The sequence below is a fragment of the bacterium SCSIO 12696 genome (assembly GCA_024397955.1).
Taxonomy (GTDB): Bacteria; Pseudomonadota; Gammaproteobacteria; order Pseudomonadales; family Porticoccaceae; genus SCSIO-12696.
Genome location: CP073744.1, coordinates 2,808,187 through 2,865,857 on the forward strand (window position 1 = coordinate 2,808,187; position 57,671 = coordinate 2,865,857).

At 50.2% G+C, this 57,671-nt stretch carries 48 protein-coding genes (2 of these 48 only partly in view); 22 read left to right on the top strand and 26 right to left on the bottom strand.

Annotated features, from left to right (window positions below):
- Both KFE80_12970 and KFE80_12975 read right to left on the bottom strand, forming a co-directional pair.
- Positions 1–3, bottom strand: partial view of a toll/interleukin-1 receptor domain-containing protein gene (locus KFE80_12970; protein ID UTW45253.1) — the beginning only. Its footprint begins 4,059 nt before the window's first position; the window shows 3 of its 4,062 coding nt (coding positions 1–3); the start codon lies at positions 1–3; the stop codon falls past the left edge of the window.
- A gap of 35 nt (positions 4–38) precedes the next feature.
- Entirely contained in the window at positions 39–3,944 is a 3,906-nt protein-coding gene (locus KFE80_12975) for a TIR domain-containing protein (protein UTW45254.1), read from the bottom strand.
- Between the two features lie 241 nt (positions 3,945–4,185).
- Here KFE80_12975 and KFE80_12980 point away from each other — a divergent pair, with 241 nt between their 5' ends.
- A complete protein-coding gene (locus KFE80_12980) occupies positions 4,186–6,324 on the top strand; it encodes a trypsin-like peptidase domain-containing protein (GenBank protein ID UTW45255.1) in 2,139 nt (712 codons plus the stop codon).
- 235 nt (positions 6,325–6,559) lie between these two features.
- Here KFE80_12980 and KFE80_12985 read toward each other — a convergent pair whose 3' ends face one another.
- Entirely contained in the window at positions 6,560–8,701 is a 2,142-nt protein-coding gene (locus tag KFE80_12985; GenBank protein UTW45256.1) for a TIR domain-containing protein, read from the bottom strand.
- A gap of 362 nt (positions 8,702–9,063) precedes the next feature.
- On the opposite strand from KFE80_12985, the gene KFE80_12990 reads away from it, so the two are divergent.
- From KFE80_12990 to KFE80_13010, 5 genes are all read left to right on the top strand, one after another.
- Positions 9,064–11,787 (top strand): FtsW/RodA/SpoVE family cell cycle protein, encoded by a 2,724-nt coding sequence (locus KFE80_12990; protein ID UTW45257.1) that lies wholly within the window; start codon positions 9,064–9,066, stop codon positions 11,785–11,787.
- A 189-nt stretch (positions 11,788–11,976) separates the two neighbouring features.
- On the top strand, positions 11,977–13,560 hold the full coding sequence (locus tag KFE80_12995; GenBank protein ID UTW46736.1) for a peptide chain release factor 3: 1,584 nt from the start codon (positions 11,977–11,979) through the stop codon (positions 13,558–13,560).
- Positions 13,561–13,716: 156 nt separating this feature from the next.
- A complete protein-coding gene (locus KFE80_13000; GenBank protein ID UTW45258.1) occupies positions 13,717–14,301 on the top strand; it encodes a 1-acyl-sn-glycerol-3-phosphate acyltransferase in 585 nt (194 codons plus the stop codon).
- Positions 14,302–14,553: 252 nt separating this feature from the next.
- The gene (locus KFE80_13005) at positions 14,554–14,922 is read left to right on the top strand and encodes a hypothetical protein (GenBank protein ID UTW45259.1); all 369 of its coding nucleotides are present in this window, start codon (positions 14,554–14,556) and stop codon (positions 14,920–14,922) included.
- 49 nt (positions 14,923–14,971) lie between these two features.
- Positions 14,972–15,355, top strand: a complete 384-nt coding sequence (locus tag KFE80_13010; protein ID UTW45260.1) for a hypothetical protein — start codon at positions 14,972–14,974, stop codon at positions 15,353–15,355.
- On the opposite strand, the gene KFE80_13015 is transcribed toward KFE80_13010, so the two are convergent.
- The 4 genes from KFE80_13015 to KFE80_13030 all read right to left on the bottom strand — a co-directional run bounded on the left by KFE80_13015 (position 15,337) and on the right by KFE80_13030 (position 20,264).
- Positions 15,337–16,593, bottom strand: coding sequence for a hypothetical protein (locus tag KFE80_13015; GenBank protein UTW45261.1), 1,257 nt, complete (start codon positions 16,591–16,593; stop codon positions 15,337–15,339). The two genes, KFE80_13010 and KFE80_13015, sit on opposite strands and share 19 nt — an antisense overlap.
- Positions 16,590–18,950, bottom strand: a complete 2,361-nt coding sequence (locus KFE80_13020) for an EAL domain-containing protein (GenBank protein ID UTW45262.1) — start codon at positions 18,948–18,950, stop codon at positions 16,590–16,592. Before KFE80_13020 ends, KFE80_13015 begins: the two co-directional genes overlap by 4 nt.
- Positions 18,951–18,962: 12 nt before the next feature.
- On the bottom strand, positions 18,963–19,628 hold the full coding sequence (locus tag KFE80_13025) for a methylamine utilization protein (protein UTW45263.1): 666 nt from the start codon (positions 19,626–19,628) through the stop codon (positions 18,963–18,965).
- A 147-nt stretch (positions 19,629–19,775) separates the two neighbouring features.
- Positions 19,776–20,264 (bottom strand): TIGR00645 family protein, encoded by a 489-nt coding sequence (locus tag KFE80_13030; GenBank protein ID UTW45264.1) that lies wholly within the window; start codon positions 20,262–20,264, stop codon positions 19,776–19,778.
- Between the two features lie 157 nt (positions 20,265–20,421).
- Here KFE80_13030 and KFE80_13035 point away from each other — a divergent pair, with 157 nt between their 5' ends.
- The 5 genes from KFE80_13035 to asnS all read left to right on the top strand — a co-directional run bounded on the left by KFE80_13035 (position 20,422) and on the right by asnS (position 25,517).
- Positions 20,422–20,967, top strand: a complete 546-nt coding sequence (locus KFE80_13035) for an ArsR family transcriptional regulator (protein UTW45265.1) — start codon at positions 20,422–20,424, stop codon at positions 20,965–20,967.
- 24 nt (positions 20,968–20,991) lie between these two features.
- Complete coding sequence (locus tag KFE80_13040) at positions 20,992–21,921, top strand: hypothetical protein (protein UTW45266.1); 930 nt, start codon at positions 20,992–20,994, stop codon at positions 21,919–21,921.
- A gap of 100 nt (positions 21,922–22,021) precedes the next feature.
- Complete coding sequence (locus KFE80_13045) at positions 22,022–22,816, top strand: acyl-CoA desaturase (GenBank protein UTW46737.1); 795 nt, start codon at positions 22,022–22,024, stop codon at positions 22,814–22,816.
- 81 nt (positions 22,817–22,897) lie between these two features.
- Complete coding sequence (locus tag KFE80_13050) at positions 22,898–24,109, top strand: MFS transporter (protein UTW45267.1); 1,212 nt, start codon at positions 22,898–22,900, stop codon at positions 24,107–24,109.
- A gap of 16 nt (positions 24,110–24,125) precedes the next feature.
- A complete protein-coding gene (gene asnS, locus KFE80_13055) occupies positions 24,126–25,517 on the top strand; it encodes an asparagine--tRNA ligase (GenBank protein UTW45268.1) in 1,392 nt (463 codons plus the stop codon).
- 31 nt (positions 25,518–25,548) lie between these two features.
- On the opposite strand, the gene KFE80_13060 is transcribed toward asnS, so the two are convergent.
- Complete coding sequence (locus KFE80_13060) at positions 25,549–26,298, bottom strand: fructosamine kinase family protein (GenBank protein ID UTW45269.1); 750 nt, start codon at positions 26,296–26,298, stop codon at positions 25,549–25,551.
- A 64-nt stretch (positions 26,299–26,362) separates the two neighbouring features.
- Between KFE80_13060 and KFE80_13065 the strand changes: the two genes are divergently transcribed.
- From KFE80_13065 to KFE80_13080, 4 genes are all read left to right on the top strand, one after another.
- On the top strand, positions 26,363–26,830 hold the full coding sequence (locus KFE80_13065) for a hypothetical protein (protein UTW45270.1): 468 nt from the start codon (positions 26,363–26,365) through the stop codon (positions 26,828–26,830).
- Complete coding sequence (locus KFE80_13070) at positions 26,831–27,271, top strand: DUF962 domain-containing protein (protein ID UTW45271.1); 441 nt, start codon at positions 26,831–26,833, stop codon at positions 27,269–27,271. It begins immediately after the preceding gene.
- Positions 27,252–27,464 carry a DUF1272 domain-containing protein gene (locus KFE80_13075; protein ID UTW45272.1) on the top strand — a complete coding sequence of 71 codons (213 nt, stop codon included), beginning with the start codon at positions 27,252–27,254 and terminating at the stop codon, positions 27,462–27,464. The genes KFE80_13070 and KFE80_13075 overlap by 20 nt, the downstream gene beginning before the upstream one ends.
- Before the next feature lie 69 nt (positions 27,465–27,533).
- Positions 27,534–28,322: an alpha/beta hydrolase gene (locus KFE80_13080; protein ID UTW45273.1), complete on the top strand. Its 789-nt coding sequence runs from the start codon at positions 27,534–27,536 to the stop codon at positions 28,320–28,322.
- Between the two features lie 104 nt (positions 28,323–28,426).
- Here the strand turns inward: KFE80_13080 and KFE80_13085 are convergent, their stop codons facing one another.
- From KFE80_13085 to rsxA, 7 genes are all read right to left on the bottom strand, one after another.
- Entirely contained in the window at positions 28,427–30,595 is a 2,169-nt protein-coding gene (locus KFE80_13085; protein UTW45274.1) for a S9 family peptidase, read from the bottom strand.
- 77 nt (positions 30,596–30,672) lie between these two features.
- The gene (locus tag KFE80_13090; GenBank protein UTW45275.1) at positions 30,673–31,389 is read right to left on the bottom strand and encodes an electron transport complex subunit E; all 717 of its coding nucleotides are present in this window, start codon (positions 31,387–31,389) and stop codon (positions 30,673–30,675) included.
- A complete protein-coding gene (gene rsxG / locus KFE80_13095) occupies positions 31,386–32,060 on the bottom strand; it encodes an electron transport complex subunit RsxG (protein ID UTW45276.1) in 675 nt (224 codons plus the stop codon). Before rsxG ends, KFE80_13090 begins: the two co-directional genes overlap by 4 nt.
- A gap of 7 nt (positions 32,061–32,067) precedes the next feature.
- The gene (gene rsxD, locus KFE80_13100) at positions 32,068–33,135 is read right to left on the bottom strand and encodes an electron transport complex subunit RsxD (protein UTW46738.1); all 1,068 of its coding nucleotides are present in this window, start codon (positions 33,133–33,135) and stop codon (positions 32,068–32,070) included.
- Positions 33,135–35,354 (bottom strand): electron transport complex subunit RsxC, encoded by a 2,220-nt coding sequence (gene rsxC / locus KFE80_13105; protein ID UTW46739.1) that lies wholly within the window; start codon positions 35,352–35,354, stop codon positions 33,135–33,137. Before rsxC ends, rsxD begins: the two co-directional genes overlap by 1 nt.
- An 11-nt stretch (positions 35,355–35,365) precedes the next feature.
- The gene (gene rsxB, locus KFE80_13110) at positions 35,366–35,929 is read right to left on the bottom strand and encodes an electron transport complex subunit RsxB (GenBank protein UTW46740.1); all 564 of its coding nucleotides are present in this window, start codon (positions 35,927–35,929) and stop codon (positions 35,366–35,368) included.
- 60 nt (positions 35,930–35,989) lie between these two features.
- Positions 35,990–36,565 (bottom strand): electron transport complex subunit RsxA, encoded by a 576-nt coding sequence (gene rsxA, locus KFE80_13115; protein ID UTW45277.1) that lies wholly within the window; start codon positions 36,563–36,565, stop codon positions 35,990–35,992.
- A gap of 105 nt (positions 36,566–36,670) precedes the next feature.
- Between rsxA and KFE80_13120 the strand changes: the two genes are divergently transcribed.
- The gene (locus KFE80_13120) at positions 36,671–37,207 is read left to right on the top strand and encodes a DUF2937 family protein (protein UTW45278.1); all 537 of its coding nucleotides are present in this window, start codon (positions 36,671–36,673) and stop codon (positions 37,205–37,207) included.
- Positions 37,208–37,501: 294 nt separating this feature from the next.
- On the opposite strand, the gene KFE80_13125 is transcribed toward KFE80_13120, so the two are convergent.
- Positions 37,502–39,298 carry a DUF885 domain-containing protein gene (locus KFE80_13125; protein UTW45279.1) on the bottom strand — a complete coding sequence of 599 codons (1,797 nt, stop codon included), beginning with the start codon at positions 39,296–39,298 and terminating at the stop codon, positions 37,502–37,504.
- Positions 39,299–39,429: 131 nt separating this feature from the next.
- On the opposite strand from KFE80_13125, the gene KFE80_13130 reads away from it, so the two are divergent.
- Entirely contained in the window at positions 39,430–40,098 is a 669-nt protein-coding gene (locus KFE80_13130; GenBank protein UTW45280.1) for a DNA-3-methyladenine glycosylase I, read from the top strand.
- Between the two features lie 57 nt (positions 40,099–40,155).
- The gene (locus KFE80_13135) at positions 40,156–40,686 is read left to right on the top strand and encodes a hypothetical protein (protein ID UTW45281.1); all 531 of its coding nucleotides are present in this window, start codon (positions 40,156–40,158) and stop codon (positions 40,684–40,686) included.
- 82 nt (positions 40,687–40,768) lie between these two features.
- Here the strand turns inward: KFE80_13135 and KFE80_13140 are convergent, their stop codons facing one another.
- The 6 genes from KFE80_13140 to KFE80_13165 are packed head-to-tail and all read right to left on the bottom strand — an operon-like array spanning position 40,769 to position 47,149.
- On the bottom strand, positions 40,769–42,013 hold the full coding sequence (locus KFE80_13140; GenBank protein ID UTW45282.1) for a DUF3570 domain-containing protein: 1,245 nt from the start codon (positions 42,011–42,013) through the stop codon (positions 40,769–40,771).
- Entirely contained in the window at positions 41,943–42,173 is a 231-nt protein-coding gene (locus tag KFE80_13145) for a DUF4266 domain-containing protein (GenBank protein UTW45283.1), read from the bottom strand. The genes KFE80_13140 and KFE80_13145 overlap by 71 nt, the downstream gene beginning before the upstream one ends.
- Before the next feature lie 10 nt (positions 42,174–42,183).
- Positions 42,184–42,675 carry a TlpA family protein disulfide reductase gene (locus KFE80_13150; GenBank protein ID UTW45284.1) on the bottom strand — a complete coding sequence of 164 codons (492 nt, stop codon included), beginning with the start codon at positions 42,673–42,675 and terminating at the stop codon, positions 42,184–42,186.
- Positions 42,676–42,726: 51 nt separating this feature from the next.
- Positions 42,727–43,395: an outer membrane beta-barrel domain-containing protein gene (locus KFE80_13155; GenBank protein UTW45285.1), complete on the bottom strand. Its 669-nt coding sequence runs from the start codon at positions 43,393–43,395 to the stop codon at positions 42,727–42,729.
- Positions 43,365–44,291 carry an outer membrane beta-barrel protein gene (locus KFE80_13160; protein ID UTW45286.1) on the bottom strand — a complete coding sequence of 309 codons (927 nt, stop codon included), beginning with the start codon at positions 44,289–44,291 and terminating at the stop codon, positions 43,365–43,367. The genes KFE80_13155 and KFE80_13160 overlap by 31 nt, the downstream gene beginning before the upstream one ends.
- Positions 44,292–44,314: 23 nt before the next feature.
- Positions 44,315–47,149 carry a hypothetical protein gene (locus tag KFE80_13165; protein UTW45287.1) on the bottom strand — a complete coding sequence of 945 codons (2,835 nt, stop codon included), beginning with the start codon at positions 47,147–47,149 and terminating at the stop codon, positions 44,315–44,317.
- 218 nt (positions 47,150–47,367) lie between these two features.
- Here KFE80_13165 and KFE80_13170 point away from each other — a divergent pair, with 218 nt between their 5' ends.
- The 4 genes from KFE80_13170 (at position 47,368) to KFE80_13185 (ending at position 53,715) form a co-directional block, all read left to right on the top strand.
- Positions 47,368–48,582: a hypothetical protein gene (locus tag KFE80_13170; GenBank protein ID UTW45288.1), complete on the top strand. Its 1,215-nt coding sequence runs from the start codon at positions 47,368–47,370 to the stop codon at positions 48,580–48,582.
- Positions 48,524–51,064, top strand: coding sequence for a LamG domain-containing protein (locus tag KFE80_13175; protein ID UTW45289.1), 2,541 nt, complete (start codon positions 48,524–48,526; stop codon positions 51,062–51,064). The genes KFE80_13170 and KFE80_13175 overlap by 59 nt, the downstream gene beginning before the upstream one ends.
- A 40-nt stretch (positions 51,065–51,104) precedes the next feature.
- A complete protein-coding gene (locus KFE80_13180; protein UTW45290.1) occupies positions 51,105–52,745 on the top strand; it encodes a general secretion pathway protein GspF in 1,641 nt (546 codons plus the stop codon).
- A 607-nt stretch (positions 52,746–53,352) separates the two neighbouring features.
- Positions 53,353–53,715, top strand: a complete 363-nt coding sequence (locus KFE80_13185) for a hypothetical protein (protein UTW45291.1) — start codon at positions 53,353–53,355, stop codon at positions 53,713–53,715.
- Between the two features lie 172 nt (positions 53,716–53,887).
- Here the strand turns inward: KFE80_13185 and KFE80_13190 are convergent, their stop codons facing one another.
- The 4 genes from KFE80_13190 to KFE80_13205 all read right to left on the bottom strand — a co-directional run.
- On the bottom strand, positions 53,888–55,324 hold the full coding sequence (locus KFE80_13190) for a coniferyl aldehyde dehydrogenase (protein ID UTW45292.1): 1,437 nt from the start codon (positions 55,322–55,324) through the stop codon (positions 53,888–53,890).
- 34 nt (positions 55,325–55,358) lie between these two features.
- A complete protein-coding gene (locus KFE80_13195; GenBank protein ID UTW45293.1) occupies positions 55,359–55,916 on the bottom strand; it encodes a TetR/AcrR family transcriptional regulator in 558 nt (185 codons plus the stop codon).
- 13 nt (positions 55,917–55,929) lie between these two features.
- Positions 55,930–57,141, bottom strand: coding sequence for an iron-containing alcohol dehydrogenase (locus tag KFE80_13200; GenBank protein ID UTW45294.1), 1,212 nt, complete (start codon positions 57,139–57,141; stop codon positions 55,930–55,932).
- Positions 57,142–57,555: 414 nt separating this feature from the next.
- Positions 57,556–57,671, bottom strand: partial view of a TetR/AcrR family transcriptional regulator gene (locus tag KFE80_13205; GenBank protein ID UTW45295.1) — the end only. The gene runs 436 nt beyond the window's last position; 116 of the gene's 552 nt are visible here — the last part of the coding sequence; the start codon falls outside the window, past its right edge; the stop codon is at positions 57,556–57,558.

Sequence of the window (57,671 nt, forward strand, 5' to 3'; positions counted from 1 at the left end):
CATATCGCTGGTTTTTGCCTATCCGTTTGTTTTTTACTTTAGCGCTTTAAAAACGCCAGTTTTTTCAGTGCGGCATTTCTAATCTTGGGAAACCGATCTTGCTGAGCCGCATACAGCAACGCTTTTTGTATTTCTTTGGTCAGTTCTCGGTCACGTTGTTCTATCTTTATCAGGCATTGAGCCAAAGCCAACGCTACTTGGGGGCTATTGGACGTTGCGGCTTGCTTTTCTATTGCGCAAGTCTCGGCGGTTGTTTGCTTTTCAGAGCCAGAAAGATTTTTATTAATTGTAAACATTAAGTACGCGGAGGCTGAATCGCCACTGTCAATGGCGACTTTTAAATACTGCTTGGCCTTCTCAGTATCTCCGGCTTTGATTGCTTGTTGCGCGATAAAGCGGTTTGCAATCCAGAGTCCTTGTTGAGCGGCCTCTTCTATTAATTTTTTCGATTTTTCAGGGTTGTCCTTTATCAATAAAAGAGCCAAATTGTACTGTGCGGCTGAGCTTCCCAATGAGGCTGCATTTTCGTAGTACTTGATGGATTTTTGCAAGTCTTTATCTACGCCAAGGCCAGCCATGAAACCTGCAGCTATTAATAAGTTAGATTTGATTGGAAATGCTTCGGAAGATTTTTTCAAATCCTCAAAATCGAAATAAATCAAAAATTCTTTCAGGTAATCCAAGCTGGAAATATTCGGTGTGCTAATACTGTCTATCGATTGAAGAAAGTCATTTGGCGTTATCGATGAATGTCGCAATTGAAAGGGATTTATGCGACTATTGCGTTCCCAAAAGGGTTGGATATCGCAAACATTTTTCCCTAAATAGCGCTTTAAAATAGGCGCTTGGTGAATATCTTCTTGAGAAATAATCAGAGATTGCTCGGAAAGAGAGCCATTGCAAGCGTTTCTGCGTATATTCTCTATGTTGGCTTCATTGGCAAAAAAAATGTCCCATAAATGAATGCGGTTCCAGTTGCTTGTTACAGCTAAGCCTCGAGTAGTATTAACGGCATACCCACCCTTTACTCCCGCCCCAAACTTATTTACAGACGCTGTGATGACTTTTGAATCGGTTGAAATCAGATTCAGGTGAGTTTTTGTTAATGAGTTTTCATAGACGCCGAAAATTCGGTCAGTAGAGTTAGAAAACTCTACACTGTCTGGAGATACCCAGGATCCAGAGCTCCACTCAAAGCGGTACTCCTTGGTGTTTAGATTTAGCACTCCGGTGGAGTAGTAGCGCTTTACGTTGAAGCCTGATAAGTATACTTCCGGCTTGTGCGGCGAAAATTTGTGAGAGTTTACGTTTAAGTATTCTTTGTTGGCTGCTTTGGTGTCGATTTCACTGAAGCTAGTTGTGTCTAATACTTGGAATTTTCCAAATTTTGATGAGGTGCCTAAATAGCTGCCGTCTGGCGAAAAGCTTAGTGATAAAACAGGGTTTTTCTTTTTATTGTGTGACTCGTATATTAGCTCTTTGTTGTCAGTTCTCCATACAAAAATACCGCCTTCCTTAGTTCCTATCGCTGCCAAGTTTCCGGACGGGTTGAACGCAATGTGTGAAACGTGGCCAACAGGGCCTGAAAACTTTTCTGGTTTTTCCGGCTTCTCTACGTTAATGACATATATACCCTCTTCGAGGGATGCCAGTGCAAATGATTTTTGGTGGTTTTCCTTTACAGATAATATTTTGGAATTCAATACGCTGAACTCTGGGCTTGAGAAGTTGCCGTTAATGGATTTGATGATTTCTCCATTCTCAAGGTACGCAATAACACCGCTGCCTTTAGGTAGCCAGTGAGCGTGAATAGTTTTAGGGTGTCGCCATTTATCCAGTGCAAAAACAGGTCTGGCGTTATCAACAGCGTTTTGGGTTTTTGATAGGTCAAAGACGGAAGCGTTGTGCTCTGAATAAACGAAAAATTTGTTTCCATCTTCTGAGAAAGAAATGCCTTTTGGTGTTCCCTTAAAAGGCAGGCTGGTTATTCTATTGTCTATATTTTTAACCGACCAAAGATTGGCACTGCCATTGGAACCATACGTCAACACAGAATGATTTTTTTTCAAAAAATAAGTTTGCGTAACTGCCGATCCGTCATGGCCTTGCAGCTTAAAATCGGCATTATTGACTGGTGTTAATGAGATATCCCATGCGCGAACAACACCAGAGCTGTGAGACGTTAATATCTGGCGATCATGCGCGCCAAAGATTATCTCAAGAAATGGACTTGGGGCTTCAAAAGAGGCTTTAATAACCCCTTTGTTTAGGTCGTATATATTCGCTGATTTTGCTCCGTCCATTCCGCCGTATAGCGATGCAACAAGAATGGTTTCATCGTCGCTTAATAAAAGATTAGTTAAATGTTCAGGTTTAACCTGAATTTTTTTTATTTCTCTAAAACTTTCTGAATTTATTATAGAAAGGTAGTGCTCTTTGCTTGGTCTCTCTCCAATTCGCCTTTGAATATAAAACTTTGTGCCCGATTTGTTGGTGGTTGCTATCTCTATACTTTCCTTGCTGCTTCCAATGCTATTGATGTCGCTCTGGGTTATAGGATTCCTGGTTTTTAAAACATAGTCTGATGACTTTCCTTGTTCAAGGTGCAAGTAAATAATATTTTTCCAGGGAACCCAGTCAATTTTTTTTAACCGATTGTCTGCAAATTTTTCGTGATCGATGAGCTTTCCAGAAGTGATTTCCCATACTTGATATCGGTTGCCACCAGAAACTAGCAAATACTTTCCATTGTAAGAAAAAGAAGCCTTTATAACATTAACTCCCAAAGATGGGGCTTTCCAGATTTCTTTCTGAATATTTAAATCAATAATTCGAGTTACAGCATCTCCTGTGACCAGCGCCAACCAGTTTTTAGTTGGGTGGTAGGTGATACTTACTATATTGCCTACGTCGAGGGCGAATTGACTGATAAGGCGGTGTCTATCGAAGTCAAAAACGGTTATCTCGTTATTGGTTGTAACCCCAGTTAGTTGAGTTTTGCCAGGGCTTATTGCAACCGTACTAAACGGCTGTCCTGGCTTATTTATTTGAAGCATGATTGGCTGTGAATGTAAGGCGCGAGAGAGTTGATCTCTAGCTTCATCGGATTTTGGGTGCAGCGGTCCAGGGAGAGTGGCCATCATAGCGTATCGTATGGCTCTGTCGTATTGCCCCCTGTCGTCGTCTGCTTGGCTGTCAACAGCGTCACTTTGCATTTTGGCCAGTTGTGCAAGAAATATAGAGCGCTCTTTGTTGAGTTCTCTGGTCTGCTGAAATAGCTGACCCGCGTATACTGTCATTGCAGCGAATGCAACAATAAAGAACAGGCCAAACAGTCGTCGGCTTCTCTGCCGTTGCCTAACTTGTTCCCGCTGTTCTAGATCATCGAAATGGCATTTTAATAAAACTGCTAGAATTCTTATTAGCGCTCTATGGCGGGTAGCTTTGTGTTTTTCATCAGAACGGGGGCGTACATCCGCGGCTAGGGGCTCCATTTTCTCTGTATAACGCTCTTCTGTGCCATCGGCCAAAGTGCGTGTCCTGACCGTTTGTAGTAGCTCTGACGGAAAGCTGTCTTCAGGTTCGCCTTCCACCAGCAGTGGAATAATACGATCGCCACGGCCCATTTCCTGAAATAGTGTGATTTCCCGCCGAACCCAATGGGAAGAGGGGGTATTGGGCGAGCAAATGACCAGTAAAAATTCACTATTTCGCAGCGCTTCTTCCAATTGGCTGCCCAGGTCACTGGAGGCGGGAATTTCGTCATCATCCCGAAACAGCCTGCCAACCCGCTGTGCTATGCCCTTTTTGATCAAAGTTTTGGGCGTGCGGTATGTTTCCAGAGAATGCATCAACCACTTGGCCCACTTTCGATCTGCATCGGTATGTCGATAGCTAATGAATGCGCGATATAAGTAGTTGTGTGCCACAGTGCTGTTGCTCATAGAGGTTTCACATCATTAGTGATGGGTAAAAGGAGTGCTGTGCTGCATTCAAGGGTTGGTTGTTGTCTCACTGGAACTTTAATTATCACTGTGTAAAAGCTATTTTTAAATCATAACACTTTATGGCTAATTTACCGCTGCAGCGATGCCCACAAGTTTGTGGCAGATGCACGCTTTAGCTTGTTGGGCGACCATTGCTTGTATAGAGTAATTCCCAAACCAATAAGCTCAGGGAATAGACGTGAACGGCATAAAAATAACAGTTCTTGATGGTAAAACCCTTGACGGCGACACCGAGTACTTTTTTGCTCGTGAGCAAGACTATATTGTGCTTGGTCGCGATGCGGACATTTGCCATGTGATCTTTGAAGACTCCACGGTTGAGCTGGGTGTTGGCAATGAACATATTGGCCTGCGGCGTAGCTTGGGGCGCTATCAGCTGGACCTGAACAACGCACACTCCGTCCGTATTGACGGCAAAGAACCTTACGAAGAGCAAGAAATCTCCGGCTCGGTAGAGTTGTTGCTAGGGCTGGTTGTTCGGGTGCGTGTGGAGGTGTTGGACAACCGTAAGTCTGAATTGCCCATGGTGGAACACCGCTGGCAACCGGGGCAAGTGGCCCAGCGCAACCGAAAGTTGCTGAAGTACACACTGCCTATTGTCGCTGGTTTGATAATTGCCGGATTATTGTTTTTCCGTGATATCGGCAAGCTCGAAGGGGACTTGACGACGGTATCACAGTCACTGGAGGGGTTGAATCAAGCGCAAACCAGCATACCACTGTCGACTATTAACGATGTGCGTGAGTCGGTGTATCTGGTGTTAATCCAGAATGACAGTGAAGGCGAACGCCTGCATGGTACTGCCTGGGTAACCGATAGCCGCCAACTGGCCACCAACGCCCACGTCGCCGAGAAATTTAATTCATTGAAGCCGGGCGAAAATATGTTGGTTCGGTCATCGGTGCCGCCCTACCAGACTCATCGAGTTACACAAGCGGTTTTACACCCAGGCTACCGTGATTTTCACAGGCTGTGGGAAGATTACTTGCCGGTTCAAAAAGGCTTTAATGCCCTGGAGTTGATGAGAACCGTATCGGCAGCGGACGTTGCACTGCTAAATGTCACCGATAACGAAGAGCTGGCATCGCCGTTGGCTTTGGCCACTGCTGATGAGCTAGCGGGGCTACAAGCAGGAACCCCCGTTGCTTTTGTGGGTTTTCCTGCGGAAAAGTTATTGCCCGGTACCTTAAAGCAGCCAGTTCCGGTGGTTCAGCAAGACGAGATAGTGCGGCTTACAGACTTTTTTATGACCGCCCGAGACGACAACAACAACCGCCTGATCCAGCACGGCATTCCCATGATTGGAGGTGCCAGTGGCAGCCCCTTGTTTACGCGCAAGGGCAAGGTTATCGGTATTGTTAGTGCAGTCAATATTGCCATGACTTCCCGGGGGCGGGTGGCAAACCCGGCGGACATTAACTTTGCCCAACGAGTGGATTTTTTATTCGACTTGCTGGCAGGAAAGTCTGAGCTTACCAGCCAAAATTACCTGGATCAGTGGTCGCAGAGCCTGGGTGGCTTTCAAAAAGGCATTGATGCCTCGGTTTTTGAAGTCGCTGAGAACGTAAAGGGAGTTTTTGGCCTGAGTAAGCCATTCAATGAGGTAGTTGTAAAAGGCAGTTTTGAAGCTATTAACAATTCCTCGTCATCATTGCTTAGCAGCGTAAATACAATGTCTTTCACCAAAGCAGGGGTTCATTTGGTCACCGTGCAATCAAGGGCTAGGCGCATTCAACTAAAGCCAGTAAGTGCTGACAGTAAAGTCATTGAATACACCTATCCGATTCCTTACGGGAATTTTCTCGGCTATCGGCTATTTATTACCGATGGCCCCACAGAGGTCGATTTGAAGTTGGCGACTCGTGTCAGTGCGGATGCACCAGAAGACACAGTCAGTTATCAAATTAACCAAACGTCCTGGCAAGCAGACCCGGTAGCAGCCAAAAAGCAATTTGCGATTCACCAAGTAAAAGCATCAAAGGGCCTTCAAGGTGAGCCTCAGGAGCTAATGACATTGACAGGCAACACAGGAGAACGAATAGACGGAAAACAGGAAACTTACGTTACTCAGGAAATAGACCTCAATGTTGCGGGCTATTATCTGTTTATTACTAACCCAGTCCAACCCGGCGACCTGAATACTCATCTATTCCAAGGTAAAAAGTCTATCGATAAAGATCTGAGATCTCGCCGTGAGGCTTATGTTTTGTATCGTAAGAAAGAATCTGGTTCAGAAGTTTTGAAATTAGTAACTTCCAGTAAACAGGAAAGCCTGGGGTTTTCGGCTACTGTTTATCACTGGCCAGAAGAAAAATAATAAGCCGTTGACGCAACATCAGCTTTTACCTAGCTCTTATCGGCTTTTACTATCAGTCAATTCTGTAATTTGATCTTCTATCTGCCTGATCAAGTCCTCATCATCACGTGCCACTCCGGGGAAAGGTCAGAAGCGTTTGATATGTTGTTGGATATTGGGCTGTGGGGTGAAAAAAGCAGGTGGTTACCGCCTTTGTATAGGGATTTGGTGTATATGGATTTTTCCAAATAGATAGCTATTCGTTCATGATTCGAAAGACAGGTGTTTCACTGCCATCAATCAAAGAAAATCGAAAATATACCGCCTGAGGCATTTCTTGCACGAGTAAAACTTCTCTCCTTTTCTGATAAGCATAAGGCCGATCTATCCAACCTACCTTTAACTTATTCATCGTTTGTGGCATGTGCCTGAATCTGCGCTTTTTGGATTTTTCGTCAAGTTGCTCATTGCGTTGCACTTCATCCATATAATCTGAGACTCTGCTTTCTAGTGCCCGATATTCTTTTTCCAGGTTGTAACCAGAAAAATCCTTTAAATTTTTCGGATCAAAACCCCACTCCATCTTACTGAAAACATGTTCAACAGGCTCGGTCAGATCAATACTGCATACAGAGTATTCCACGTTAGTATTGTGAACTTTCGACTTGTTGCACCGAATAAAATGTTGATTTTCAAAATTTATGGAATAGCTGGCTGCCAAAGGAAGCCATTTTTGCCAATTGACTTTGTACTCGTATTCATTTTTATTATTGTTAACATCAATAACAGTTAACTTGATATTTGGGCCCTCGCTGCCGTCATAAGTAACACCTAGGCTGTCTGCTGGTATATGATTTGCAGTGAATTCGCCACTTCTTTGCTTGGTGAATTTATTTATTCCACCCTCGTGTATAGTCCAGCTGATTTCTTTTGCAGCTGATACGAATGGAAATAAATGCCAAGTGCTATGTTTTCTATAATATCCGCCACCTGGTTCTGAATTAATGAATAACCTAGGCGAATTTTGGGCAAGCCCTTCTAATTCAAATACAGCTACCTTGCGGAAGTTTTGATGGTTGGTGTTGGCATCGTGATGCTCGGAGACAGAGTTGTCCGTGTATAAGGCAGAGTAACTTAACTCATTTAGTGGTGTAGAAATGACGAACTCTAATTGATTGCCATTTATTGAGTCAAGAAATAGGATGTCCGTATTTTTTTGATCCGATTCTAATGGTAGTTCAATTGTCTTATTTTTTGTATGAAAGTAAATGGATTTGAATAGATTTTTTACTTTAGCATCACTCCCCACATTTAATCTGCAAAGGCTGAAATTTCCGAAATAAGAAGAGCACCAAAGTATCCTTCCATTTGAAAATCTTTCTTTTGTACGCTGGAGTCGATCTTGTCTTCTTTTTTCTTCCCACTCCTCATTCTGCTTGGTTAGGCTTGCATTAAGAAGATCTTTTTGTTTTTGCAAGTTTTTTTGTAATTGGTCGAAGTTTAGGTTGTACTTGAATGGACCAATCACTACTCCCTTTTGGGTTTTAATTTTTACATCAACAAATTCTGCCGGGCCTTTTAATTTTATCGGGGTGTGGGTGTTGAAATAGGCTGTTTGGCTAAATTCTTCTAGTTCTGATCCATCTGTAAATTTTAGAATGTATGTTGATCTTTCCAACTCTTTCCACAGTTTTGGATGATAAACAGGTTGAATGCTAACTCCTAGTTCCATGTCTTTGTGCATAAATGTAGACAAAGTTAAATCATCTTTGTCAATGTCCTTCGCTTTAGAAGGAATGGAGTCAAGTCCCAATGCTTTTAAGCTATCAGCTCCTGACTGAGTATCTTTGCTTGAAAAAAGAGTTATCCCCAGAAGGCCAATCAAAAGTACAGCGATTAAAGCAATCATGTTTCTTTGCGCAAATCGAAGGGATTTGTCCAGAGTAGATAGTGATTTTAAATCGCTTGAATAATCACCACCTTTGCTCTCATGAATTTCCTTGGCTAGATGATCCACATGATCCAGTAAGCTACCCGACCATGCATCTATCCACTGAGTAACGGAAACATAAAAACTCAACTTTGAGGATGGCTGAACATCTTCAATACGGACAGGAAATATGGGTTTTCCAGATTTTCTGGCTTCCTCGGCTTCGGCGGCCACATTGATGGAGTTATTTGCAGATTCGGATAAAAGCACCACAAGACAGCGCGATTGTTGAACTCCGTAGACTATTTCTTCTGCATATGCTTTCCCTGGTCGTATATCTCTAGGGGCTATCCAGCACTTTAATCCTCTTTCTTCAAGGGACTCACATATTTCATACGCCTTTTCCATATCTTTCGATGAGTGGCTGATAAACGCTGCATAGCCGGGTAGTTTCTTATCGTTGTCCACTAGAATATTTTCCTTTAATCAGGCATTTAAACTTCAGTAGTTGATTCAAGCGTTGCAAACTGTTGATGTAACCAGGCTAGCTCGCTGCTGGTCTTCTTCGGTAGTGATATCCAAGAACGTTTTGGCTGTTGGATCACTGTTATTGCTATCAACCATTGCAGAATTCCTTTCAAAAACCCAAAGAATAGTAAACCCCAGTCGCGCTAAAGAGAACAATCGTACCCATGATTGGTACTTTGTTATGAATGCCTGTGGCCGTCTACAACGACAAGTTTGTTGTGGCTGGCCTCTACTGGTGTATTCAGCGCCCATCTTTCAGAATCATTGCAACCTATCTGACATATTAAAGATAAGAGAGCGCTATGGGGAATGACAGGCAGGCAAGGCTGGATTGGGTATTGATTGCGGCAGTGGCTTGCCAGGTTGTGTTGGGCATCTTCCTTATCTATTCCGCCTCATCGGCACCTGGGGAGAGGATATATGCTGATTCATTATCCTTTTTCCGGCGACATCTCTGGGTGTTGGCTGTTTCATTGGTGGTCGCTGTTGCCCTGTTTTGGCATTGGCGCAGCTATTTGGTCAAAAGGTACGCCAAGCATTTATTAGGGTTGGCGATTGCATTGGTGTTGCTGACTCTGGTTCCGGGGGTGGGTGCAAAGATCAACGGTGCCAGCAGATGGCTACAGATTGGACCGCTGATTGTCTATATGCAGCCTGTGGTTATCCTTTTTATTGCGGTCTATAGCAGCAAGCTTTTCGCGGATAATTTTGGCAGTAATCGTCTATGCAGCAGACCAAGTTTGCTGTTGTTCTCAACCATTGTTGTATTTGCCTTGTTAAACAGTTTGCAGCCTGATGTGACCAGCACAGTGTTGCTGGTAACGGTGTTTCTCTTCTGTGGTTGCATTGCCAGATGGTACAAATTTGTGGGCATCACCTTTTTGACCGTTGCCTGTTTTGTGCTGTTTTCTGTAATGACAATGCCTTACCGGTGGGCTCGCATAGCCGAATTGTATGAACCATTCAACCATCGCTTTGACAGTGGTTATCAAATGGTACTGAGTCTGTCATCCATCGGTGGCGGCGGTGTATGGGGAGTGGGTTACGGAGATGGCCTTATAAAAAATTATCTTCCTGACGTTCAAGGCAGCTTTATTTACTCTGCATTAGTAGAAGAGTTGGGTGCTGTGGGCGGGTTAACCGCATTGGCGTTAGCGGCGGTTATCTGCTGGCGGTGTTTTGCGATTGCTGGCCGCTTGATAAAACACCAAAAGCACTTTGAGGGCATGCTGGTTTACTTTCTGTCTTTTTGGATGACCCTACTCAGTATTTTTCATGTGGCCTGTGTGCTTGGCCTGTTACCCGTGTTTAATGTGCCATTTCCGTTTTTGAGTTATGGCGGTAGTTATTTTTTGGTTTTTATGGTTGTTGTTGCTCTTGCTCTGAAGTTTGATTACCAGCTTAAATTATCTAATAACTCTTCCTTAAAAGAGTTAGGATTTTATCGGCAGTCTTCACTTTTGATCTTAATGACGTCTTTCGTAACAGTAGGCTTTAGTCTTGTGTCCGAAGCAGTCTCAAATAAGGCACTGGATAAAGAATACGAAAAATACCGAATGGCTTTTCATCATTTGTTGCACAAGGATGAAAAAAAGATACCTGTTGCGGGTGAAAGAAAAGGAAAAATAGTGGATAGGTTTGGTAAACCTTTGGCCAAGAGTGTACGAGTTTACAATGTGTGGTCGAATCCGGAAGGTTTTGATTTTGAGAACAATAAGCTCGTTGCCTTGTCAGCATTGCTTGATACGAATTTGAAGGAAACAGTTGATCGTATACATAAATTCAATAGTCAGGGGAAAAAGTTTGTTTATCTGAAGAAGGGGGTGGATTCAGACATTGTGCAAGCAGTTAAAAATCTCGGTATATCTGGTGTTTATTTTAATCCTGTGGAAGAAAGGCACTACCCGTTTGGTGAGTCAGTGGCACATGTTGTGGGTATTTCGGATATGGATGGGAAAGGCTTGGAGGGGGCAGAAAGGTTTTTTAGTCAGCAACTGTTCGATGGCAAAGAGGGACGTGATGTACAGCTGAGCATCGATCAAAGAATTCAGCAAACCGTTTTTGCAACACTGAGAGATACTGCTTCCGCGCATAGCATTGAGAAAGGTGCCGCCATTGTTGTTGACACCCGTAATGGCGAAGTGTTGGCTTTGGCTAGCTACCCTTCCTATAACCCAAACAATCGTAAGAATTTGTTGATACAGAATACTTTTAACCGGGCAATTTCCAGCCGGGTTGAACCGGGTATGGCCATTTCCCCCTTTACTCTGATGGGGGCAATGAATGACCGCGACTTTCGGGACTCAGTAACCGCTGTAGATACCGCGCCTGGCTATTTGAAGATTGGCAAAAACGTTATTAAAGACCCAGCCAATTATGGCCGTTTAACTTTTCCCGAGTTGCTGGAAAAACGCAGCAAGGTGGGATTGAGTCAAGTTGCAAGCAATGTTCCCCGAAAGACGCTATGGCTGACATTGGACTCTTTGGGGTTGGGTATGACCCACAATATCGAGTTGCCTGGCCAGGTGGCGGGCTACTTGCCTCACTGGAGTGATTGGTCTGATGTTGGCACCGCCACTCTCTCTTATGGTTATGGCCTCTCTGTAACACCACTGCACTTGGCACAGGCTTATTTGGCGATAGCCAATGATGGCGAAATGCCAGCGGTCACGTTAACAAAGAATCAGCGTTCCAAAGGGGTTGGCAGCGCATTGACCACACCGGCTATTGCCAGGGAGATTCGCTTTTATATGGAGCGCAAGCCAGTGTCTGTATCAAAAAATGGTGTTAACACAGACCTGCGCATTGCAGGCCAGGGAGCTTTGGTTCAGAAGGTTGGGCCCACCGGTTATGAGGAGAACTACACCGGGCTGTTCGTAGGTATGGCGCCGATTGAAGACCCACGTTATCTGGTGGTTGTAATGCTCGATAACGCGCCGACCGATCAGAGTCGTTCGTTGGCCATACTGGCCGAAGCTGCTTTTGCTGATGTTGTAGCAGCGGTGGAGCAGTTGGATTGGCAATAATCCTCCAATTGGATAGCCAGCTTTGTTCCTCTATCCAAGAGGGCACTTTCGTTTAGTCCGTCTCCTTTGACGCCGCTAATATGGCCATCTGTTTATGGGCAGTAATTTACCGAGAATGGCGTATAATGCGCGGCTTTGCGCCCCATGGGGGCGTATTCACCAACGGGTATCAATGAAGGCTTTGGCGGCATGGCGGATAGTAACTTTCTCAATCAACTTGGCAACCGGCGCACGTTTGCGATTATCAGCCACCCCGATGCCGGCAAGACCACCATCACTGAAAAGATGCTGTTGTTCGGCAACGCCATTCAATTGGCAGGGTCGGTAAAAGGTAAAAAGGGCCCTCACGCTAAGTCGGACTGGATGAGCATGGAGCAGGAGCGGGGTATTTCGGTGACCTCGTCGGTGATGCAGTTCCCCTACGGAGGCCGTACCGTCAACTTGCTGGATACACCCGGGCACGAAGACTTTTCTGAAGATACCTATCGCACGCTGACCGCGGTGGACTCCGTGCTAATGGTGATCGATGGTGCCAAGGGCGTTGAGGATCGCACCATCAAGCTGATGGAGGTGTGCCGCCTGCGGGATACGCCGATTCTGTCATTTATCAACAAAATGGACCGTGATATTCGCGACCCCATTGAGGTGATGGATGAAGTTGAGGAGGTGCTGAAGATCAAAGCCGCCCCCATCAATTGGCCGTTGGGTATGGGCAAGGAATTCAAAGGGGTGTACAACCTGTATACCGATACCGTGCACGTATACCAGCAGGGCATGGGGCACACCATCAACGACGATATTCAGATCAAAGGCATCGATAGCGACGAGTTTACCGAGCTACTGGGGCCTTACGCCGATGATGTTCGTGAAGAGCTTGAACTGGTGCGCGGCGCCTGCCACGAATTTAATCTGGACGAATACCTGGCCGGTGAGTTAACCCCGGTGTTTTTCGGCTCCGCCATGGGCAACTTTGGTGTGCGCGAGATGCTGGACGGCTTTGTGGAGTGGGCGCCGACGCCCATCGCGCGGGAAACTCACGAGCGTACCATTGATCCGTCGGAAGAAAAATTCAGCGGTTTTGTGTTTAAGATTCAAGCGAATATGGATCCCAAGCACCGGGACCGCATTGCCTTTATGCGCATCTGCTCAGGTACCTACACCAAGGGCATGAAAATGAAACACGTGCGCATTGGCAAAGATGTGAAAATTGCCGATGCAGTGACGTTTTTGGCGGGGGATCGCTCCCATGTGGAAGAGGCAATTTCTGGCGATATTATCGGCCTGCACAACCACGGCACTATTCAGATTGGCGATACCTTTACTGAAGGGGAAACTCTGAAATTTACCGGTATCCCACACTTTGCACCGGAACTGTTTCGCCGCATTCGCCTGAAAGATCCACTGAAGTTAAAGGCGCTGCAAAAAGGTTTGCAGCAGCTTTCCGAAGAAGGTTCCACCCAGGTGTTTTTCCCAAAAAACAGCAACGATATTGTTGTGGGGGCGGTAGGGGTGCTGCAGTTTGAGGTGGTGGCCTATCGTTTGAAAGATGAATACAAGGTGGAAGCCATTTACGAGCCGGTAAATGTGAACACTGCCCGTTGGGTAGACTGCGACGACCCCAAGAAAATGGAAGAGTTTGAGCGCAAGTGCAAAGAAAACCTGGCCATCGATGGCGGCGGCCACTTAACTTATTTAGCACCAACGCGCGTGAACTTGTCGTTGACGGAAGAGCGTTATCCGGATGTGACTTTCCGGGCGACCAGGGAGCATTAAATGCTGCTTCGAGCAACAAGCTGCTGGTGGTGAGTTGTTGGTGAGAAATTTTATCTTACTGAACTTTGCACTAAACTGTTTCGTAGCCCGTAGCCCGTAGCCCGTAGCCCGTAGCCCGTAGCCCGTAGCCCGTAGCCCGTAGCCCGTAGCCGACTTATGACCCCATCCGACGTCCCTCAACATCTTCGCGCCAACCGCAGCGGTTTCACCCGCTGGTTTGGCCGCACCTTGCTCAATGCCATGGGCTGGCAGGTGGAAGGGCGTATTCCCGATTTAAAAAAGTTTATTGTGGCCGGTGCGCCGCACACGTCCAACTGGGATTTTGTCATTGCCATGGCGGTGGTGATGGCGTTCGATATCAAGGCTAACTGGTTGGCTAAGCACACCATTTTTGTGTTTCCGTTCAAGCGTTTGTTTTTTGCGTTGGGTGGTATCCCGCTGGATCGCAGTAACACCAAAGGCATTGCCGAACAAATTGCCGATAAAATACGAGCCAGTGAACAGCTGGTCATTGGTATTATGCCGGAGGGTACTCGAAGCCGGGTGGAAAAATGGAAGAGCGGTTTTTTGCGTATTGCCTACGCCGCAAGTTGCCCGGTATTGCTGGCATCTCTGGATTTTAAGCACAAGCGCATCCGCTTCGGTGATTTGATTGAGGCCCGCAGCGATGTGGATCAGCAGCTGCTGGAAATTAAAGACTACTATCGCCAGTTTCAGCCAAAATACCCGGATAAATTTTAATGCCTATTCGCCACGGAACGGGTGAGGCAGTTTTGATGGTAAAAATGTTGGCACCCTGGCTCGCTGTCATTGTATTTTGGTGCATTTTTAAAAACGCTTGGCTGGCTCTGGTGAGTTATCACGTTCAGATAATTTTCTGGAATCGCCAATCGTTTCAACACTCCTTTTACCAGCTGTTTTCCGGTTTTTCTCTGAATAACTTTTTGTGGTTTGCTTTCCCTACTGTTTTAGTGGGGCCGGTGATGTTTTTTTTTGTTGCCGTATATTACCGAGGTTACCGTATCCAGCTGGCTGGCCAATTATGATTTAACAGGCTGGGCGTTGATTTTGATGGTGCCTTACTTTGGCCTGGTTCATCCGTTATTGGAGCAAATACACTGGGCACCATTGAGGCGAAGTACGCCGTTGGCTCACGGCATGTTTTCCGGCTACCATTTATTGGTGTTGTACACATTGCTGCCTATAAATTGGCTTTTGGCCGCCTTTATTGTGTTGGTTTTGGCGTCTATTTTCTGGAAGCGCATTGCCGCTCACCAAAACGGCTTGGCGATTCCCTATTGTTCTCACGCCCTCGCAGACTTGGGTATCGTAGGGACCGCCTGTTTGCTTGTTCACGTGTAGTGACGAAAAAGAGAAACACAAAACATAGAACCACTGGAAAGAATATCTTATGCAACCGGACTTAAACGAAATTCTGGATCACGCCAAAAAGCTGCTGCAAAAGGGCAATAACAGCGACGCCTGGATGTTGCTTGCGGAAGTGGTGAATTACGACCCAAAAAACCGCGCTGCGCTGATGATGCTGGCGGGGTCAAATTTCAGTGCCGGTAACTATGTTGCATCGACAAAGTGGTTTGCCAAATTGGTTGCTTTGGAACCCGGTGATGGCAAAGCGTCAGTAGCGCTGTTTAACAGCCTGTGGAAACAAGGTGAAAAAGATATGGCGATGGCCGAGATCAAACGTTTTATCAACACCGCTGATAAAACCAAAGAACGGCAAACCATTGAACAGTATCTGGCGATAACAGAGCAGTTTCAAGACGCCCAGAAGTAACGGGCACTCAGTATCAAGCGGGTTTCGTCCGCTTGTTGTTCCAGGCCGCTGTACATACGCTCCCGGCGCTTTGATCGAATATTGACGCCCTCGGCGCTGAGCTTCCAGTGACGACCCACCCGGTAGCTGTAACTCAATGTAGCGCTGGTGCCATTCTCGCCATTGCTGTCCATAAACGTACCGTCCAGATCGTCTATATGGAATCGCTCCCAGCGTAGCGCCAACCGCTGTGCTCCCCAGCGGCCCGCCACCATCAAGTAGCCGGAATCAAACCGATTGAGAACTACATTCTGGGTGCTGTTATCCATCTGGGTGCGGCCCTGCATATACTGGCTCAATAGCTCCCAGGTATCGTTAAATCGGTGCTGAAAGCCAATGTGCGTAAAGCGGGTGTGCCAGGCGTACTGACCGTTTTTGAAGGCACTGGGGTCGGCGTTATTGTTGTAGTAATGCACTGTGGCTTTGGTACTGCGCAGGTAATTCCAGTGCAAGCCTACATAGTAGCCAATGCGATTATCCCGCTCGATAAACGGCTCTACTTCCGGAGCTTGGTCTTCGAGCACTCGCCCTGGTGTAAACGTAGGCCGATCCGCCAGCGGCAGGCGGCCGCCGATACCGGTTTGACGTTCACTGTTGGTCCAGCCCCGCCACGCCAGTAAAGCGCCGGTGTTGTCATTAAAGCCGAACAATGAGGCGGTAATGCCAAAATCATGAGCGGATTGCCGGTAGCGGCCCTGGTTCAACCAGTGAGCCTGTACGCCGGCAGTGCGTAGCTCTTCGCCAATCCAGGTGTTGATGGTGGACGAGGTAATTGTGTAGGGGCTGCTCCACAATCGCCCGCGATTTTCCAGGGAAATATTGGGGTAAAAAAAGCCGGTTTTGTACGTAGGGCGCCAACTGGAATTGCTGAGCGGGCGGTATTGCCAATACAGTTCGGTGATGTCCAGCCGGTTGCCAGGTTGGTGGTTATACAACACTGTGGCTTTTAGATGAGAGTTGTGGCGCAAGCGGTAATCCAGGTCAACACCGGTTAATCCGGTTTGTAATTCCGTGTCCTGATTGCCCCCGTGCAGGTGTTTGCCCTGGCCGCGATCAAGCCAGGATTGCAGGCCGTTGCTGTCAGACAGCTGTAGTTCGCCAATGCCGGTTATCTTCAGTGGCGATGGTGATTGTTCCTGCTGGGCGCTGGCCAGTAATGGCAGCAGCAGGCTGGCAAAGGCCAGTATCGGCCGTATCACAAGGTTTCCTCAACGGCGCTGTCGGTAGCGTAGTTTTTTTGCCACCAGCGTTCTAACTCTTTGGCGGGCAGGGGTTTACTGATGAAATACCCTTGGGCGAAATCACAGCCAAACTGCTCCAACAGCTGTAGTGACTCCTGATCTTCAATACCTTCAGCGGTCACATGCATGCCCATCCGGTGGCCCAGGTTGATGGTGGAGCGCACGATAATAGCGTCGCTGTTGTTCTGTGTGATTTCCTGAATAAATTCTCGGTCAATTTTGAGTTCATGTACGGGCAGCTGCTTTAGCTGACCGAGTGATGAATAGCCGGTGCCATAGTCGTCTACCGACAGCTCGATGCCCATGGCTCTCAGCCGGTTCAACAGGTCGATGGCTTTTTGGGGGTCTTCCACGACCGCGCTTTCAGTCACCTCCAGTACCAGTTTGTTGGGCTCTATATCGTGGGCCTGTAAACGCTCCGGCACGATGTCGATCAGTTTTCCGGATAGCAAATCAGCGGCGGAGATATTAACCGCCACTTTCAGGTCTATGCCCTGTTGCTGCCACTGCTGGCTTTGCCACAGGGCTTTATTGATCACCCAAGCAGTGAGTTCAGTAATCAGCCCGGATTGCTCAGCAGCGGGAATAAATTGGTCTGGGCCAACAAAGCCGTGCTCTGGGTGAATCCAGCGCACCAGTGACTCTACCTGGGTGGGTTTTGCCTGTTCCAGACCATTGCTGATATCTAGCTTGGGCTGGTAATGCAATTCCAGTTGATCGTTGGCAATGGCATGGCGAAGCTCATGCAACAAGGCGAGGCGAAATACACTGTGGCTGTCGTGTTTAGGGTCGTAGTGCATCCAGGGGGCGTGTTTTTCCCGAGTGCAGTTGAGAGCAATTTCCGCATAGCGCAGAAGCGCATCGGCACTGTCGCCGTGTTCCGGGTAGCAAGCCACACCGGCGTGAGCCCCCAGCAGTACTGAAATATCGTCTACCTGAAATGGTTCCTTAAACAGGTTCTGCATTTGCGCAAACGCAGATTGGGTTTGTCGATTACGAGGTAAGAAGGCGGCAAAGCTGTCACTGCCAATGTAAGACAAAATGATTTGGCTGTTTACCTCCTGTAACTGCTGGGCAATATGACGCAACAACTGGTCACCCAAACTGTGGCCCAAGGTATGTTTAACTTCTTGCAAACGATCAACAGCAATAACCACCACATCGGCCTCGGCATTGCTGTGGCTATAAAACTTGATTTGTTGTTCTACCGCGCGGAGGAAGCCGGATTGGTTGTATAGCCCGGTGGCTTCGTTGTGGCTGGAGCGGAATACAATTTCCTGTTCACGCAGAGCTACTTTGCGTTGCATGTGGTTAAACTCTTCCGACAGCGCGGCAATCTCCCTGCTGCCGCTGACGCTGATAATCGGGGAGTAGTTGCCAGTACCCACTTTGCCAATGGCTTCCAGCAGTTGCTGAATGGGATTGGTAATGCCTCGGGCAATAAAATAAGCCACGGCAACGGTGAGTAAGGTGCCTACCACCAAAAGCAATAGCAGGCTGGCCCACCAGGAGCGAAAGCCGGATAGTAGTGGTTCCAGAGGCTGTGACAGTAGCACGTGCAGCTGTTGGTTTTCTCCGCCAGGCATGGGCTTCAGCAAAGCCAGGGTGCCAGCCACACTGACCACCTTGCCTGGGCTCTCAATGGCACTGGCAATCGCCGTCGACAATTCCTGTTTTTGCTCGCCTGCCAGGGTGCTGGCTAACAGCTTGGGCTGTAAGTCACCGCTGTGTAGATAACTGGTGTCCAGGTTGATCAACTGTTTAAACTGGTTTGCGTGAGCGTCGCCCAGTTCAAAGCCCATACCTACCCAACCTACGGGCAGTGGCGCTTTTACCGGGGTAAGTACCAATCGATAAATGGAGTCTCCGCTGTGCAGTAAATGGGTTTGCGGTTCCAGGGTTTGTTGAATGGCGTTGCGCTCAAGTTGACTGAGGGCAATGGTACGCTGGCCAATTTGAGCAACCGGAGTGCCATCAAGATCCGTAAACAGTGCTACATCGGCTTCTACACGGGAGCTGTGGTTTAACAGCACACTGCGGATGGTGGCCTGGTCGCGGTTGCCAACCGCTTCGCGAAAGCTCCAGTCTTTGGCAATGGTGTCAATGGAACGCTGCAAATATTGATTGCTGGTCTGCCATTCGCTATTGAACAGTCGCTGAGAAGATTGCAGCTGGCTGCGTATGGTTTGATCCAGATTGTCCCTACTGGCTCGGTAAGTGAGGGTGAGGGTGGTCCACTGCAAACACAACAGCAACACAAAGAAGCTGATAAAAATCCGCCAGCGCAGGGTAGAAAAATGCTTTGGCAGCTTCACGGTAAGGCCCCTTTAGTAGTTGTTGTCGTCAAACGGCTGGTCTGGCGACTGTGGTCGAAATCCTTTTTTGAGTTTGTGCGCCAAGGTGAAGCGTGCCACTCCTTTATCGCCCTCTACCTCAACGATAATGGGTTTTGAGTCCCGCTTGTCCAGCTGAGGGTGCCACAAATGGAATTGGTAGGTTCCTGGTGGCAGATCGTCAAGCTTCTGGTTGTTTGGTGAGAGCAGGGTAAAAAATGGTGTGTCTACCACTATCAGGTAAGCCAGCATCCAGTCGTGAATATTGCACCCCAGTACGACAATGCCGGTTTTATCAAATACTACGGGGCCGGGCAGCTGTTTTTTGTAAAGGGGCAACTCAAAAGATTTGGCCGGGGAAAACGAATAAACATGATGGCTGGTGTCGTCTTGATTGGGGAATACTACCTGGGTGCCTCGCTGGATAACCGAAATATAGGGTTCGAACTGTAAGTTGCGTTGTACGATGGCGGTTTGCTGAGGTGATGAATCATCGACAGTAAGAGGAGACTGAGCAACCGCGTATACTACTGCTTTGTTTAATTGAAGGGGTTTGCCCTTGCGGTCAACGATCTCAATATCAATGCTGGCATTGGCGCTGGCATAACTACAGCAAAAAAATACCAGCAGGCAAAAAGGCCAGTGGCTGGGTCGCAACATGGGTTTCCCTCACAAAAGCGCCATTATTATTAGGGCAGCGCAAACTGCATTCTAAGCGGCGATGACTACAGTGGATATGAACCAGGTCAAATGGTTCACATTCCGTTGCAAAACTGCCAAGCAGTACACAGTTATCGGCCCAAATGGCTATTTCTTAACTTTTGTATCGAGATATCCCATGGCAAAAGCTGACGCCACGAAGGTGAGGTGAATAATCACATACCATCTCAAGTCACCGTGGTGAAGGTTTTCAATATCCATAAACTTCTTGAGCAGATGGATAGAGGAAATTGCCACAATGCTGGCGGCAATCTTGGCTTTCAGGGAAGAGGTGTCCAGTTTGCCCAGCCAATTGAGCTTTTCGTCGCTAGTGTCTACATCGAGCTGGGAAACAAAGTTTTCGTAACCACTCATCATTACCATCACCAGCAGTCCACCCACCATGGCGATATCGATCAGTGACAGCACAACCAAGATCATCTTGGCTTCGGTGATAAACGGGCTATCTACCAACAGGTGAAACAGCTCTATGAAGAACTTCACACCCAACGCCACTACTGCCAGGCTCAAGCCCAGGTAGATAGGGGCCAGCAGCCAGCGTGCCCGGTATAGCAGCCCTTCGATCAATCGTTCCATAGCGCCCTCAATGCGTCAGTTACGGCAGCGGCTAAATATATCAGAAAGCGTTAACGGTTTAAGCCCTATCGATGTAGGTCAGAGAGTAAGTGGCTTTCTGTTTTGTTTTTATGTACAGTTATTTCTGTCAATACAGAAATAACTGATGGGTAGCGTCATGACAATTACGCCATTAATGGAAAGATACATATTGCACTGGGGTGAAATGGGCACTCGCTGGGGTGTGAATCGCACTGTAGCGCAGATACACGCGTTACTTTATTTGTGCCCCGAACCGATGAATGCCGAGACCATAGCCTCTCTTCTGTCTGTGGCTCGTTCCAACGTCAGTACTAGCCTTAAAGAGCTGCACAGTTGGGATTTGATTCAGGTAAGCCATGTACTGGGCGATCGTCGCGATCATTACAGTGCTCAGGGAGATACCTGGGAAATGTTGTTGACGGTCATTGAGGGGCGCAAACGTCGGGAGATCGATCCTACTTTGACTATGTTGCGCCGCTGTGAACTGGAAATGATGAACGACAATGACACCCCAGAGCCTGTTAAGGAAAAAATTAGTCAGATGCTCAACTTTATGTCGACTCTTACAGACTGGTATCAACAAGTAAGGGGTTTACCAAAGCCGACTTTAGTAAAACTAATGAAAATGGGTGCCAAGGTAGCCCGTTTTATTCCCGGAAAAACAACCTCAAAAAGTGAGTAGAAAATAACTGAGTGGGAAGTAGCGATGAAATTGAAGAGGTATCAGCCATTTATATATCTTTTGTTGGCACTCGCGTTCTCAATTTTATTCCGGGTGCTTCATCACTTTAGCTTAGATAAGAGTGCCCTTGTTTATATTGGCTTTCCATTTGTCATTGGCGTAGTGCTTTCGGCAATTAAATCTCACGTTGAGAGAAATGATCCAAAAGTAGAAAGCTGGTGGAGAAGAAGCTGGGATCATTTTGTAGGTTCGAGCGTAGTGGTTCTGGCAAGTTCTTTAATGTTGTTTGAAGGCTTTATTTGCGTATTAATGCTTTTGCCGGTCTATTATTTTGTGATTCTATTCTGTTTTGGTGTTAGGGAAATGCTGCGCCGTTGTGAGGATGGCACTCGCTTTTTTCCAGCTCACTCGCTTCCCATTGTTATGGTAGCGCTGTCCCTGGAGGGTGTAGCGCCAGAACTCAGTATTGACCGACATAATCAAGTTGTTATTTCCCAGGATGTTAATCTCGATATTTCCACTATTCGCGAAAACCTAATAAAGCCTATAGAGCTGTCTGAAGATCGAAGTGCCTTGCTTAAACTCTTTCCAATGCCTTACCAAATATCAGGCGAGACGCTAAAGCAAGGTGATGTGCACAAAATCGATTTTCGCTACCACCGCTGGTTTGTTACCAATACTCATGAAGGTTCGATGTGGTTAAAGCTGTCGGAAGTCGAGGACCAACGTATACGCACGGAGTTTTTAAAAGACACCAGTTACATTTCTACATACATGAGATTGCAGAGCACAGAAATTAATTTTGAGCCACTCGCCGGTGGGCAAACTCGGGTGTCCTTGTCTATAGAGTATGAGCGCCGTCTGGATCCCGCTTGGTACTTCGGCCCGCTGCAACGCTATGCAGTTGAACAAATGGCTCACCATTTAATCAAGGAGGTAATGGTTCGTGAATAAGCGATACAGTAACGAAAGGGTGATTGATGGTTACCCCAATTGTAATGCGTTACAGGGGGATGTGCGCTGGTCACCGGGCAAATCCATTTACATTACACTGATGTATTTAAGTGCGATTTTTGGCGGTATTATCTATTTCAGTTGGGGCGCGTTTGTTCTCTTTATTGTGAGCAGTGGTATCACGCTGTGTTTTGGCCACTCTATCGGTATGCACCGCAAACTGATTCACAGTAGTTTTGACTGCCCCTTATGGTTGGAGCAGGTAATGGTATATCTGGGTACATTGGTGGGATTGGGTGGCCCTTTTACTATGACAAAAACTCACGATATGCGCGATTGGGCACAAAGGCAGTCAGAGTGCCACGACTATTACGGCCACCGCCAAGCTATCTGGAGAGACGGGTGGTGGCAAATTCATTGTGATATCCACTTGCATAACCCGCCGGAATTTCGTTTTGACCAGCGTATGAAAACGGATCGTTTCTATCTTTGGTTGGAAAAAACGGCTATATGGCAACAGCTTCCTTGGGCGCTTTTATTCTTTTTTGTCGGAGGCTGGGGCTGGTTATTCTGGGGCGTTTGCGCACGTGTTGCGGTAGGGGTTACCGGTCACTGGTTGGTGGGCTATTTCGCTCATAATCGCGGTGGTCAGCATTGGAAAGTCGATGGCGCCAGTGTGCAAGGATATGACGTCAAGTTCTGCGGCCTGATCACATTTGGTGAGTGTTGGCATAACAATCACCATGCTTTTCCCGGTTCTGCCAGGTTAGGCCTATGTGAAAATCAATTCGACCCTGGCTGGTTAGTGCTCCAAACACTGAAAAAATGCCAGCTTGTTTCTAATTTGAAAACTCCTGCTGATTTACCGAATAGGCCAGAACTTTTGCCGGTATAAAATTCTACCTCTGTAAAGTTGTGCCCATGGTGAGGTAGGGCAGTGGTATCATTGCGCTTTATTTGTCTTTAATACCGTTTTATGCCCAATTCTCAATTTCCTGCAGGCGACCGCCAGTGGCGCAACCCGGAAATGTTTCTGCTGTTGCTCACGTTCGCCATGTCATTGTCGTTTGCTACCTGGCTGTCGCTGCTCAATAACTTTGTCATTGAACGGGCGGCGTTTACCGGTGAGGAAATCGGCATTCTCCACAGCTTGCGGGAGGTGCCGGGTTTTCTGGCGTTTACAGCGGTATTTTTGCTGTTAGTGCTCCGTGAGCAATCCCTGGCTCTAGTGGCCATGGGTATTATGGGCTTGGGTGTGGCGGTTACCGGTTACTTCCCGTCCGCCATTGGCCTGTATTGCACTACGGTACTGATGTCTATTGGCTTCCATTACTACGAAACCATTCAGCAATCCTTGGCTCTGCAGTGGTTTCCGCGAGAAAGCTCGGCGAAAAGCTTAGGCAAGTTAGTGGCGAGCAAGTCAGCGGCTGCGGTGTTGGCTTACGGTTTGATCTGGTTGGTGACGACGTTCTTTGCGGTGGAGTATCACTGGGTGTACTTGATTACCGGGGTGATCTCCATGGGCTTGGTGTTGTTTGCAGCACTGGCTTTTCCGGCGTTTGCTCAGCCTCATGCGCAGCACAAGAAAATTATTTTGCGCAAACGTTACTGGCTTTATTATGCGTTGACGTTTATGGGCGGTGCGCGGCGACAGATTTTTGTAGTGTTTGCCGGCTTTCTGATGGTAGAAAAGTTTGGTTATTCGGTGGCGGATGTGGCGCTGCTGTACCTGGCCAACCATGTGTTGAACGCTTTTATGGGGACGAAGATTGGTGCCTGGATTAGCCGCGTAGGGGAACGCGTGGCATTGCGTGTGGAGTACATTGGTTTGGCGCTGATTTTTACCGGTTACGCCTTTGTGGAAAGCGCCAATGTGGCCGCAGCTCTTTATATTCTTGACCATGTGTTGTTTGCTATGGCTATCGCCATGAAAACCTATTTTCAAAAAATAGCCGACCCCAAGGATATCAGCGCTACAGCGGCAGTGAGCTTTAGCATTAATCATATCGCCGCAGTCGTCATTCCTGCCGCCTTTGGTTTGATCTGGCTGGTATCTCCAGGTTTGGTATTCCTGCTGGGGGCTGGTATGGCTGTTATTTCTCTGTTGCTGGCCACCAATGTGCCGGTGGCGCCAGCGCCAGACAATATTACTCACTGGCCATCATCTGGTCGGTTGCAAAAAACCTGATAGAAGGACAAAAACCATGAGAACCCATGCCATTGCCCAGTTGTTTCGCGGTGACTGCGAATTAGGCACCAAGGTGGTTGTAAAAGGTTGGGTGCGTACTCGGCGCACCTCCAAAGCGGGTATTTCCTTTGTGGCGGTACACGACGGCAGTTGCTTTGACCCTATTCAGGCGGTGGTGCCAGAGAGTTTAGCGAACTATGAAGAAGTGACGCACTTGGGGGCCGGTTGTTCGGTCATCATCAGTGGTACTTTGGTGGAATCTCAGGGCCAGGGTCAATCGGTGGAAATTCAGGCGGATGCGGTGGACGTGGTCGGCTGGGTAGATGACCCGGAGGCATACCCCATTGCCAAAAAGCGCCACACCTTTGAATATTTACGCACTCAGGCCCATCTGCGCCCGCGCACCAATGCCTTTGGCGCCATCACTCGACTGCGCAATACCGTAGCTAACAGCATCCACAACTATTTTTACGACAACGGTTTTCATTGGGTGAATACGCCGTTGATTACCAGCAGCGATTGCGAGGGAGCGGGTGAGCTGTTTCGGGTGTCAACTTTGGATATGGCGAATCTGCCTCGCACCGACAAAGGTGGCGTGGATTACAGCCAGGACTTTTTTGGCAGCGAGAGCTTTCTGACGGTTTCCGGGCAGCTTAACGTGGAGTCCTACTGCCTGGCCATGAGTAAGGTGTACACCTTCGGCCCTACCTTCCGGGCAGAGAATTCCAACACCTCCCGCCATTTGGCGGAATTCTGGATGGTGGAACCAGAAATTGCCTTTGCGGATTTGGAAGACGACGCGGCCCTGGCAGAGGATTTTCTCAAGCATGTGTTCCGCCAGGTGCTGGAGCAGCGGCAGGACGACATGGCGTTCTTTGCCCAGCGTGTGGACAAACAGGCCATTGAGCGCATGCAAAATGTGATCGATTCAAAGTTCGTGCATATGGACTACACAGACGCCATTGAGATTTTGCAAAAGTCCGGCAAAAAGTTTGAATTCCCGGTGGAGTGGGGCGTAGACATGGCGTCGGAACACGAGCGCTTTTTGTGTGAGCAATACGCCAAAGGACCGGTGGTGGTGAAAAACTACCCGAAAGGCATCAAGGCGTTTTATATGCGCCTTAACGACGACGACAAAACCGTGGCTGCTATGGATGTGTTGGTACCGGGTGTTGGTGAACTGATTGGCGGTAGCCAACGGGAAGATCGCCTCGATGTGCTGGACAGTCGTATGGACGCAGAAATGCGTGAACACCTTTGGTGGTACCGCGACCTGCGTCGCTATGGCACCGTGCCTCACGCCGGTTTTGGTTTGGGTTTTGAGCGGCTGATTAACTACATTAGTGGCATGGAAAATATTCGCGACGCGATACCATTTCCACGGACGCCGGGGTCGGCGCCGTTTTAACTGAAATGCCATGGAAGGCATAAGTGATCAATTAAAGCGTCTTAATCATTGCCCAGCTTTGTTCGCAACCGCTCAAATAACTGCGGCCAAATAAGTTGTAGTGGTTTAAACGGTGGTACAGATTGTAAATTTCCCGCTTGGTTGAATAGGCCTCGGTGCGTGGATAAGTTGCATCGTAAGCGCGGTAAAACTCGCGATCAAAGCCGCCAAACAGTTCAGTCATGGCCAGATCTGCCTCGCGGTCACCGCAGTAGGCCGCTGGGTCAATCAACCATACGCCGTCGCTACTAAACAGCACATTGCCGCTCCACAAATCCCCGTGCAGCAAACTGGGGTGCTGGCAGTAATGGTTAAGAAAGCCCCGCAATGGCTCACGGGCTTTTTTTAATCTCTGCTGATAATTCTGTTTTAGTGCGTTGTCTGCAATCAGTGATATCTGATGACCCAAACGCTGTTCAACGAAAAAGGTGCCCCAATCCTTTGAGATGCCATTGGGTTGGGGATTAAGACCGATGTAGTTATCTGTTTCCAGACCGTAATAAGGCTGCAGCTGTTGATGCAACAGGGCCAAGCCCACACCCAGTTGCTGCCACTGGTGTGATGATGGCGACACGGCTTTGATGGCTGTCATCGATAGAGTGTTTTCTGAAACCCGAGCCACATCCGGTATGCGCAGTGGGTTTTCCGCTTGCTGAGCAATGCAGTGACGCAACAGCGTCAAGCCTTCAGCTTCCCTGAGCAGGGCGTCCCGATAACCGGACTGGTTTTGCTTGTGGTACAACGGATGTCCCTCAATCAATGGCCAAGGATGTTACCATGGCTGAAAAAACAGAGGGTAAACGCTTATGAGTGAGCAAGACAAAACCCTGGAGCAGGTCAATCGCGAGGCTATGCGCGAGGCGGTAGAATCCATGGGAATGGTGTGTGTACCGACCATTGCCAACGTGCCGTTGCCGCAAACCAGTATTGCCCAGGCACCCAGTGAAGAGGAAGTCAGCAATGACTACCGTTCTGCCGGGGTGTTGATGCGGCGTTTGGCGGATACGGTTATCCAGTGGCGGGAGCAGCTACCTAAGGACCAACAACCAGCTATCCTTGCTGTGCTCAATGGCGGTATTCAAATCAATGTTCTGCGTTTGGCGCAAGAGAGCTTTCACGGTATACGCATAGAAGGCACCATCAATGGCAGCCCTTGTATGTTGCTGTCGCACCAATCCAGCGTGCAGCTATTGTGCTATGTGGAAAAAGTGGAGAAAGAAGAATTTCGCCGTCGCATTGGTTTTATTATTGATGGCGAAGAGGAAGAGGTTTAATTGAAAACTCAACAGCAGTGGTTTCAGCAATACGCCGAAAGCCACCGTGATTCCACCAATAAGCGCATTCACAAAATTGCGGTGCCCGCCATTTACTGGTCGATAGTGGCGTTGCTGTGGTCTGTTTCCCTGTTCGGCGTCAACCTTGCCCTGGTTGTAACAATACCGGTGCTGGTGTTTTACGCGCGCCTGTCGCGGCAGGTATTTATTCGCATGCTGTTGTTTACACTTGTTTGTTGGGCGCTCTGTGCGTTGCTTGAATACGGTTTTGGCGGGCTATGGCAATGGGCGCTGGCGGTGTTTGTGATTGCCTGGGTTGCCCAGTTCATAGGCCACCACATTGAAGGCAAACGTCCTTCATTTCTTACTGACCTGGCTTTTTTATTAATCGGCCCGGCGTGGATATTTTTGGGAAGTCCCGATGCTGAAACTCAAACCTGAATGTGAGCGTTGCCACAAATCGCTACCGCCAGAGTCCACCGAGGCAATGATCTGTTCGTTTGAATGTACCTTCTGCAAAGATTGTGTGCAGGGTGAACTGGCAGGTGCGTGTCCGAACTGTGGCGGCAATTTTCAGTTAAGGCCGATAAGGCCAAGGAAGCTTTTGGAAAAGTACCCTCCTGAGAGACTTTAAATACTAAGTATTTTTTCTGCTAACTTTTTAGTAAATCAATTGTTGGGAAGCTGAGGGACAAGGAGAAAAATGAAAAAAATATTCTGGTCAATCGTTTTATGCCTAATAACATTCTTGAGCTGCCAAGCAGATAAGCTGCAGGTCAATGACGTTGTTCTCTATTACGAAGTTCATGGGAATGGTAAGCCACTGCTGTTGATTCATGGCGGGTCAGGATCGGTGGATAGCGTTAGAGATTTAATTGCGCCATTGGCCGAGAATCACAAGGTCATTGCTATCGATTTAAGAGAACATGGTTACAGTACGCCGTCTGACAAATCACTTTCCTACGCATTGGAAGGCGAAGATATTATCGAGTTGATTAAAAAACTGGATTTAGGGAAGGTTGATTTTGTTGGGCACAGTGATGGTGGGATTGTTGGTTTATACATTGCTATGAAAAACCCCGATATGATAAACCGCCTTGCAGTCGTGGGTACAAATTACCACTTTGATGGTTTGCCAGGCGGCATTCGCGACTATATAGCAGCTCTGACTGAAGAAAACATGAGCGCTGATGCACGGCAAGATTATTTAAAGCACTCGGACAATATGGACGGATTTGCAGAATTTGTGGCTGAACTAAAAAATTTATGGCTCACAGGCCCGGTGTGGACAGAGAAGGATCTTGAAAATATACAAGCAAAAACTCTAGTAGCAGTTGGCGACAAGGATTTTATTACTCTTGAACATACAATCAGCATGTACCGCGCTATTAAAAAATCTGAGCTTGCGGTCATACCCGGGTCAGAACATTCGATTCATAAAATCAATGTGCCATTACTGAACGCTATCCTCGTAGATTTTTTCAGTAAGTAATAACCTACCTTATACAGGGGGGTATCGCATGGCAATGAGGAAAAAACCTGCGACTAAATCCCCCTCGATCTGCTCGCCGCCCGAGGTTCGCAACCCGCAGCTTGTTAATCATCAACTCCGATCAAATCAAACATAAACGCATAAACCAGCGCGGTTTCATGGAGCCGTTTAAAACGTCCGGATGCGCCGCCATGGCCGGCTTCCATGTCGGTTTTAAACAGCAGGCGATTATTGTCGGTTTTTAACTCTCGCAGTTTCGCTACCCATTTCATGGGCTCGAAGTATTGTACCTGTGAGTCATGCAATCCCGTGGTGACCAACAGGTTGGGGTAATCTTGCGCTTTTACTTGGTCGTAGGGGGAGTAGGAGAGCATATAGTCGTAGCTGTCTTTGTTGTTGGGGTTGCCCCATTCGCCGTATTCGTTGGTGGTGAGTGGGATACTTGCATCCAGCATGGTGGTCACTACGTCCACAAAGGGTACCGCTGCGTGCATGCCCTGGTACAGGTCTGGTGCCATATTGGCCACGGCACCCATCAACAGCCCCCCGGCGCTACCGCCTTGGGCAAATACTTTATCGCTGGCGGCATAGCCTCGTTCCACCAGAGCCTTGGTGACATCAATGTAATCGGTGAATGTATTGATCTTTTCAAACATGCGGCCTTGTTCGTACCATTGCTGGCCGAGCATTTTGCCGCCACGAATATGGACAATGGCGTACACAAAACCCCGGTCCAATAGAGACAGGCGTGAGGAGCGAAATTCCGGCTCGATGGTGGCGCCGTAAGAACCGTATGCGTACTGCCACAACGGGTTGCTGCCGTCTTTTTTGAACAAGGACTTTTTGTACACCAGGCTTACCGGCACTTCCACACCGTCTCGGGCGGAGACAAAAAGTCGCTCGGCGCGATAATCCGATGGATCGAAGTCACCCAGCACTTTCTGTTGCTTTTTCAGGTCTTTGGCGCCACTGACTAAATTGATGTCGTACGTGCTATTGGGGGTGGTGAGTGACGTGTATTGCACTCTCACCGTATCGCTGTCCAGCTCCGGGTTGTTGCCGAACTCGGCAACGTACAACGGTTCATCAAAGCGAATAGGAAGACTGTCGCCGTTGTCTAATTGCAGAACGGTCAGCTGGGTTTGCCCCCAGGTCTTCTGACTGAGTACCGCGTGATTTTTAAACAGCTCTACGGATTCCAGATAAACCTCTGGGTTGTGGGGAACCACTTCCTGCCATTGGTTTTTATCACCGCTGTGTTGCTGGTGTACCTTCATCAGGCGGTAATTTTCAGCGTTCCAGTTGGTGTGTATGTAGTACCAATCGCCATTTTTTTGAACGCTGTATTTGAGATTTTTTTCCATGGCGTGGAAGGCCTTGAACTCACCTTTCGGGGTGTTCGCGTCCAATACCAGCATGGCTTCCTCATTGGTGCCATCCTGGTAGATATAGACCGTACTGTCGTCTTTGGATTTGCTGATGCCAATATAGAGTTCGTTGTTGGCCTCCTCGTAAACCAGCACGTCATCGGTTTGCGGCGTACCCAAGGTATGGCGATACACTTGGTAGCCCAGTAAGGTTACAGGGTCTTTTTTAATGTAGAAAACGGTCTTGTTGTCGTTGGCCCATACCACTGAACCGCTGGTGCCGGTCAGCTTGTCATTCAGCAGCGTATCGGTACCCAGGTTTTTAAAACGAATGTCGTAAATGCGGCGGCTGAGTGTGTCGGCAGAATAGGCCAGCATGCGATTGTCACTGCTGACACTGAAAGTACCCAGGTTAAAGAAGCTGTGTTCGGCAGCCAGCTGGTTAACGTCCAGCAGCACTTCGTGCTCGGCATCGACCTGGTCTTTGCGGCGGCTGTAAATCGGGTAATCCTTGTCGCCGTTAAATTCTCGCTGATACCAGTAGCCATTGCTGCGCACGGGCACCGAGCTGTCGTCTTTATCAATGCGGCTTACCAGCTCGTTATACAGTTTGTCCTGCAGTGGTTTGGTGTGCGCCATTACCTGTTCCTGGTAGGCGTTTTCCGCTTCCAGGTGGGCCAGTACTTCCGGATCTTTGCGCTGGTCATCGCGCATCCAGTGGTATTTGTCGATACGAGTGTGGCCGTGAGTGACGAATTCGTAGGGAATCTGTTTGGCAACCGGTGGCGTTAAAGCCTTGCTGTGGCTCATAGGAGTGCTCGTTGTATCGGAGTTATCAGTGCAACCGCCGATCAGTGCCGAGGTAACAATGGCGGCGAACAGTGACGTTTTATGAGTGAGGTTCATAGATCCAATCCTGAGTATTTAATCTATAACGCACAACGCCGCCCGATCCTCAATGAATGCTGCCAGGCCCTAAAACGTTAACCCGCGACTTCTGTGGTGCGGATACGTTTGCTGCCCGCCTTGATGGGCCCTTGTTTCAGAGCGTTGCGTCGTTGGTTACGCTGGTCGATGGCGTTTTTTAAAGCAATTAAAAAACCGGTCACCAGAAAGGCTCCCGGTGGCAATATGGCCACCAAAAAACTGTAGTCCTGGGGCAGCAGGCGAATGGTCCAGCTTTCAGCTGTTGGGCCAAACAACAACTGCATGTCCGCAAACAGAGTACCGCTGCCCAGCAGTTCACGCAGTGCACCAATGGCCAGCAACACCAGGGCGAAGCCAGCGCCCATCATCAAACCATCCAGGGCTGAGGCCCAGACACCATTTTTGCTGGCAAAGGCTTCTGCTCGGCCCAGAATCGCGCAGTTGGTAACGATCAGTGGGATAAAGATGCCCAACACCGTGTACAACTCGAAGGTGTAGGCTTTCATCAGCAGTTCGGTACAGGTGGTAAAGGTGGCAATGACCATCACAAACGCGGGCAAGCGCACGGCGTCGGATACCTGATGGCGAATCAGTGAGACCACCACATTGGAACCCACCAGTACCAGCAGTGTGGCCAGCCCCAACCCCAGCGCATTGACCACCGAACCGGTCACCGCCAGCAGAGGGCACAACCCCAGCAATTGAACCAGTGCCGGGTTGTTTTTCCACAAACCGTTGACCACCAGTTCCCGGTAGCTGCTGCTATCACTCATGGGGTTTCTCCGCTGTTGCTGGGAAGGGCTTTGACGGACTGACTGGCCTTCAGCAGTTGCTCTTTATGTTGTTCAAAATACTGCAGCGCTTTTTTCACCTGATTGATCACCGCTCTCGGGGTAATAGTGGCTCCGGTAAACTGGTCGAATTCACCGCCGTCTTTTTTCACTGCCCAGTTGCCAGCGTCTGGATCGTTCAGGGATTTGCCGTTGAAAGCCAACACCCAATCGCTTTTCTTTAGCTCCACTTTGTCACCCAGCCCGGGGGTTTCCCGGTGCTCGGTAATACGAATGCCTGCCACAGTGCCGTCTACGCGGATGCCGATAATCATATGAATATCACCACTGTAACCGTCTTTAGCCACTGCGGGCATAATCAATGCGTTTACCTGGCCATTGGCTTCGCGACCAATGTGTATATTGCCGCCTCGGTCTAACCCCAGGGTTTCCCGCTGTTGTTTTGGAATTGGCACAACATCCATCAACAAATCGTTGCTGTGTTGCTCCAGTGGCAAAATTTCCAACAGTGCTTTTTGCTCAGCCTGGCGCTGAGCGTCGGCAATTTTATCCGCTGTGGCCAGGTACGTGGTGGCCAATAAAGTGCCTGTTACCAGTGCAACGGCACCCAGAATCAGGCTGTTTTTGCGAATGGAGTCGCGCTCTTGAAACATAATAGCGCTACTCCTGCTGCTCGGTGGCCCGGCGGCGGCGCTCATGGCCATAACTGCGGGGCAGGGTGTAGTAATCGATAAACGGAGCCGCAAAGTTCGCAAGCAGTACCGCAAAGGCCACCGCATCCGGGTAGTTGCCCCAGGCGCGAATCACGTAAACCAACAGGCCAATCAGGGCACCGTAAATCAACCGTCCCAAATTACTGGTGGCGGATGTGACCGGATCAGTAACGATAAAAAACGCGCCCAGCATGGTCGCCCCGCTGAGCAAATGCAGGGCGGGTGAGCCGAGGCTGTGGGAGCTGCCGCCGTCGTGAAACAGCAGGGCCATCAGTAGCAGGGTAACCAGCATGGCCACTGGGCCGTGCCAGGTAAAAATGCGCTGCCACAGCAGGAAAATACCGCCTATCAGGAAGCCGATGTTTACCCACTCCCAGCCCACTCCGGCCCAACGGCCTTGGTCAAACAGGGTGTGACTGGCGTAAAACTGTTCCACCATTTGGCCGCTGTTGTGTTTGAACAAATCCAACGGGGTCGCGCCGCTGACACCATCGACAATTGGGCTTCCGGCAAATACCACCGCCAGGCTTTGTTTGAGCCCCGGCAGGTCAATACCTTCTGCCAACAACGGTGCTGGATTCAGCCAGCGGGTCATTTCTACCGGGAATGAGATCAGCAACACCACATAGCCCACCATAGCGGGGTTAAACGGGTTGAAGCCCAGGCCACCGTACAATTGTTTGGCGATGGCAATAGCAAACAGAGTGCCTACCACCACCAGCCACCAGGGGGCGAGGGGAGGCAGTGCCAACGCTAATAGCACCGCAGTGACCAGCGCACTGTAATCCTTTAAATAAAAGCCAACGGGCTTGTGGCGTAGCTTGAGCAACGCCGCTTCCGTGGCCAGCGCGGTGATACTGGCCAGTATCAGATTGATCCATACACCCCAGCCAAAAAATACCGTGAGTGCCACAACGCCGGGCACCGTGGCCAGCAACACCAGCTGCATCACCCGCGCGGTGCTGCGGCCCGTGTGAGCGTGTGGAGAGCTGGCCTGTTGTTGCGATGCGTGCATCATGGTTGTGTGTTTTCCAGTGCCTTTTTGGCGTCGGCAAGTTTTTGTTTGAGGTTGGCCAAGGAGGTGTTGAGGGCGTCCACTTGTACTGGGTCCGTCAGGGACGTCAGCCGCTGTTCTGCTTTGGCAATGCGATTCTGTAGCCGCTCAACCTGCTGCTGAGGCGTTACTGGCGCTTTGGCCGCGCTGCGCGATACCACTTGCTGGGCAGCAGTGATCGTGGCTGGGTCAGAAACCGGTTGCTGGTCTTCAGATCCCAGCTGAGCGATTTCCTGGCGGGCGTCTTGGAGCTTGCTGCGAAACTTGTTGGCGCTGTTTTCCAGAGCCTGACGCAGGTCGTCGTCATCGCAATTGGCCAGCTTTTCCTCGATGCCTGCCAAGCGCTTTTCCAGAGAGGCGACTTTTTTATCCAGAGTTTCCTTGGGCGAGGCCAGTACTTTGGCCATCACTTTCTGTTCCTGCGATGCCCCCTGAGTTTGTTCAAACTCCGCCAATTTTTGCTGAGCTTCGCTCAGCTTCAGGCGAGCACTTTCTATCTGCGCCTGATACCCGGCAATTTGTTCATCGCTCAGTGGTGTGTCATCGCCAGCTGCCAACTTACTTTCCAGCCGTTGCAGGCGGTTTTCAGCACTGTTGACGCTACGCTCCAATTTGGCCCGCTGTTGTTCCGGGCTGGCTTGTTTGGCGGCGACTTTTTGCAATGCGGCCTGCACCACATCACTGGCAGCGTTTTTCGGGGCAGCACCGCCACCTTGTTCGGCGATGGCTGCCTTGGCTTGTTCTGATGCCAGGCGGCGGGCTTCCCGTTTGGCGGCTTTTTCCGCTTCCGCTTGTTGCTTGCGCAGCTTGTTGAATTCAAACCGCTCCCGGGCGCGATCGGATTTGATTTTGTCTCGCGCTGCCTGGCGCAATTCAGACTTGGCTGCCCGGTAGTGCTGCACCAGAGGAATGTGGCTGGGGCATACGTAGGCACAGGCGCCGCATTCAATGCAGTCGAACAGGTTGTGGGCTTGCAAACGCTGATGGTTGCGGGATTGGGCATACCACAACAATTGTTGGGGCAGCAGGCCAGCGGGGCAAGCTTCAGAGCACATGCCACAGCGGATGCAGGGTTGCGCCGGCTGGGGCGGCGGCATTTCTGTGCTGCTGGGGGCCAACAGGCAGTTGGTGGTTTTTACCACCGGGGCTGTCAGGTCGTGCAAGGCAAAACCCATCATCGGCCCGCCCATGACCACCGGTTGGTTGCCTTCGGATTGATAGCCGCAGTGCGCCAGCACTTGCTCAATCGGCGTGCCGATCAGCACCTCCAGATTTTGCGGTTCACGGCAGGCGTCACCGGTCACGGTGGTAATCCGGGAAATCAGTGGTGTGCCTTCCACTACCGCCCGATACACCGCGTGTGCGGTACCGATGTTTTGGCAGACGATGCCAATGTCAGCAGGCAGGCGGCCGTTGGGCAATTCTTTGCCAGTGAGTATCTGGATCAGCTGTTTTTCACCGCCGGACGGGTATTTGGTGGGAAATTCCACCAGCTGGATCGAGGTGTCGGCCAAGTAGGGCTCAAGGACGTCGTAAGCATCCGCTTTGTTGTCCTCAATGCCAATCAGAATACGCTGTGGCTGGCCGAGGATATGGGCCAGTATCTGGATACCCGTCACAATTTGTTGCGGGTAGCTGAGCATCAATTGGTGGTCGGCGGTGATGTACGGCTCGCATTCCGTGGCGTTGATTATCAAGGTATCGATGGTTTGGCCGTTTTCACTGGCAGACAGCTTGATATCTGTTGGGAAACCCGCGCCGCCCATGCCGGCGATACCTGCCTCGCGAATGGTGGTTAGCAGCTGTTTTGGCGACTGGCTGGCGAAATCCGTTGTACCTTGGCGGTCAACCCATTGCTCCTTACCGTCACTGGCAATGATGATGCAGGGTGTAGTCATGCCCGATGGGTGAGCAACCGGTTGCGGGCTTATGGCTGTCACAGTGCCCGATGTGGGGGCGTGTAGAGTCGCGCTGACCCGGCCAGTGGCGGCGGCGATTTTTTGCCCTTTCAGAACGTTGTCGCCCACGGCTACCCTGGGTGTTGCCGGGGCGCCACTGTGTTGGTTCAGGGGGACGATCAATTGCTGTGGCAGGGGCAGGGCGCCAAGGCCCCTTTGCAGGGACTGTTGTTTGTTCTCCGGGGGATGAATGCCGCCGGGAATCTCATAAATTTTAATGATATCCGCGCTGCTCACCCGGTCACCTCACTGGTGGCCATCTGGCCGCGCTTGTCAGTAGCAATGAGGTTGTTGGGCCGCTGCCAGCTCCAGGTGTCGATGGTTTGTGCCACCGGAATCATGTCGATACAGTCCACCGGGCAGGGTTCCACACACAGGTCGCAGCCGGTGCATTCATCGGCAATAACGGTGTGCATCAGTTTTGCCGCGCCCAAAATTGCGTCTACCGGACAGGCCTGAATGCACTTGGTGCAGCCGATGCACTCGTCTTCGCGGATATAGGCGACAGTGGGTATGTCACTGGCTTCGCCGTGTTCCGCATCCAGGGGTATGGCTTCCACCCCCAGCAGATTGGCCAGGGCGTCGATGGTGTCCTGGCCGCCGGGGGGGCAGTGGTTGATGGCTTCGCCGTTGGCGATGGCTTCGGCGTAGGGGCGACAGCCGGGGTGGCCGCACTGGCCGCACTGGGTTTGTGGCAGCAATTCGTCGATCTGGTCGACAATGGGGTCGCCTTCCACCTTGTAACGTACGGCCGCGAAGCCGAGGATGCCGCCGAACAAAATCGCCAGCCCCACCATCGCATAGAGAGCGGCCAGCAGCGGTTCCTGGGCGACAATGTTGTAGAGTCGATCCACGGTTTACACCAGCCCCCCAAAGCCCATAAACGCCAGTGACATCAGCCCGGCGGTAATCATGGCAATGGCGGCGCCTTTAAAGGGGGCGGGCACATCAGCCACCGCCAACCGTTCGCGCATGGCGGTAAACAGAATCAACACCACCGAAAAACCCACTGCCGCACCAAAGCCATAGAGAGCGGATTGGAAAAAGTTGTGGGCTTTGGTGGTGTTTTGCAAGGCTACCCCAAGGACTGCGCAATTGGTGGTGATTAGCGGCAGAAACACCCCCAGGGTGCGGTACAACAACGGGCTGGTTTTTTCGATAAACAGGCGGGTGAATTGCACCACCGCGGCGATCACCATGATAAAGGCGATGGTACGCAGGTACTCGATACCCAAGGGCTCCAGCAAAACAACATTGACAAGGTAACTGGCGATAGAGGCCAGTGTCAGCACAAAGGTGGTAGCTGCGGACATGCCGATGGCGCTTTCCAGCTTATTGGATACCCCCATAAACGGGCAAAGGCCAAGAAACTGCACCAGCACAAAATTGTTCACCAGAATGGTGCTGATGAGTATGACGGCAAATTCTTGCATGTGTGTCCCAGTGTGAACCCGGTGCTCTGAACAACGGCGTATTATCGGCTATGATGGCGTTTCCCGTCTATTGCCTTAAAACCCTAAAAGTTCCATGGAATTACTATGAGCAAGCTCAACCACTACCTATCGATGATCATGTTTATGGCGGCGGTTATGTTGGGGGTTCAGGTGCCGAATTTTGTGGATCAGTACGTCAAACGAGTAGATGCTCATTTGGTGGAAGTAGAGACCAACTTCAGCAAGTATCAAGAGGCGGCGGATGAGTTTCACGATGGCTCAATCGAAGCGCTAATCGACTTATACGATTCTGAAAATAACCCCTCGTTTCAATGGGGTGCTGAGGCCATTCGCAACAGCCACCAGCGTTTACAACGATTTCGTTTGGAACGCAGCAGCTTACAAGCCGGCTTTTGGCAACAACTGAAATTTGTGGCACTGCATGGCGATCGGGAGCTGATTTCAGATACTCAGCGCAATTACTCCCCCAACGTGCCACTAAACGCCAATGCGGCGATTTGCGGATTGGGTGCCGGGGTGTTGGCGGCTATGTTGTATGAGTTGCTGTTGCTGCTGATTAAATTGCCGTTTCGACGCCGCTACCGGCCCATCCCTCAGACCCGGCAGCGGCACACCCACTAGGGCCTGTTCACACTAATTGAATCATCGCTGCTGGGAGCTATTTTTTTGCCCAGCAAGGCAGAAGGAGTGCTGTGTAGTCATTCTACATAAGCGACTGATAACGCAGCTGGACGGACTTCCTGTTTCTAAACCAGGGGCCCCAGCCCTTCGGGTTGCGGCTAAAAAAGCGTCACTCGGTGTTGCTCGTCGCTCATTTGGAGTGACCAAACCACACGACTCGCGCCTTGATTGACGCTTTTTTAGTCACAACAGTGGCGATTCAATTAGTGTGAACAGGCCCTAAGCTGGCGCTGGTTACTGTTCCGCTACCCAGGCATTCACCTGTTGTTCCAGCATTGGCAGAGGCAGGGGGCCGCTGCTTAGTATCAGGTCGTGGAAGCCGCGAATATCGAATTTATCGCCCAGTTGCGCTTTGGCATTTTCTCGCAGTTCGAGAATTTTGAGCATGCCAATTTTGTAGGCCGTGGCCTGGCCGGGGATCACCATATAGCGCTCAATCTCTTTAACCACTTCTTCCTTTGGGTTGGGGCCGTTGTCCAGGAACCATTGGATCGCTTGCTCGCGGGTCCACTTCTTGCTGTGCATGCCGGTATCCACCACCAGCCGGATGGCGCGCATCAGTTCCAGGGTCAGGCGGCCAAAGTCGGAGTAAGGGTCTTCATAAAAGCCCATTTCCTTTGCCAGTAATTCTGTGTACAGCGCCCAGCCTTCCACATAAGCGGTGTAACGGCCCTGCTTGCGGAATTCGGGAATGCCGTCGAGCTCTTGGGCGATGGCAATTTGCATGTGATGGCCCGGCACGGCTTCATGAAACGCCACAGCATCGATCTGATAGTTGGGCATGGCACGCATGTCGTACAGGTTGGTGTAATAGATGCCAGGGCGGGAGCCATCCAGAGACGGCTGCTGGTAAAAAGCAATACCTGCAGTGGCCTCACGGAAAGGCTCTACGGCTTTCACCACCACATCGGCTTTGGGCAAAATGCCAAACTGTTCGCTCAAGCGTGCTTTCATGGCATTGATGGCATCCACACTGCGCTTCAGGAACTGCGCCCGGCCTTCTTCTGTATCGGGGTAGAAGAACTGGTCATCGGTGCGGAAGAAATCAAAAAATGCTTTCAAATCCCCATCGAACCCCACTTTTTGGCGAATCTGATCCATCTCCCCGTGGATGCGCTTCACTTCCGCGAGCCCAAGTTCGTGGATTTCGTCCGCAGTCATATCCGTTGTGGTGTATAGCTTGAGAAGGTAAGCGTAGTACTCATCTCCCTGGGGTAGTTTCCAAATGCCTGTGCGCTCGTCGGCACTGCGTTGCATGGCCCCCACAAAGGCAATCAGTTTGGAGTAGGCGCGGTAAGTGACATTTTTCAGGGTGGTGCTTGCGCGCTCAATCAATTCCTCTTTACGGGCGGTATCGATATCCAGAGCGTTAACTTTAGTGCGAAAGTCTGCCAGCAGAGGGCTGTCTGAGCCGTCATCAAAGGGTGCGCCGGAAATCACATTCAGGCTGGATTGCACCACCTGTTCGAGCACAAAAGCCGGCGGCATCACGCCTTTGGCCTGGCGGGTACGCAGCTGTTGTACCATCTGGTCGAACAGGGTCTGGGTGCGCCCGAGTCGCGAAATATAGGCTTCGGCATCTTCCTCATTGCTGATGCTGTGCTGGTTGATCAGCACATCTGGCAAGGTGGTATGAATACCCCACATTTGGGTTAGTGGGTAATCGTGATGGCGCCAGCGGTAGCCCTCTATGTTGCGTTGCAGTTCCGCTTTGGCCAGTTCCAGGCTGAGTTTGGCTTGTGGGTACAGGTTGTCTGCTGCTATCGCATTCAGCTCATTGAGGTGTTGCAAATGCAGTGAATGCAAGCGCTCTTCGCCCTTGCCAGAGATGTCATCCCACTCGTGGTAGCGATCTTTGCTACCCAGTACCGTCAGCTCGATAGGGCTGAGTTGCAAGCGGGTGTTGTATTGTTCATCCAGCAGCTGATTGACACTTTGGGAGGCCAGCTCTGGGTCATTGGTGGATGAATCGCCACAGGCGACCATCAACAGAGTGGCGGAAAGTAGCGAAGCGGCAGGCAGCAGTTTCATGGAAGTGTCCTTGTGAAAGGTCTTTGGGCGAAATTTGATGACGAGTCGGGCATCAAGAATAACAGAATTTGCCGTTTGGTTGGCCCCGCAGCTACAGTAACCACTCCTTTTTTGATGGAACTCAACTACTCATGACCCGCTTTGAAACCCTGTATTGCGCCGCAGCCAAAAAGCTCGGTGGTGAGCCGCAACTGCTGGAGCAGTTACCGCAAGTGTTGACGGATACGCAATTGCGTGAAATACCGGATGATCGCTATCTGTCGATGATGACTCGCTGTGTGTTTCGGGCGGGCTTTGTGTGGCGGGTGATCAATAACAAATGGCCCGGCTTCGAAGCCGCTTTTGATCACTTTCACCCACTGGTTATTGCCCACTACTCGGATGAAAAACTGGAGCAACTGGGTAAAGACGAACGTATCGTGCGCAATTTTCAGAAGATTAAAACTGTGCGAGAAAACGCTACCTTCGTGCTCGATATCGCCCGCAAGCATGGCAGCGTGGGTGCCTGGTTGGCGGAGTGGCCATCAGACCGTATTGTCGATCTTTGGTTGACGCTGAAAAAACAAGGGTCGCGGTTGGGTGGTAACAGTGGCCCTGGTTTTTTGCGCAATATGGGTGTGGACACCTTCATGCTCACTGGCGATGTGAAATCGGCACTGATAAATCACGGCTTGATTGATCGCATCAGCCCGTCATCAAAGCGGGATCTTGTTCGGGTTCAGCAGGTGTTTAATGAGTTGCAGCAACAAAGCGGTCGGCCATTGGCGCATATCAGCAAAATACTGGCTTACACCGTGTAATGAATTCCGCTTGCTGTTGTCTGAAACCTGTCGATCAATCATACGGAGAAAAAGGACATGCAATTCAAAACAGTGCTTTTGCTGCTGGCAATGATTTTTGCCGTGGGCAGTGCATGGGGGCAGGTGGACGATGATAACCATGAAGTCGCGCCTCCGGGGATGACTCAAAAGCAGCTGAACGATCTGATTGAGCACTATGGTGACGATGTAAAGCTGGTGGGCAATGCGGGGGAGTTTCGTTTTAACGATGTCGAAATGCTGGTGGTCAGTGATGCCAATGCGGATCGTATGCGGATTATCAGCCCCATTGCGCATATCTCTAACGTGGAGCCGCAAATGGTGGTGCAGGCCATGGCGGCCAATTTTCATTCGGTATTAGATGCGCGCTATGCCATTGGTGATGATGGCACCATTTACGCCGCCTTTATTCACCCGCTGTCGCCTCTAACCGAACAGCAACTGGCATCGGCATTGCGCCAGGTGGCTTCGGCTCATGAAACCTTTGGCAGCAGCTTTAGCAGTGGTGAATTGGTGTTTCCAGGCCCAGGTGGTCAACAACAGCCAGCGCCACCACCGGATTCCATATAAAAAGTGTCGAGCATCGGGCTGCTGGCTGCGAGCAGGCTGGGTAGTGCTGCCCGTTGCCCGTAGCAAGAAGCCAGCAGCTGAATCAGTACCACACGGATAAAAACAGGCGGATAACGTCTGCGTCAAAGCTGTAGAGGGGCTCACTACCCACGGCAAACGCTCCAGGGTTGGTGTTATGTACAGTCACGTCTCGAAAATTATCGTAGTCGAATGCAATTCGATCCCAAAACAGATTCACCGTACTTTTCTTTGCTAATCCCCAGAGTTTATTTGGGATTTCATAGCTGACACCAATACCGATGGTGTTAGAGGTAAATGTACTGAGCTCTTTGTCTCGGGCAAGAAAGTTTTGTGCGCCCTCGAAGGCAAAAATATCGCTGTAAAAGTCGGCATCGTCCTGTTTGTAGTGGCGCAGTTTGGCTTCAAAGGTGAGGCCGTGTTTCCAAGGGTGGGTATAGCCAAATTCCACACTATCCGCTTCAATGCCCCAGCTGTCGGCAAAACGGCGGTATTCGCCTTTTAGCGATGCGTGCCAGGGTAAGTAATAAAGGCTGCGTAAGGCCACAGCGTCACTGTTGCGAGTGCGTGGATACAGTTCCAGTGCGTAGCCAAAGCCCAGGGGCTCACTGGCATCAACAAAGCGGTACTGCCGGTAGGGGTTATTCAAAAAACCCTCATCCACAATACTTTCCACCGCCAGGCTGGCCACCAGTTTTTGGGTAAGAATCTGAGTGAATGTAAGGCTGAATTGCTGGCGGTCAATCTCATCTTCAAAGACGTCATCATCGCGGCGGCGCACGGTGTCGCTGCCGACAGCGTAGCTCAGTGCCAGTGTGCTCAGGTCGCCAAAAAAATCCTGGCTGATGGAAAAACCCACGGTTTGTGCTTCGTAATCGTTCTCGCTACTGGAGGTGACGTTGAGGCTCATGGTGGTTTTATTGTGCAGGTAGTCCATGCCCACACTGAATTCGTTGCGTTCCTCTTCGTAGGCGCTGGCGGTGGCAATCACATCAATAGAGGCACTGCTGACAAAATCCGTGTAGTAGTTGGCTCGCACCGATACTTTGTCGGCAAAGGTTTTTCGCACCAATACCGATGGTCCATCAATGGTGGCGCCACCACCTTTGTAGCCGTGGTAGAGAATATCCAGGCGGTCATCCGGCAGAGTGGCCGCGGTGGCACTGAGCGAGAACAGCGCGAAAAATAAAGTACCGAGCGCTGATCGGGTAGTCAGGCGTGCGTTTCGCGACCAAAAATCAGTTACACCCACAGCCGCCTCCCGAACCACCTTCTGCACCTCGCGCGCCTTCGCGCGACTGGAATACATGATGCAGGTAACCAGAGGCCACTGGGTCGCGATCGAATTGCATAATGTCTGACGCCAGATAGTGGCGTTCGTACGGCTTTACCCAGGGTTCGATGCTGCTGCAACCGCTGAGGGTGAGCAGGACTGTAGCTGTTAATACTGTGCGCTTAATCAGTTTCATGGCGCCTCCGTTATTCCCGGATCAGTTGTTTAATTTGTTTGCGGTATTCGTCTTCGTAGCCGGGTTTGTAGCCCTTGTGCAGGTGACGAATATTGCCGTCCCGGTCGATCATCACGGTAGTGGGCATGGCGCTGACGTCGTAGGCTTTGCTCACAATGCTTTCGGTATCGAACAGAATGGGAAAAGTAACTGGAATGTCATTGAGTACTTGCAGTGCGTCTTCAGTATCTCGCTCTACATTGACACCGAGAATGGTGAACCCGGCGCGGGAATAGCGTTGGTACAGTTCATCCAACAACGGCATTTCTTGTTTGCAGGGGCCACACCAGGACGCCCAGAAATTCAGCATCACCACATTGCCCCGTTGTTCAGCCAAACGCAGGTTGTCGCCACCGTGGCTTTTGAGGGTAAAGTCCGGTGCTTCATCTGCGGCGTTCACGGTAGTGGCAATAACACCGAGGCTGATAATGGCACTGATAAAAATTTTGGCTAATTTATCCATTGTTATTCTCCTGATTTTTGTCATTACCGCTTACGCGGGATGACGGCGTTTTTAAAAAAACGCGGTAAAGCCGAGGGTAAATTCCAGGTTGTTGAGGGTTTTGTCTTCCCCCAACAAATCACTGTTAAATACGTGGTTGCGCATATCCAGGTGCGCGCTGAGCCAGTCAGTGGCGTAAAAGCGATAGCCCACACCTAAGTTGTAGGTAAAGTGGCTGCTGTCGGCAAAGTCGGTGTTGCCGGCACCGGCAATCAGGTACAGATTGGTATTGAAAGCACGGCCTTTGCCCAAAAATACCTCACCGGGAAACAGGTTGTAGCCCACCGATAAGTTGTAATAGGTCAAGTCGCGCTGATCGTCTGGCAGAATTTGAACATTGCCACTCAAATCTTCAAAACTGGTGGTGCCCAGCTCTGTAGTGCCGAGAGTCGCCTCCAGGAAAAAGTCCTCAGTGGCGTGGTAGGCAGCGCGAATCCCGTATACCGGGTTGGTGCCAAAGTCTTCCACGTTCATAAAACCGGCAAAGCCACCGATTTCAAAGTTTTCGCTGTCGATGTCAGATTCTTTAATGGTGCGCCTTTCCAGGTCCGGCAACACAATTTGGTCGAGGCCGCGTTCATCGTCGCTCTGTTCCTGAGCGTCTGCCGTTATAGGCAGTAGTGTCAGGCAGAACACTGCGGCAATGGTTTTTAATAAAAGATGCTGATTCCGAGTGTCCATTCTTTTACCTCCTCGTTTTGGTCGCGGCTGGTCAGGATGACGTGATTGCGATACTCCGCTCGCAATACCATGTTTCGTGTGATGTAGGCTCTGGCGCCAATGCCCACGTTAAGAGTGCTGTCGGTGCGATCTTCCACCTGCACCAAAGTGGCGTTGGGTTGGGTGCGAATCACACCGGCCCCCAAACTGAAATATGGCGATACCCGCCACTGCGGGAATGGCTGGTTCTGAATATTAATGCTGGCCAGAGTGTTGTCGGAAAAATTACCAATGGCGTGAGTAAGGCGCAGTTCGGTGGTAATGTTTTCTGTAATGCGATAACCCAGATTGCCATTAAGGGATGATGCGCCTTCGAAATCGCCGGCAGAAATTCCCATTTCCCAACGGCTGTTTTTGAAGTCATCGAAACCGGCGTGCTGCAATCCCAACTGCTCGCCATTGGGAGACAGGGTTCGCCCCATCTGGCTGCGGTGTACCCAGCCCACCCGTTCACGACCGTCGATACCTTTTTGAACCCGAACCTTGAACCAGTCAGTGCGGCTTTTCAGGGTTTCTACGGTTTCGCCTTTTTCCACCACATGAAAAATTGGGTAACCGCGACCAGGGCCGGAATGCATTTCCAGATAGGGGTCTGCGACGGTAGCGATCAGCGGAGCCTTGTCAGCAAAGGCCGGGTTGTTTGGCAGGGCAATGAGCAGAATGCTCGCTAGCAGTGCTTGAAATAGAACTGGCAGTCGCGTGCTCCACTTTGTTAAAGAATGCAGCCGGAAAGGTACCCAACACAAACGCGAAGAGGAGGGGGACTCTACGTTTGTGACTACGGGCACCAAACCAGCTGCGGGGGAGACCGGTTGCGCAAAAAAACTTTGCAGTGTGCGCCAAAAATTATTGGCCATTTTTATTATCATTTTTTGTTGTTCTAGTTTTGCGGTACATCAAACGGGTTGTTGTAGTACTGCCCACCAATATCGATCCATTCCGACAGTAACTTGAGTTCAGCGTCGTCCAGATAGCCCTCGTGGCTGCCGCCAGTGGCAAAGCGCGAGAAAAGTCGCGGGCTTGCCAAGGCACCGTTTACGGACAGGCTGGCGGGCACGGTCACCGGGTCGAGAATGGGAATTGGGTCGCCATTGGCATCCAATACCTGGTTGCCGTCGGCATCCAGCAAAAACAGCAGGTTGCCATTGGCATCGGTGCGCTGAACCATCACGTCTTGCAGAGTGTTGGTGTCAATATCAAGAAATTGTTCGTTGTCCGGGAACAGCAGCTCCCGGTAGGAAGTGAGGTGATCCGGTTCATCGGTCGAAGGAGTACCCGCCAAATTGAGCTGTCCCAACGGCTCCATGGGCATATTGTTGTCGTCGACAATATTGTGGCAGCTGGTGCAGGTATTGTCCTGCAACAAAGTGATGCCGTCGGTATCAAAAATCTGGCGGTCGCGATCCCACAGTGGCTGAATGTGTACCGGGTAATTGACCACGATGCGGCAGTTGCTGGTCCAGTTGGTCTGGCACGCCAATGAGGTGGGGTGAGGCGTGGCCAGGTCGGCGTACTGATATTGGATATCCGGGTCAGGCGTGCTGATATTGGCGTCGCTCCACACATCACTAAATATCAAATCCACAGTCAGTTCGCTAACACCGTTAATGCGTCCCAGGGTTTGCGCCATGGTTTCGCCGGCATCGGGAAACAGAGTGCTGGTGGTGTTGGGGAAGGCTACGCCGGTCACCATAGCACCGGTGTTAATGCTCGGCGCTTCGCCATTAGGGCGGCCGTGAGGCAGCTCACTGGTGCGGCTGTGACAGCCGCTGCATTCACGCTCTTCGCCGGGGCGCAGTTGCAGCCAGTTGTTGTGACGGCCACCAATGGGCTGGTTACTGATGCGTCTGCCGTCGGCGTCCAGTACTGACACCATAAAAGGTACATTGGCGGGAATTTTTACCTGCACAGAGCCGTCTGGCTGGATGGGTGTGTAACCCAGCACTTCCCGCATCAATTGGTTTTGGCTGCGGCCAAATGCGGTGTTGTCAAAGTCCAGTATGTCTTCGTCCGGCATGGGTACTGCTTTTACCACCCGCAAAAAGCGCGCAGAGCGAGTGGCAAAGTCGGCCTGTAGAGGGTCTGCGGTTGCAGCAATGCCATTGGCGGTGGTGTCGGTACCATCCAGGTCGTAAACACTGCGAATATGCAGCACACCGACATTTTCGCTGAGCAAGTCGTTATCCAGAGTGACGCCGGGTACGCCATCTTCAATGTTGGCGGGCAGGCTGCGTGGCTGCATGGCGACGACTTCGGTAAACATGATGTCTTCAATACCATTGACGATCGGCTGCTGGGATTGGTCCGTCAGGTTGTAGCTCCAGATGCCGTACAGAGGTGCTGCCTCTTGTACGTTGGGCAGGGCCAGGTTGGCATCGGTGCAGGGAATAATGGTGGTGCCGTCAGCCGGGTCAATCAGGCGGCACTGTGCCCAGCTTACCAGCAGACGATCGGTGCCGTCGAGCAAGGGAAATATCGAACTGAAGTGGCCATGAGGGGAGGGTGTGCCGTCGGTAAACACTTCCGCAAACGCCAGGGATTGTTGGCCTTCACCACTGTTGGGCGCTGCGGGATTGGACAGCTCTGACTGACCAATTTCGGTAAATCCGGCAAAATTCACCGCCACCATATCACCCCCCAAACGGTCGCTTTGCGTGGGGCGTAGCGATACCAGCACTTGGCCATTGGGGAGTTCGCGAGGGTGCAAGAAGCGACCTTCGCTGTTGTTGGTGCCGGTATCTTGGCTGTGAAAGCCATAGACAAAATCCAGCTGGCGACCGTCGGGATTCATCTTGTACAGGCTGATGCTGTTGTTGCCTGCGGCGTTGTCCCAACGGCTGAACATCACTTCGCCGGTGCTTAATACGGTGGGATCCAGGTCGTGACTCTGGTTATAGGAAACCTGGCGAATATTGCTGCCGTCACTTTCCATCACGTGAAGCACAAACGCTTCGGTATCGCGGTCTTCAGTGAGGCCAGAGTACTGAGGTTTGCCTTCGTCCAGCAAAATGGAGCGTGCCTGGCGTTGGCGGGTAGAGGAAAATACGATGCGACCATCTGCCAGGTAGTGAGGCGCAATATCCTGGCCAGCGCGGGCGTTGGTGTCGGATTCGATAATGCGCCGCAGGGTATTCGTTGTCAGGTCGTATTCCCAGATATTCCAGGTGGGCTGTTCGTCGTCATCGGCGTTGGGTATTTCCGGGGCGCGCATGGAAAACAGCAAGCGTTCGCCATCAAAGGAAGGTTCCAGGTCTTTGACATCGTAGAGCTCGTCTTCGGCAAACACTTCAGCGGTAATCACCCGCTGCGGTGAACTTGGTGAAGCGCGATCGCGAATCACCAGCTCGGCGCCGGGACGGAAAGCTGCGGGCTCGAGCACATCGTCTGCTTCACGGTTGCCATTGTCATCTACCGGTAAAGGGCGTTGTACGAAAAAAATGGGTATATCCAGCACCACCGGATCCGGGCTTTGACCGCTGCCCAGCCCGGCGCCAGAGCCACCTTCGCCACCACCGCTACACGCTACCAGTAATAGTGAACTGATGGCTGCGCAACTTTTTTTCAAAAAAGCTTTTTTTAGAAAAACTCTTTGCAAAAAAGAAAGGCTAAGCGCGGAGTGGCTTGTCACGTCGATTGGCTCCTCGATGGGGTACAACAGTTTTGTATTTCTGGTTTTATATTTTTTGTGTGGGCTATTTTTCGTTGCCAGCGGCATTAATGCCGTGCGCTCTGTCACGAATTAGTGGTTGTTGGTGCGGATGAATGGCAGTGGGCAGGGTTTTTGTGCGGAACTGAGAAAGAGGTCTCAAGTTGGGGGATAACGCAGCGGTATTTCCCAATGGGTGGTGGGAATAGTATGCCAATCAATAAATACAAATATAAACAGTAAATAACGAATAACCCAGCCACGACACAACTATTAAGGCGAGGCAAATGAATAAAAAGCCACTCCTCACCATCAGCCTGCTCAGCCTTGCTCTTGTCAGCACCGCTGTTTTTGCCGGGCCTCGCGAGCAGGCAAAGCGTATTCACGACCGTATTGCCGGTGTGCCACCTTCTGATCAGGTGCTCGCAAATATGGAAGCGCTGTTGGCGGATGCCAACCCCGACAATGATATTGATGCTGCGTTAATGGCCACGGCAAACCCGGAGTTTTATCGGGTGAGCCTGAAAAATTTTGCTGCCAGCTGGACCAACAGGGACCAGAGTCAGTTTGTTGCGCTTAACGATTACACTGCCACCGTTATCGGTCTGGTGCGAGACGAATTGGATTTCCGCCAGGTGCTGTACGGCGACATCATTTATATCGGCAATCCCAGCCTGGGGTTACCCGCCTACGCCAATGGCAACAATAATCACTATGAAGCATTGGAAAACCAGGGCATCGACTTGCAGGCAGAGTTGGTGCAGCGCACGCAATCATCGGTCAATGGACTACCCAGTGAAGCGACTGCCGGAGTAATGACCACCCGCGCAGGTGCTCAGGCATTCTTTATTGCGGGCACCAATCGGGCAATGTTGCGTTTTACCTTGCTCAATCACTTGGGGCGGGATCTGGAGCAATTACAGGATACCAGTCGTTCGCCAGATCGTATCCGCCAGGATGTGTCCCGTAGCCCTGGTGGTGACAGCCGTATCTTTCTCAATAACTGTGTGTCTTGCCACAGTGGTATGGACCCACTGGCTCAGGCATTTGCCTATTACAATTTTAGCTACGATGCCAACAACGACCCCACCGGTATCAATGGCCAACTGGTCTACAACAGTGCTGGCCAGACAGACCCGGATACCGGCACCCGGGTGGTGGGCAAATACCATATTAACAGTAACAACTTCCCGTTCGGTTACATCACCCCTGATGACGGTTGGGACAACTACTGGCGAGCGGGCGTCAACAGCCTGTTGGGCTGGGACAGTACGCTCACAGGCAGTGGCAATGGTGCCAAGTCACTGGGTATGGAACTGGCCCACAGTCGCGCCTTTGCCGAATATCAAGTAACCAAAGTATTCCGATCGGTCTGCTTACGTGAACCCGGTGATAGCAACGACCGCGGCCAGGTAACGACCATCACTAATTCATTTATTGCCAATGGCCACAATCTCAAGCGAGTGTGGGCGGAAGTGGCTCTGTACTGTAAGGGGGAGTAAGACAGTGACCAATTTGCAGATTACTCGACTCCTTAAAGCCACTGTACTGCCTGCGGCTGTATTGTTGTTGACCGCCTGTAGCGGTGGCAGTGGCTCACCTACCACTGCACTGCCTAACCCCAACCCCGGTGGTGGTGGCAATGTTGGCGGCGTGGTCTATAACGGGCCGGCGCCACAAACAGCGGATGTACAAAGCTTCCGAATTCATGTTTGGGATAACCTGGTTGAAGATAACCGCTGTGGTCAGTGTCACGGCGACAGCTTGCAGTCCCCGGCCTTTGTACGCACCGACGATATCAACACGGCCTACAACGCCGCTAACGCGGTTGTGGATTTAAATAACCCGGCCAACTCTGTACTGGTTACCCAGGTGGCCGGTGGTCACAACTGCTGGTTGGCCAGTGACCAGGCCTGTGCCGATATTATTCAGGGCTATATCGAAGACTGGGCCAACGACAGTGTGGGTGGCAGCGGTTCGGTGATTTCCCTGACTGCACCTGCTATCAGAGACGTGGGTGACAGTAAAACTTTTCCTGCCGATAGCGCTGACTTTGGCAGCACCGTTTACCCGCTGCTGACTCAGTATTGCTCCAATTGCCACAGCGACGACGCGGGTACTCCCCAGCAGCCTTATTTTGCCGCTGCGGATGTGGACGTGGCTTACGCTGCGGTACAGAGCAGAATCGATTTGGACGATCCGGCTCGCTCACGGTTGGTGGTTCGCTTGCGCAACGAATTCCACAACTGCTGGGACGATTGCTCAAGTAATGCCACTGAAATGGAAAATGCCATTACCGCATTTGCCGATGGCATTCCCCTTACCACCGTCGATCCTCAGCTGGTGATCAGTAAAGCGTTGACCCTGTTCGACGGTGTGCTGGCCAATACCGGTGGCCGCCACGAGAGCAACGCCATTGCCAAGTACGAATTCAAAACTGGCAGCGGCTTTACCGCCTTTGATACCAGTGGTGTCGACCCGGCCATGGATCTGACCATCAGCGGCAACGTGGAATGGGTGGGTGGTTTCGGTATTCGCATTAACGACGGCAAAGCGCAAGCAACAACCGCTGCCAGCGCTAAATTGCATAACTTGATTGCCGGTAGCTCTGGAACCGGTGAGTACAGTATCGAGGCTTGGGTGGCACCGGGTAACGTCACCCAGGATGGCCCGGCGGGTATTGTCAGCTACTCCGGTGGCAACAACATCCGCAACTTTACCTTGGGGCAGACACTGTATAACTATGACTTCCTCAACCGCAGCAGCACGACTGATGGCAACGGCGAACCAGCCCTGTCTACAGCGGATGCAGACGAACGCCTGCAAGCGACCTTGCAGCATGTGGTGGTGAATTACGATCCAGTGAATGGCCGTCGCATTTATGTAAACGGCGAATACACCGGCGACCTGGACAGTGTCGGTGGCGGTAACCTCAGTGACTGGGACGACACCTTTGCTTTTGTGCTGGGCAATGAAGTTTCCAATCAGCGCTTGTGGCAAGGGGTATTCCGCCTGGTGGCGATTCACAATCGGGTGCTCACCGATGAGCAGATTCAAGATAACTTTGACGCCGGAGTAGGTGCCAAATACCTGCTGCTGTTTAGTGTCAGCGACCTAGTGTCTGTGCCCGACGCTTATATCGTGGTGGAAGTCAGTCAATTCGACAGTTACAGCTACCTGTTTAATGCGCCTTACTTTATCAGCCTGGATAGCACGGCCACGCCGGACAATATTCCGGTGCAGGGTATGCGTATTGGCATCAATGGTCGCGAGGCGCCAGTAGGGCAGGCGTACCAGAACCTGGACATCACCCTTAACGCCAATGACTATAGCGCCAGCGGCCAGGTAATGTCTGATCGCGGCACCATTGTCGCACTGGAAAAAGGCCCGGAATCCGACGAGTTTTTCCTCACCTTCGAGCGTATTGGCAGCAATACCAATGTGGTATTGGAGCCGGTTCCGCCAACACCGGCAACGCCAGCAGATCTTGACCCTCAATCGGATATTGGCCTGCGAACCTTCGACGAGATCAACGCCACTATGGCGGCGGCCACCGGGGTCAGTGCTACTCAGACCGATGTGCAAAACACCTTTAATACTGTGCGCCAGCAGTTGCCGACGGTGGAAAGCATTAACGGGTTTTTGTCTGCTCACCAGATGGGTGTTACCCAGCTGGCTATTGAGTACTGCAATGCCCTGGTGGAGGACACCAGCCTGCGCACCAGTTATTTCAATAGCTTTAACTTTGCTGCCAGTGCCGCCACAGCGTTTGATACTCAGGGCGAAAGGGATCTGATTATCACGCCGCTGTTGAACAATATTGTGGGCACCAATCTGAGCAGTCAGCCGGATGATGCAGCGATGCGTACTGAACTCAATAACCTGATCGGCACTATGACTGCCAACCCGGCTACCGATACCAGCACTGTGGTAAAAGCCACCTGTGCCGCGGTACTGGCCAGTGCCACTATGTTAATCCAGTGATAGAGTCAAAACTGAGCAGAATAAAGAGCGGAATAAGAAAATGATTATTAAAAAACAAAGCCCGAGAGCCCATGGCCTGAATGAGCCTTTGTTCCACGCAGACCATTCACGGCCGGTTACCCGCCGTGACTTTCTCGCCCAAGGTTTCTGTGCCGGTGCGGGTACCGTACTGGGTGGCTCGGTATTGAGTTTATTTGCCAGCCCTCGTAAGGCTCATGCTCTTTCTCAGGATTTGATCGATGCCATGGCTGACGCTGGTTGTTCTTCTGGCCTGGGAGCAGGAAAAATCCCCTTTATCTGCTTTGATTTGGCCGGCGGTGTGAATGTTGCCGGTTCCAACGTATTAATCGGTGGCCAGGGCGGGCAGATGGATTTTCTCAGCACCGCGGGTTATTCCAAGCTGGGTTTGCCCGGCGATATGATTCCCGGCGTGGCGGAAGTAAACGGTGCCGGCTCGTCGGAAACCGGCACCAGTAATGGCGACCATACGGATACCACCCTGGGTTTGGCATTTCACAGCGACAGTTCGTTTTTGCGCGGCATTCTGGAAAAACTGTCGCCGGGAACCGCAGCCAATATCAACGGCGCCATTATTCCCGCGCGTTCGGAAAACGACACCGGCAACAACCCCCACAACCCCATGTACGGCATTGCTACCGCTGGTGCTGAAGGCTCTATCCTGAGTTTGATCGGCTCTCGCAGCAGCGACTCCGGAGGCAACTCGATGGCGCCCATGGCCATGATCGACCCCACCATTCGCCCCACCAAAGTGGATCGCCCCACGGATGTCACCGGTATGGTAGATATTGGTGATCTGGTTGGCTTGTTGAATCAATCCGATGCAGTGGCGGTGATGGAATCCGTCTATCGACTCAGCAACGCCAAACTGGGCGCAGTGAATACCCGTTTGACCAACGATGCGGTGATCAAGGATTTGATTGAGTGCGGCTACCTGAGCAGTGCGGATCTGGCAGAGCGTTTTGGTGACCCGAATACTCTGAATCCGGATGATCGCAATGCGCCCAACCCGATTATCGTTAGCGACAATGGCGGTATTTTCTCCACCGCCGAATTTGATGGCGAAGGCGAATTCCGCAAAACCGCGTCAGTGATGAAAATGGTGATCGACGGCTTTGCCGGTGCCGGCACCATTACCATGGGCGGCTATGACTACCACACCGGCGAGCGCGCCACCGGCGAAATTCGCGATCTGCGCGCTGGCCGTTGCATGGGTGCCTGTCTGGAATACGCCGCGCGTACCAACACACCGCTGATGATGTACGTTATGAGCGACGGCTCAGTGGCCAGTAATGGCCGTATCGACAATTCCGTGGATGGTCGCGGTAAAGGAGAGTGGACGGGCGATAACCAGTCTACCGCGTCTTCTTTCTTTATGGTGTACAACCCCAATGGCCGCCCGCAGCTACTGGGTGCCACTCCAGAAGAGCAGGCCCGCCACCAGCAAATTGGCTTTATGCGCAACGATGCCTCTGTAGAAACCGCTGCTACACCTGCGGCCAACAATGTGAATTTGCTGGTAGAAACCGTGATCCTGAACTATATGGCGCTGCACGGTGAGCAGGGTAATTTTGCCAATCTGTTCCCGGCGAATGGCTTGGGTAATTCTGCGTTAATGGATTCACTGACCGCGTTCCAGCCAATTGTGAATGGGACGATTTGATCGCTCGGTCGTTTCATTTCCATTATTGCGAGAAGTATTCTTGTAAAGAAAGCGACGCGGCTAGTAGCTCTTTTGAACGTCTTTTGGTATGTGATCTGCGACCTCGGTATCTCTTCCCGTGACACGCTGTAAATCCTTCCCTGGAGGCTCGACGCCAGCATCCCTGCTGGCGACGGTCACGGAAAGTGATGCCGAGGTCACTTGCCTTCGCAGTTCTTAATACAGCTTTTCAATCGACCTTCGACTAAATTACGTGATACTTTCTGCCTGCGTCACTTCGCCGAATGCGGGAGCCCATGTATATGAAATTACAATGAATACCTGACTTACCAGCAATGGCGTGATTCAGAGTGGCTTAGTTGTAATTTTTGGTCTTTCGGTTAGTATTGCCCGCTGAGCAGGGAGAGCTAAATGATTGTCTTTCGATTCTTTTTCTACGGTTTTTTTCTATTTGGTTGTTTTGCTGTTCTTTTGAAATGGCCGCATGTGCCATTCGATAGCATCAGTACCAAATTAATTATTTACCTGGGTCTTGCCGGTGGACTTAGCTTTGTTGTGTCATATGGCTCATGTGTTGTTTTATACCGCCTGATAAAGGATTTGGTTTGTGGGACTACTTGAATATATCTTGGCAGTTGTTCTTGTTATCACAACGCTGTTTATTTTCTTCTATATTTTTTACAAAAAAATTGAGAACAAGCTATTTTTTCTTGCAGCTTGCTTCGGGGTTTATTGTTTCATTGAAATACTGCTAATAGTTGCTACTGCGCCTTTTTCACTCTTTTTTATCAAAATCCTTCCTCAGTTAGCGGAACAAGAACAGGTAGAATATTTGATACCCTTTTTAGCTGTATCTGAATTTGTTCAGGAGTATTGGTATGTGGTGTTTCACCCTATATTAGCTGTTTGGATTCCTGTGGCTATACACAAGAGATACGATTTGTTTCAGTCTGTTCGTAGGGTGGATTAGCAAAGCGTAATCTACCAGATTTTTGATGTTTCTCTTATCGAAGTTCATCATCACGAGCGTAGCGCGGCGATCCAGTGTCTTTGAAGTGAAATCACTAGATTGCCGCGTCACTATGTTTCTCGCAATGACGGGTTTAGGGTTTCGTTACGGATCTACCGTAATATATGCCCTATTACTTCAACAGCAATGAACGCAATACCTTAAATACCAAATCTCGATTCTTGAGAATAAATCGGTTTTTGGGCAGGGATGCTTTGGAGTACAAGACTGTCTTTGCTTTCGAAAATGTCAAAAAACCTTCATGGCCGTGATAGTGCCCCATGCCTGATGGGCCGACACCGCCAAAGGGGGCATCGTCAGCAGCTACGTGCATGGCTGTATCGTTGATGGCAACACCGCCACTGTGGGTATTTTTCAAAATGCGATCAATCAGCGCGTTGTTTTTGGACATGATATACAGTGCCAACGGGCGTGGGCGCGCGTTGATATAGTCAATCACTTCACCAACGTCCTGATAGGTTTTGACCGGCAGTATAGAACCAAAAATTTCCTCCTCCATAACCCGCATATCTTGGCTGACGTTAGTTACGATGTGTGGGTAGATCAGCCTGCCATCACCGTCTTTGTATTCCTTAACAGGGTGAATGTCCGCACCTTTCTCTTTGGCGTCGTCCAAAAATCCTTTCAGACGTGTAAATTGCCGGTCAGTCACAATATGTGTTTGGGTATTTTTGTTGTCGCCAGAAAGGTGATACTCCGCGTAACGTTTTTTGAATGTCTCTACAAATTCCTGCTTTCTGTGCTCGGGAACGAATACGTAATCCGGAGATACACAAATTTGCCCAGAGTTGGTCGACTTGCCGATGCTGATGGCATCCACAGCAGTGTCCATGCTGATGTCGTTATCGATAATTGTTGGGGACTTACCGCCCATTTCCAGAGTGATTGGCGTAAGGTTGTCAGCAGCGGCTTTGGCGACCAGCTTTCCAACGTTGGTTGAGCCCGTAAATATCAAATGGTCGAAGGGTAATGCTGAGAAGGCGGCGCCAATGCCAGCTTCGCCTTCAATAATAACGACATGCTCGGAGATAACGTCCACTACCTTGCGCAACGCTTTATTGGCATTGGGAGTGAATTCACTCATTTTAATCATAACCCGGTTCCCTGCAGCGAGAGCTTGTACAGCTGGCCCCAGGGCCAGGAAGAAAGGGAAGTTCCAGGGAGTGATGACGCCAACAACACCCAGTGGCTGGTAATGTACACGAACCTTGGATGGGGCCAACATTAGGCCCGCATGCCGCTTTGACGGCTTCATCCATTTTTTCAGATTTTTCAGCGCGTAATTGATACCTGCCACACTGGGTAATACATCGGCAATTAGCGAGTCAAATTCACTGCGATAACCATAATCTTGTTTGACGGCGTCATAGATGAGTTGTTCGTTGTCTATCAGCGATTTCTTGAGTTTTAGCAATATGTCTCTGCGTTGCTCATAACTGAGATAAGGTGCGTTGTTGTAAGCGGATTTAATGCTATTAAATTGCGCCTGAAGCTGTTCCTCTTGAACAGCGCTATCTTGTTGTAAAACGGTGCTTGCAATGGCGTTCATGGCCTTTTCCTTCAAAATCAAATGTAAGTTGAATTCAGTTTTTGCCTTTGGAAAGGCTTTCAATAATTAATGTCATCTGTTCGAGAAGTTTTTCTCTTGATGATTCTTCCAGTAAGAGGCCTTTTGCGGCACATATCAGTGTGAAGGCTATGCCGTCTGCGTTAGCGTTCGAGGCATAGCAATGGTATTCAAGGAACTCCGCAAGCCGTGCTCGATAGCGTAATGGCCAGTCTTCCTCTGATTTCCAGGTTTCATTCAGCACATTGTCCATCACCGCAGTACCGTGGGAGTGGCTGACAATATCGATGGCTTCTCCCGTGGAAATGTCAAAAACTTTAAGTAGTGTGGACAACGGGTCTTGGTGGCCATTGCTTAATACGGTAAAGATTTCCCTGTACATGGCGGCCAGGTACACATTAATCACTCGCTTGTAGCATTGTTCTTTCGATCCAAACTTTTTGTATATCGACTGTCTGGATAAGCCAGCAGAGCGAGCGATATCTTCCATCGAAGTTTTCTGGAAGCCATACTGAGCAAATGTGGTCAGTATGGCTTTTGCCATTAACTCCTCGTTTTTTGCTGTACTAGCCATTGGTGCCTCATTCCTATTGCGCAAATGACAAATCACAGTGGCCATCGACGATGGATTGCAAAATGGATTTGATGTCGCTGCGTTTCATGCGCTTTGGCACTGCGTAGGTTTGTCGAGCTTCTTTCAATGCATCACTGGTGATCTTGTCAAAATCCTTTTCTTTGAGTTCAGTGAGACTTGAGGGAATGCCGATTTCTTTGGCTAGCTGATCCACCCGTGCGATAAATTTGTCTGCCAGTATCTGCGTATCGGCAGTGGATTGCTGGCCACTTAACATCGTTTCAAGCTGAGCAAAACGCTGTGCGCAAACGGTTTGATTGAATCGCAACACCCTTGGCAATATCACTGCGTTGGTCAAACCGTGGGGGGTGTCATAATGTGCACTCACCTGATGTGAGATAGCGTGTACATAGCCCAAGCTGGCTTTGGTAAAGGCGTGGCCTGCGAGCAAGGCAGCCTGGGCAACCATTTCTCGTGCTTTCAAGTTGTTGCCGTCGGTGTAAGCCAAGGGTAGGAAGTCAAACAACAACTTGATTGCAGTGGCCGCCTCCCGGTCAGTGTCAGTAAAGTTATTGCGTGATGTATAGGCCTCAATGGCATGGGTCAACGTGTCCATACCCACAGCGGCTGTCATGTGAGGCGGCAATGATTTCAATAGCTCTGGGTCGAGAGCAACAGCCAAGGGAATGTATTTGGGGTCAACAAAAAATTTCTTTTTGTGAGTCTCCGGCTCCGAAATAACGGCCGTATTGGTTGCTTCAGACCCGGTTCCCGAGGTTGTTGGAGCCACATAGAAGGGCAGCGGTGGTTTTTTGACCTTAAGGATGCCGGCCAGCTTTTCCAGGCTGCGGTTATTAGTACTGGCAGCAGCAATCACTTTTGCCACATCAATGATAGAACCACCGCCAATAGCAATAACGCTGTCACAGTTGTGTTCTTTGCTCAACGCAAGCCCAGCTTCCACATCTTTGTATGTGGGGTTGGGAGTGACACCATCGTATATGGTGACTTCACAGCCATTTACCTTGAAGTGATTAAGCAGCTCATCCAACTTCCCATTTTTTAGCAAAAAGCCTCCGGTAAGCAGTAGAGGTCTGCTTTGCCCACTGGCGATGATCAGGTCTGCCAATTGCTGACTCGATCCAACTCCGGAAAATGCCAATGGCTTTTGTGATGGCCAAAATGTTGAAAATGCACGAAGCACATAGGTGATTGCAGTGGACATCATTGATTCCTTTAAACGTTGTGTTGAGGCCTTGTAAGCGCTCTTTGCTGTTGTCTATAGCTCGAATAATACTAAAATCTTTATTTATGTCAATTTAAAAGTTACAAAAAATATATAAAATGTAAATTAAAGGATAAAAATATTTTGAAATCAAAGGGTTAAATCTGCCCGGATGTTGAGACATATTCAGTGTCAGGTATCGGTAGAACGCCTGGAAGGAACACTAGATTATTCCGCACCACCACTTTTTATGGTGCTAGCCAGCCGATTGTCTCTTTTGTAAATCAGGCGTTTGCACAGCGGCGGGCAAACCAATGGATGAGTCTGCTATCGTCAGTGATGTTAGTTTGCAGGGTAGGGAAGGTAGGGTTGTGTGAACAACCTCTCTCAACCAATAGAAAGGTCGCCTTGAGGTTATTGGGCGGTGATGCTTTCGATAATTAATGTCATTTTTTCCAGAAATTTTTCTCTGGACGATTCTTCCAGTAACAGGCCTTTTGCAGAACATATGAGTGCAAATGCAACTCCGT

What these genes read in the sequence shown, in the direction of transcription:
- KFE80_12975 (UTW45254.1), bottom strand. Translation starts at nt 3,944, where the DNA reads ATGAGCAACAGCACTGTGGCACACAACTACTTATATCGCGCATTCATT.
- KFE80_12990 (UTW45257.1), top strand. Translation starts at nt 9,064, where the DNA reads ATGGGGAATGACAGGCAGGCAAGGCTGGATTGGGTATTGATTGCGGCA.
- KFE80_12995 (UTW46736.1), top strand. Translation starts at nt 11,977, where the DNA reads ATGGCGGATAGTAACTTTCTCAATCAACTTGGCAACCGGCGCACGTTT.
- KFE80_13000 (UTW45258.1), top strand. Translation starts at nt 13,717, where the DNA reads ATGACCCCATCCGACGTCCCTCAACATCTTCGCGCCAACCGCAGCGGT.
- KFE80_13010 (UTW45260.1), top strand. Translation starts at nt 14,972, where the DNA reads ATGCAACCGGACTTAAACGAAATTCTGGATCACGCCAAAAAGCTGCTG.
- KFE80_13025 (UTW45263.1), bottom strand. Translation starts at nt 19,628, where the DNA reads ATGTTGCGACCCAGCCACTGGCCTTTTTGCCTGCTGGTATTTTTTTGC.
- KFE80_13030 (UTW45264.1), bottom strand. Translation starts at nt 20,264, where the DNA reads ATGGAACGATTGATCGAAGGGCTGCTATACCGGGCACGCTGGCTGCTG.
- KFE80_13035 (UTW45265.1), top strand. Translation starts at nt 20,422, where the DNA reads ATGACAATTACGCCATTAATGGAAAGATACATATTGCACTGGGGTGAA.
- KFE80_13040 (UTW45266.1), top strand. Translation starts at nt 20,992, where the DNA reads ATGAAATTGAAGAGGTATCAGCCATTTATATATCTTTTGTTGGCACTC.
- KFE80_13045 (UTW46737.1), top strand. Translation starts at nt 22,022, where the DNA reads ATGTATTTAAGTGCGATTTTTGGCGGTATTATCTATTTCAGTTGGGGC.
- KFE80_13050 (UTW45267.1), top strand. Translation starts at nt 22,898, where the DNA reads ATGCCCAATTCTCAATTTCCTGCAGGCGACCGCCAGTGGCGCAACCCG.
- asnS (UTW45268.1), top strand. Translation starts at nt 24,126, where the DNA reads ATGAGAACCCATGCCATTGCCCAGTTGTTTCGCGGTGACTGCGAATTA.
- KFE80_13065 (UTW45270.1), top strand. Translation starts at nt 26,363, where the DNA reads ATGAGTGAGCAAGACAAAACCCTGGAGCAGGTCAATCGCGAGGCTATG.
- KFE80_13075 (UTW45272.1), top strand. Translation starts at nt 27,252, where the DNA reads ATGCTGAAACTCAAACCTGAATGTGAGCGTTGCCACAAATCGCTACCG.
- KFE80_13080 (UTW45273.1), top strand. Translation starts at nt 27,534, where the DNA reads ATGAAAAAAATATTCTGGTCAATCGTTTTATGCCTAATAACATTCTTG.
- KFE80_13085 (UTW45274.1), bottom strand. Translation starts at nt 30,595, where the DNA reads ATGAACCTCACTCATAAAACGTCACTGTTCGCCGCCATTGTTACCTCG.
- KFE80_13090 (UTW45275.1), bottom strand. Translation starts at nt 31,389, where the DNA reads ATGAGTGATAGCAGCAGCTACCGGGAACTGGTGGTCAACGGTTTGTGG.
- rsxG (UTW45276.1), bottom strand. Translation starts at nt 32,060, where the DNA reads ATGTTTCAAGAGCGCGACTCCATTCGCAAAAACAGCCTGATTCTGGGT.
- rsxD (UTW46738.1), bottom strand. Translation starts at nt 33,135, where the DNA reads ATGCACGCATCGCAACAACAGGCCAGCTCTCCACACGCTCACACGGGC.
- rsxB (UTW46740.1), bottom strand. Translation starts at nt 35,929, where the DNA reads ATGGTGGGGCTGGCGATTTTGTTCGGCGGCATCCTCGGCTTCGCGGCC.
- rsxA (UTW45277.1), bottom strand. Translation starts at nt 36,565, where the DNA reads ATGCAAGAATTTGCCGTCATACTCATCAGCACCATTCTGGTGAACAAT.
- KFE80_13120 (UTW45278.1), top strand. Translation starts at nt 36,671, where the DNA reads ATGAGCAAGCTCAACCACTACCTATCGATGATCATGTTTATGGCGGCG.
- KFE80_13125 (UTW45279.1), bottom strand. Translation starts at nt 39,298, where the DNA reads ATGAAACTGCTGCCTGCCGCTTCGCTACTTTCCGCCACTCTGTTGATG.
- KFE80_13130 (UTW45280.1), top strand. Translation starts at nt 39,430, where the DNA reads ATGACCCGCTTTGAAACCCTGTATTGCGCCGCAGCCAAAAAGCTCGGT.
- KFE80_13135 (UTW45281.1), top strand. Translation starts at nt 40,156, where the DNA reads ATGCAATTCAAAACAGTGCTTTTGCTGCTGGCAATGATTTTTGCCGTG.
- KFE80_13140 (UTW45282.1), bottom strand. Translation starts at nt 42,013, where the DNA reads ATGTATTCCAGTCGCGCGAAGGCGCGCGAGGTGCAGAAGGTGGTTCGG.
- KFE80_13145 (UTW45283.1), bottom strand. Translation starts at nt 42,173, where the DNA reads ATGAAACTGATTAAGCGCACAGTATTAACAGCTACAGTCCTGCTCACC.
- KFE80_13150 (UTW45284.1), bottom strand. Translation starts at nt 42,675, where the DNA reads ATGGATAAATTAGCCAAAATTTTTATCAGTGCCATTATCAGCCTCGGT.
- KFE80_13155 (UTW45285.1), bottom strand. Translation starts at nt 43,395, where the DNA reads ATGGACACTCGGAATCAGCATCTTTTATTAAAAACCATTGCCGCAGTG.
- KFE80_13160 (UTW45286.1), bottom strand. Translation starts at nt 44,291, where the DNA reads ATGGCCAATAATTTTTGGCGCACACTGCAAAGTTTTTTTGCGCAACCG.
- KFE80_13165 (UTW45287.1), bottom strand. Translation starts at nt 47,149, where the DNA reads ATGCCGCTGGCAACGAAAAATAGCCCACACAAAAAATATAAAACCAGA.
- KFE80_13170 (UTW45288.1), top strand. Translation starts at nt 47,368, where the DNA reads ATGAATAAAAAGCCACTCCTCACCATCAGCCTGCTCAGCCTTGCTCTT.
- KFE80_13175 (UTW45289.1), top strand. Translation starts at nt 48,524, where the DNA reads ATGGCCACAATCTCAAGCGAGTGTGGGCGGAAGTGGCTCTGTACTGTA.
- KFE80_13180 (UTW45290.1), top strand. Translation starts at nt 51,105, where the DNA reads ATGATTATTAAAAAACAAAGCCCGAGAGCCCATGGCCTGAATGAGCCT.
- KFE80_13190 (UTW45292.1), bottom strand. Translation starts at nt 55,324, where the DNA reads ATGAACGCCATTGCAAGCACCGTTTTACAACAAGATAGCGCTGTTCAA.
- KFE80_13195 (UTW45293.1), bottom strand. Translation starts at nt 55,916, where the DNA reads ATGGCTAGTACAGCAAAAAACGAGGAGTTAATGGCAAAAGCCATACTG.
- KFE80_13200 (UTW45294.1), bottom strand. Translation starts at nt 57,141, where the DNA reads ATGTCCACTGCAATCACCTATGTGCTTCGTGCATTTTCAACATTTTGG.